Annotated in this window: 52 protein-coding genes and 1 pseudogene (2 of these 53 cut by a window edge); 32 read left to right on the forward strand and 21 right to left on the reverse strand. The window is 70.6% G+C overall.

Features of this window, described 5'->3' with window-relative positions; all coding sequences use genetic code 11:
- The 3 genes in view from LCHO_RS21540 to LCHO_RS21550 are tightly spaced (at most 23 nt apart) and all read left to right on the forward strand, a layout consistent with a single transcriptional unit that may run on beyond the window.
- Positions 1–589: the 3' portion of a sugar phosphate isomerase/epimerase family protein gene (locus LCHO_RS21540; RefSeq protein ID WP_012349320.1), read on the forward strand. It extends 470 nt beyond the left edge of the window; the window shows 589 of its 1,059 coding nt (coding positions 471–1,059); its start codon lies off the left edge, out of view; it ends in the stop codon at positions 587–589.
- Between the two features lie 22 nt (positions 590–611).
- On the forward strand, positions 612–1,775 hold the full coding sequence (locus tag LCHO_RS21545; protein WP_012349321.1) for a Gfo/Idh/MocA family protein: 1,164 nt from the start codon (positions 612–614) through the stop codon (positions 1,773–1,775).
- Between the two features lie 23 nt (positions 1,776–1,798).
- The gene (locus LCHO_RS21550) at positions 1,799–4,309 is read left to right on the forward strand and encodes a glycoside hydrolase family 3 C-terminal domain-containing protein (RefSeq protein WP_012349322.1); all 2,511 of its coding nucleotides are present in this window, start codon (positions 1,799–1,801) and stop codon (positions 4,307–4,309) included.
- A 26-nt stretch (positions 4,310–4,335) separates the two neighbouring features.
- Here the strand turns inward: LCHO_RS21550 and LCHO_RS21555 are convergent, their stop codons facing one another.
- Entirely contained in the window at positions 4,336–5,907 is a 1,572-nt protein-coding gene (locus tag LCHO_RS21555; RefSeq protein WP_043704577.1) for a methyl-accepting chemotaxis protein, read from the reverse strand.
- A gap of 142 nt (positions 5,908–6,049) precedes the next feature.
- Between LCHO_RS21555 and LCHO_RS21560 the strand changes: the two genes are divergently transcribed.
- Positions 6,050–7,252, forward strand: a complete 1,203-nt coding sequence (locus LCHO_RS21560) for an MFS transporter (protein ID WP_012349324.1) — start codon at positions 6,050–6,052, stop codon at positions 7,250–7,252.
- Positions 7,253–7,374: 122 nt separating this feature from the next.
- Positions 7,375–8,820: an RES family NAD+ phosphorylase gene (locus LCHO_RS21565; protein WP_012349325.1), complete on the forward strand. Its 1,446-nt coding sequence runs from the start codon at positions 7,375–7,377 to the stop codon at positions 8,818–8,820.
- Between the two features lie 67 nt (positions 8,821–8,887).
- Here the strand turns inward: LCHO_RS21565 and LCHO_RS21570 are convergent, their stop codons facing one another.
- Together LCHO_RS21570 and LCHO_RS21575 are read right to left on the reverse strand one after the other, a co-directional pair.
- Positions 8,888–9,307 carry a type II toxin-antitoxin system VapC family toxin gene (locus LCHO_RS21570; protein ID WP_012349326.1) on the reverse strand — a complete coding sequence of 140 codons (420 nt, stop codon included), beginning with the start codon at positions 9,305–9,307 and terminating at the stop codon, positions 8,888–8,890.
- Complete coding sequence (locus LCHO_RS21575) at positions 9,304–9,558, reverse strand: FitA-like ribbon-helix-helix domain-containing protein (RefSeq protein WP_012349327.1); 255 nt, start codon at positions 9,556–9,558, stop codon at positions 9,304–9,306. Before LCHO_RS21575 ends, LCHO_RS21570 begins: the two co-directional genes overlap by 4 nt.
- A 163-nt stretch (positions 9,559–9,721) precedes the next feature.
- Here LCHO_RS21575 and LCHO_RS21580 point away from each other — a divergent pair, with 163 nt between their 5' ends.
- Entirely contained in the window at positions 9,722–10,381 is a 660-nt protein-coding gene (locus tag LCHO_RS21580) for a LysE/ArgO family amino acid transporter (protein ID WP_012349328.1), read from the forward strand.
- A 15-nt stretch (positions 10,382–10,396) separates the two neighbouring features.
- A complete protein-coding gene (locus LCHO_RS21585; protein ID WP_012349329.1) occupies positions 10,397–11,047 on the forward strand; it encodes an FMN-binding negative transcriptional regulator in 651 nt (216 codons plus the stop codon).
- A gap of 14 nt (positions 11,048–11,061) precedes the next feature.
- On the opposite strand, the gene LCHO_RS21590 is transcribed toward LCHO_RS21585, so the two are convergent.
- From LCHO_RS21590 to LCHO_RS21600, 3 genes are all read right to left on the reverse strand, one after another.
- On the reverse strand, positions 11,062–12,432 hold the full coding sequence (locus LCHO_RS21590) for a sigma-54-dependent transcriptional regulator (protein WP_012349330.1): 1,371 nt from the start codon (positions 12,430–12,432) through the stop codon (positions 11,062–11,064).
- A 3-nt stretch (positions 12,433–12,435) separates the two neighbouring features.
- A complete protein-coding gene (locus tag LCHO_RS21595) occupies positions 12,436–14,238 on the reverse strand; it encodes a sensor histidine kinase (RefSeq protein ID WP_012349331.1) in 1,803 nt (600 codons plus the stop codon).
- Positions 14,239–14,305: 67 nt separating this feature from the next.
- Positions 14,306–15,649, reverse strand: coding sequence for a dicarboxylate/amino acid:cation symporter (locus LCHO_RS21600; protein WP_012349332.1), 1,344 nt, complete (start codon positions 15,647–15,649; stop codon positions 14,306–14,308).
- Positions 15,650–16,061: 412 nt separating this feature from the next.
- On the opposite strand from LCHO_RS21600, the gene LCHO_RS22480 reads away from it, so the two are divergent.
- Positions 16,062–17,252: an MFS transporter gene (locus tag LCHO_RS22480; protein WP_012349333.1), complete on the forward strand. Its 1,191-nt coding sequence runs from the start codon at positions 16,062–16,064 to the stop codon at positions 17,250–17,252.
- A 12-nt stretch (positions 17,253–17,264) separates the two neighbouring features.
- Here the strand turns inward: LCHO_RS22480 and LCHO_RS21610 are convergent, their stop codons facing one another.
- The gene (locus LCHO_RS21610) at positions 17,265–18,089 is read right to left on the reverse strand and encodes a sulfite exporter TauE/SafE family protein (RefSeq protein ID WP_012349334.1); all 825 of its coding nucleotides are present in this window, start codon (positions 18,087–18,089) and stop codon (positions 17,265–17,267) included.
- Positions 18,090–18,253: 164 nt separating this feature from the next.
- Here LCHO_RS21610 and LCHO_RS21615 point away from each other — a divergent pair, with 164 nt between their 5' ends.
- Positions 18,254–18,910, forward strand: coding sequence for a GntR family transcriptional regulator (locus LCHO_RS21615; RefSeq protein ID WP_012349335.1), 657 nt, complete (start codon positions 18,254–18,256; stop codon positions 18,908–18,910).
- A 12-nt stretch (positions 18,911–18,922) separates the two neighbouring features.
- Here LCHO_RS21615 and LCHO_RS21620 read toward each other — a convergent pair whose 3' ends face one another.
- The 6 genes from LCHO_RS21620 to LCHO_RS21645 form a co-directional block, all read right to left on the reverse strand.
- A complete protein-coding gene (locus LCHO_RS21620) occupies positions 18,923–19,834 on the reverse strand; it encodes an ornithine cyclodeaminase family protein (protein ID WP_012349336.1) in 912 nt (303 codons plus the stop codon).
- Between the two features lie 47 nt (positions 19,835–19,881).
- Positions 19,882–20,610 (reverse strand): GntR family transcriptional regulator, encoded by a 729-nt coding sequence (locus tag LCHO_RS21625; RefSeq protein WP_012349337.1) that lies wholly within the window; start codon positions 20,608–20,610, stop codon positions 19,882–19,884.
- A complete protein-coding gene (locus LCHO_RS21630) occupies positions 20,607–21,305 on the reverse strand; it encodes a sulfite exporter TauE/SafE family protein (RefSeq protein ID WP_050757541.1) in 699 nt (232 codons plus the stop codon). Before LCHO_RS21630 ends, LCHO_RS21625 begins: the two co-directional genes overlap by 4 nt.
- Before the next feature lie 76 nt (positions 21,306–21,381).
- The gene (locus LCHO_RS21635; RefSeq protein WP_012349339.1) at positions 21,382–21,717 is read right to left on the reverse strand and encodes a 2Fe-2S iron-sulfur cluster-binding protein; all 336 of its coding nucleotides are present in this window, start codon (positions 21,715–21,717) and stop codon (positions 21,382–21,384) included.
- An 11-nt stretch (positions 21,718–21,728) separates the two neighbouring features.
- Positions 21,729–22,025 carry a hypothetical protein gene (locus LCHO_RS21640; RefSeq protein WP_012349340.1) on the reverse strand — a complete coding sequence of 99 codons (297 nt, stop codon included), beginning with the start codon at positions 22,023–22,025 and terminating at the stop codon, positions 21,729–21,731.
- Positions 22,026–22,071: 46 nt separating this feature from the next.
- Entirely contained in the window at positions 22,072–22,407 is a 336-nt protein-coding gene (locus tag LCHO_RS21645) for a 2Fe-2S iron-sulfur cluster-binding protein (RefSeq protein WP_012349341.1), read from the reverse strand.
- A 372-nt stretch (positions 22,408–22,779) separates the two neighbouring features.
- On the opposite strand from LCHO_RS21645, the gene LCHO_RS21650 reads away from it, so the two are divergent.
- From LCHO_RS21650 to LCHO_RS21680, 7 genes are all read left to right on the forward strand, one after another.
- Positions 22,780–23,511 carry an iron-containing redox enzyme family protein gene (locus tag LCHO_RS21650; protein WP_012349342.1) on the forward strand — a complete coding sequence of 244 codons (732 nt, stop codon included), beginning with the start codon at positions 22,780–22,782 and terminating at the stop codon, positions 23,509–23,511.
- A 65-nt stretch (positions 23,512–23,576) separates the two neighbouring features.
- The gene (locus LCHO_RS21655; protein WP_012349343.1) at positions 23,577–25,052 is read left to right on the forward strand and encodes an aldehyde dehydrogenase family protein; all 1,476 of its coding nucleotides are present in this window, start codon (positions 23,577–23,579) and stop codon (positions 25,050–25,052) included.
- A gap of 27 nt (positions 25,053–25,079) precedes the next feature.
- A complete protein-coding gene (locus LCHO_RS21660) occupies positions 25,080–25,559 on the forward strand; it encodes a GlcG/HbpS family heme-binding protein (protein WP_012349344.1) in 480 nt (159 codons plus the stop codon).
- Positions 25,560–25,584: 25 nt separating this feature from the next.
- The gene (locus tag LCHO_RS21665; protein WP_012349345.1) at positions 25,585–26,580 is read left to right on the forward strand and encodes a 2Fe-2S iron-sulfur cluster-binding protein; all 996 of its coding nucleotides are present in this window, start codon (positions 25,585–25,587) and stop codon (positions 26,578–26,580) included.
- A 434-nt stretch (positions 26,581–27,014) separates the two neighbouring features.
- Entirely contained in the window at positions 27,015–28,544 is a 1,530-nt protein-coding gene (locus tag LCHO_RS21670) for a hypothetical protein (RefSeq protein ID WP_012349346.1), read from the forward strand.
- A 5-nt stretch (positions 28,545–28,549) separates the two neighbouring features.
- Complete coding sequence (locus LCHO_RS21675) at positions 28,550–30,034, forward strand: gamma-glutamyltransferase family protein (RefSeq protein ID WP_012349347.1); 1,485 nt, start codon at positions 28,550–28,552, stop codon at positions 30,032–30,034.
- A 41-nt stretch (positions 30,035–30,075) separates the two neighbouring features.
- Entirely contained in the window at positions 30,076–30,693 is a 618-nt protein-coding gene (locus LCHO_RS21680; protein ID WP_012349348.1) for a glutathione S-transferase family protein, read from the forward strand.
- Between the two features lie 13 nt (positions 30,694–30,706).
- Here LCHO_RS21680 and LCHO_RS21685 read toward each other — a convergent pair whose 3' ends face one another.
- Entirely contained in the window at positions 30,707–31,690 is a 984-nt protein-coding gene (locus tag LCHO_RS21685; RefSeq protein WP_012349349.1) for an isopenicillin N synthase family dioxygenase, read from the reverse strand.
- Between the two features lie 73 nt (positions 31,691–31,763).
- Positions 31,764–31,889: a hypothetical protein gene (locus LCHO_RS24170; RefSeq protein ID WP_262925503.1), complete on the reverse strand. Its 126-nt coding sequence runs from the start codon at positions 31,887–31,889 to the stop codon at positions 31,764–31,766.
- Here LCHO_RS24170 and LCHO_RS21690 point away from each other — a divergent pair.
- The 7 genes and pseudogenes from LCHO_RS21690 (at position 31,888) to LCHO_RS21715 (ending at position 40,064) form a co-directional block, all read left to right on the forward strand.
- A complete protein-coding gene (locus LCHO_RS21690) occupies positions 31,888–34,911 on the forward strand; it encodes a hypothetical protein (RefSeq protein ID WP_150105546.1) in 3,024 nt (1,007 codons plus the stop codon). The genes LCHO_RS24170 and LCHO_RS21690 overlap by 2 nt on opposite strands.
- Entirely contained in the window at positions 34,908–36,584 is a 1,677-nt protein-coding gene (locus LCHO_RS21695; RefSeq protein ID WP_012349351.1) for a substrate-binding domain-containing protein, read from the forward strand. The genes LCHO_RS21690 and LCHO_RS21695 overlap by 4 nt, the downstream gene beginning before the upstream one ends.
- A gap of 72 nt (positions 36,585–36,656) precedes the next feature.
- Positions 36,657–37,187: pseudogene (locus LCHO_RS21700) on the forward strand (type 1 glutamine amidotransferase); the annotation flags it as partial.
- Between the two features lie 279 nt (positions 37,188–37,466).
- Positions 37,467–37,826 carry a YciI family protein gene (locus LCHO_RS23055; RefSeq protein WP_083772825.1) on the forward strand — a complete coding sequence of 120 codons (360 nt, stop codon included), beginning with the start codon at positions 37,467–37,469 and terminating at the stop codon, positions 37,824–37,826.
- An 89-nt stretch (positions 37,827–37,915) separates the two neighbouring features.
- Complete coding sequence (locus LCHO_RS21705) at positions 37,916–38,329, forward strand: YciI family protein (protein WP_012349353.1); 414 nt, start codon at positions 37,916–37,918, stop codon at positions 38,327–38,329.
- 36 nt (positions 38,330–38,365) lie between these two features.
- Positions 38,366–38,788, forward strand: a complete 423-nt coding sequence (locus LCHO_RS21710) for a VOC family protein (RefSeq protein WP_012349354.1) — start codon at positions 38,366–38,368, stop codon at positions 38,786–38,788.
- Complete coding sequence (locus tag LCHO_RS21715) at positions 38,778–40,064, forward strand: RNA polymerase sigma factor (RefSeq protein WP_012349355.1); 1,287 nt, start codon at positions 38,778–38,780, stop codon at positions 40,062–40,064. The genes LCHO_RS21710 and LCHO_RS21715 overlap by 11 nt, the downstream gene beginning before the upstream one ends.
- Here the strand turns inward: LCHO_RS21715 and LCHO_RS21720 are convergent, their stop codons facing one another.
- Positions 40,065–40,403, reverse strand: coding sequence for a hypothetical protein (locus LCHO_RS21720; protein ID WP_012349356.1), 339 nt, complete (start codon positions 40,401–40,403; stop codon positions 40,065–40,067). It lies immediately after the preceding gene.
- A 206-nt stretch (positions 40,404–40,609) separates the two neighbouring features.
- Between LCHO_RS21720 and LCHO_RS21725 the strand changes: the two genes are divergently transcribed.
- From LCHO_RS21725 to msrB, 3 genes are read left to right on the forward strand one after another with little or no spacing between them, the layout of a single operon-like run.
- A complete protein-coding gene (locus LCHO_RS21725) occupies positions 40,610–41,863 on the forward strand; it encodes a DEAD/DEAH box helicase (protein ID WP_012349357.1) in 1,254 nt (417 codons plus the stop codon).
- A 34-nt stretch (positions 41,864–41,897) separates the two neighbouring features.
- Positions 41,898–42,623 (forward strand): alpha/beta hydrolase, encoded by a 726-nt coding sequence (locus LCHO_RS21730; RefSeq protein ID WP_012349358.1) that lies wholly within the window; start codon positions 41,898–41,900, stop codon positions 42,621–42,623.
- A complete protein-coding gene (msrB, locus tag LCHO_RS21735) occupies positions 42,620–43,114 on the forward strand; it encodes a peptide-methionine (R)-S-oxide reductase MsrB (protein WP_012349359.1) in 495 nt (164 codons plus the stop codon). The genes LCHO_RS21730 and msrB overlap by 4 nt, the downstream gene beginning before the upstream one ends.
- On the opposite strand, the gene LCHO_RS23060 is transcribed toward msrB, so the two are convergent.
- Both LCHO_RS23060 and LCHO_RS21745 read right to left on the reverse strand, forming a co-directional pair.
- Positions 43,115–43,837 (reverse strand): AlbA family DNA-binding domain-containing protein, encoded by a 723-nt coding sequence (locus LCHO_RS23060; protein ID WP_190274826.1) that lies wholly within the window; start codon positions 43,835–43,837, stop codon positions 43,115–43,117. It lies immediately after the preceding gene.
- Positions 43,838–43,884: 47 nt separating this feature from the next.
- On the reverse strand, positions 43,885–44,640 hold the full coding sequence (locus LCHO_RS21745) for an SDR family NAD(P)-dependent oxidoreductase (RefSeq protein ID WP_012349361.1): 756 nt from the start codon (positions 44,638–44,640) through the stop codon (positions 43,885–43,887).
- A gap of 56 nt (positions 44,641–44,696) precedes the next feature.
- On the opposite strand from LCHO_RS21745, the gene LCHO_RS21750 reads away from it, so the two are divergent.
- A complete protein-coding gene (locus tag LCHO_RS21750) occupies positions 44,697–46,601 on the forward strand; it encodes a B12-binding domain-containing radical SAM protein (protein ID WP_012349362.1) in 1,905 nt (634 codons plus the stop codon).
- Positions 46,602–46,627: 26 nt separating this feature from the next.
- On the opposite strand, the gene LCHO_RS21755 is transcribed toward LCHO_RS21750, so the two are convergent.
- Entirely contained in the window at positions 46,628–48,397 is a 1,770-nt protein-coding gene (locus tag LCHO_RS21755) for a sensor histidine kinase (protein ID WP_012349363.1), read from the reverse strand.
- Positions 48,391–48,519, reverse strand: a complete 129-nt coding sequence (locus LCHO_RS24175) for a hypothetical protein (protein WP_012349364.1) — start codon at positions 48,517–48,519, stop codon at positions 48,391–48,393. The genes LCHO_RS21755 and LCHO_RS24175 overlap by 7 nt, the downstream gene beginning before the upstream one ends.
- Positions 48,520–48,807: 288 nt before the next feature.
- On the opposite strand from LCHO_RS24175, the gene LCHO_RS21760 reads away from it, so the two are divergent.
- The 4 genes from LCHO_RS21760 to LCHO_RS21775 are packed head-to-tail and all read left to right on the forward strand — an operon-like array spanning position 48,808 to position 53,034.
- A complete protein-coding gene (locus tag LCHO_RS21760; RefSeq protein WP_012349365.1) occupies positions 48,808–50,127 on the forward strand; it encodes an ammonium transporter in 1,320 nt (439 codons plus the stop codon).
- A 30-nt stretch (positions 50,128–50,157) separates the two neighbouring features.
- Positions 50,158–50,439 carry a hypothetical protein gene (locus LCHO_RS21765; protein ID WP_012349366.1) on the forward strand — a complete coding sequence of 94 codons (282 nt, stop codon included), beginning with the start codon at positions 50,158–50,160 and terminating at the stop codon, positions 50,437–50,439.
- Positions 50,439–51,014, forward strand: a complete 576-nt coding sequence (locus LCHO_RS21770; RefSeq protein ID WP_012349367.1) for an MOSC domain-containing protein — start codon at positions 50,439–50,441, stop codon at positions 51,012–51,014. Before LCHO_RS21765 ends, LCHO_RS21770 begins: the two co-directional genes overlap by 1 nt.
- Before the next feature lie 40 nt (positions 51,015–51,054).
- A complete protein-coding gene (locus LCHO_RS21775; protein ID WP_012349368.1) occupies positions 51,055–53,034 on the forward strand; it encodes a DEAD/DEAH box helicase in 1,980 nt (659 codons plus the stop codon).
- Here the strand turns inward: LCHO_RS21775 and LCHO_RS21780 are convergent.
- Positions 53,031–53,693 (reverse strand): alpha/beta hydrolase, encoded by a 663-nt coding sequence (locus tag LCHO_RS21780; protein ID WP_043704582.1) that lies wholly within the window; start codon positions 53,691–53,693, stop codon positions 53,031–53,033. The genes LCHO_RS21775 and LCHO_RS21780 overlap by 4 nt on opposite strands.
- Positions 53,694–53,785: 92 nt before the next feature.
- Between LCHO_RS21780 and LCHO_RS21785 the strand changes: the two genes are divergently transcribed.
- Positions 53,786–54,311, forward strand: the 5' portion of a protein-coding gene (locus LCHO_RS21785) for a dienelactone hydrolase family protein (RefSeq protein ID WP_012349370.1). It continues 167 nt past the right edge of the window; only the first 526 of its 693 coding nucleotides appear in the window; its start codon is at positions 53,786–53,788; its stop codon lies off the right edge, out of view.

Raw genomic sequence — 54,311 nt, forward strand, 5'->3', positions numbered from 1 at the left:
GCTGGTGGAAGCCGCGTTCGACGAACTCGCCAAACGCTGGACGCCGATCCTGAACGCCTTCGACGAAGCCGGTGTCGACGTCTGCTACGAGGTCCATCCCGGCGAGGACCTGTGCGACGGCGCGAGCTTCGAGATGTTCCTCGACCGCGTGCACCAGCACCCGCGCGCCAACCTGCTGTACGACCCGAGCCACTTCGTGCTGCAGCAGCTGGATTACCTCGATTACATCGACCTCTACCACTCGCGCATCAAGGCTTTCCACGTCAAGGACGCCGAGTTCCGGCCCAATGGCCGCATGGGTGTCTATGGCGGTTTTCAAGCGTGGAAAGACCGTGCGGGCCGGTTCCGCTCGCTGGGTGACGGGCAGGTCGATTTCCGCGCGATCTTCAGCAAGCTGACGCAACACGGCTACCGAGGCTGGGCGGTGCTGGAGTGGGAGTGCTGCATCAAGCACCCCGAACAAGGCGCAGCCGAAGGCGCGCCGTTCATCGCCGATCACCTGATCCGCGTGGCTGAACGGGCCTTCGACGACTTCGCCGCCAGCGGCACCGACGACGCCGCGAACCGCCGCATGTTGGGCCTCGGCTGAACCGACAAAGGGAGAACACACGATGAGCGACAACAGCTTCAAACGCCCCTTGCGATGGGGTTTGGTGGGCGGCGGGCAGGGCGCCTTCATCGGCGCGGTGCACCGCATCGCGGCGCGGCTGGATGGGCAGTACGTGATGGTGGCGGGCGCGCTGTCGTCCGACCCACAACGCGCCCGCGCGAGTGGCGCCGAGCTGGGTCTGGCACCCGATCGCTGCTACGCCGACTACCGCGAGATGGCGCGTGCCGAGGCTGCAAGGCCCGACGGCATCGAGGTGGTTTCGATCGCCACGCCCAATCACCTGCACCACCCGGTCGCCTGCGCCTTCATCGACGCCGGGATCCACGTGCTGTGCGACAAGCCGCTCACCACCACGTTGGCCGATGCGCTGGATCTGCGTGAACGCGTCAAGACACGCGGCGTGCGTTTCGGCCTGACGCACAACTACAGCGCCTACCCGCTGGTGCGCGCCGCACGCGCGATGGTGGCGGCCGGCGAGCTGGGCGAGATCCGCATCGTGCAGGTCGAATACACGCAGGACTGGCTCGCCACGCCGCTCGAAGCCACTGGCCATGTCATTGGACACAAGCAGGCCTCGTGGCGCACCGATCCGGCGCTCAACGGCCCGGCCGGTGCGCTGGGCGACATCGGCACGCACGCCGCGCAACTGGCCGAGTTCATCAGCGGCATGGCCCCCGCCGAGCTGAGTGCCGACGTCACCACCTTCGTCGCCGGCCGGCGGGTCGACGACCACATCCAGGTGCAGCTTCGTTATGCCTCGGGCGCACGCGGCCTGCTGTGGGCCAGCCAGGTCGCGTGTGGTGAAGAGAACCACCTGCGCATCCGCATCTACGGCACCCAGGCCGCGATCCACTGGGATCAGGAACAGCCCAACGAGCTGACCTTTCATCCGGCCGGACAACCCGCCCGGCGCCTCACGCGCGGCATGGCGGGGTTGCCATCGGTGGCGGCCGAAGCGACCCGCATCCCCACCGGCCATCCCGAGGGCTACCTCGAAGCCTTCGCCCAGCTCTACCGCGATTTCGCGCAGGACGTGCGCGACGCGCAAGCGGGCCTGATCACACCCGCGCGCGTACCCGGCCTCGACGACGGCGTGCGCAGCATGGCCTTCGTCGAAGCGGTGCTGCGCAGCGGCGCGGCCAATGCGGCCTGGACCGCACTCTGAACCCACGCATCAAGGAACATCCGATGAAAACGAACAAGATCGAAGAACTGCTCGACGCGATGACGCTCGACGAGCAGGCCAGCCTGCTGGCCGGCGCCGACTTCTGGACCACCGTGACCATCCCTCGGCTGGGCGTGCCGGCCTTCAAGGTGACCGACGGTCCGAACGGCGCGCGCGGCGGCATCTTCAAGGACGGGCCCAAGACGGCGTGTTTCCCCGTCGGCATCGGCCTGGCCGCGACCTGGAATCCGACGCTGATCGAAGAGACAGGCGCCGCGCTCGGCGTCGAGGCCAAGCTGAAGGGGGCGCGCGTGCTGCTGGCGCCTACCGTGAACCTGCAGCGCACGGTGTTCAACGGCCGCAACTTCGAGTGCCATTCGGAGGATCCGTGGCTGGCGTCGGAGATGGCGGTGGCCTATGTCAAGGGCGTGCAGTCGCAGGGCGTGGCCGCGACGATCAAACACTTCGTCGGCAACGAGAGCGAATACCAGCGTATGAGCATGAGCTCGGAGATCCCCGAGCGCGCGCTGCGCGAGCTCTACCTCGTGCCCTTCGAGCGCGCCGTCAAGGAGGCCGGCGTGATGGCCGTGATGACCGGCTACAACCGCGTCGACGGCACCTTCATGGCCGACCACCGCCGCCTCGTCACCGAAGTGCTGCGCGATGAATGGGGCTTCGACGGCCTGGTGATGACCGACTGGATGGCCAGCCACGACACCGTCTACAGCGTGCTGGCCGGCTGTGATCTGGAGATGCCCGGCCCGACGCGCGAACGTGGTGCCAAGGTGGTCGCCGCGGTGCAGGACGGGCGGCTGCTCGCCTCGTCGGTGCGCGCCTGTGCCCGCCGCGTGCTGCAGTTGGCCGATCGCCTGGGCTGCTTCGCCGACCCGGTGATCCCGGCCGAACGCGCCGACGACCTGCCCGCGCACCGCGCGCTGATCCGCCGCCTCGGCGCCGAGGGCGCGGTGCTGCTGAAGAACGAGGCCGGCGCGTTGCCCGGCGCCGCAGGCGCCTTGTTGCCACTCTCGCCCAAAGCCGGCCAGACCGTCGCGCTGATCGGCCGCGCCGCCACGGTGCCGCAGATCATGGGCGGCGGCAGCGCCAACGTGAACGCGTTTTACCGCGTCGCACCGGCCGACGCGCTGCGTGCGGCCTGCCCGGGTGTCAACTTCAGTCACCACATCGGCGCCGACATCCACCGCTACACGCCGGTGCTGGCGCAGCCGATGACGCTCGACCTCTACGCCAGCGCCGACCTCAGCGGCCCGGTGGTGGCGACGCAGACCGTGCCCAACAGCGAGGCCCAATGGATCGGCACGCTGCCGCCAGGCATCGCGCCGGATCAGCACTACTCGGCGCGCACCACGCTGCGCTACGTGGCCGATGCACACGGCGAACACGCCTTCTCGCTGATCGTCGCCGGCGTCGCCCGCGCCACGCTCAACGGCGAGCCGGTGCTCGACGCCTGGACCGGCTGGCAGCGTGGCGAGACCTACTTCACCTTCGGCTGCGACGAGGTCATCCATCGCCGCACGATGCACGCCGGCGAAGTCGCCGAACTGGTGGTCGAGTTCAGCAGCGTCATGCCGCTGGCACCTGGTGACGAAGGCCCGCACGGCTTCGCGGCGCTGCGCATCGGCGCGGCGCGTGTGCTCGGTGAGGCCGACATCGCGGCGGCGGTCGAGGCTGCGCGCAACGCGGATGTCGCGATCGTCTTCGCCGGCCTCAACGCCGAGTGGGACAACGAGGGCCTGGACCGCACAGGCATCACGTTGCCGCACGGCCAGAACGAGCTGATCGCGCGTGTGGCCGCGGCCAACCCGCGCACCGTCGTCGTGCTGCAGACCGGCTCGCCGGTGACGCTGCCGTGGCTGGCGGACGTCGGCGCCGTGCTGCAGGCCTGGTACCCCGGCCAGGAATGCGGCAACGCGATCGCCGACGTGCTGCTCGGCGCCGCCGAACCCGGTGGCCGCCTGCCGCAGACCTGGCCGCTGCGGCTCGACAACAGCGTGGCGATCGGCAATCCCGAGGTCTACCCCGGCGTCGACGGCCACGTGCGCTACGACGAAGGCGTGTTCATCGGCTACCGCCATTACGAGCAGCGCGGCCTGGCCACGCAGTTCGCCTTCGGCCACGGGCTGTCGTACACCACCTTCGTGTTCGAGGGGCTGACGCTCGACCGCAGCACGCTGCAGCCCGGCGACACGCTGACCGCGACGCTGACGGTGCGCAACACCGGCCCGCGCGCCGGCAGCGAGGTGGTGCAGCTCTACGTGCATGACGAGGCCAGCTCGCTGGCCCGCCCGCCGCAGGAGCTCAAGGCTTTTGCCAAGGTCACGCTGCAGCCGGGGGAGGCTCGGCGCGTGAGCCTGTCGCTGGGCATGCGCGCCTTTGCCGCCTACGACGAAGCACGTGCGGCCTGGATCGCCGAAGCCGGGCGTTTCGAGCTGCGCGCAGGCGCCTCGTCGGCCGATCTGCGCCAGCGCGCCGGCGTGACGCTGGCGGCTGACTGGGTCGAGCGCGTGGCCGGTTGATGTGCCGGCCGTGGAGGGCCTGCTGCTCAGGCCGGCGCCAGGCTTCGGTCGACCTGGAAGCTGCTGATGGCGGCGGAGAGTCGGTGCGACTGTTCGTGCAGGCTGTGCGCCGCCGCGGCCGACTGCTCGACCAGCGCGGCGTTGCGCTGCGTCATCTCTTCGAGCTGCGACACCGCGCCGCTGACGTCGCACAGGCCCTGGCTCTGCTGCGCAGACGCCACGCTGATCTCGCTGACGATGGCCGACACCCGTTGAACCGAGTCGACGATGTCGCGCATGGTCCGTTCGGCGTCGCCCACCTGGCGGGCGCCGGAGGTCACCTTGTCGATGCTGGCGGTGATGAGCTGGCGGATTTCCTTGGCCGCGTCCGCACTGCGTTGCGCCAGCGTGCGCACCTCGCTGGCTACCACCGCGAAGCCGCGGCCCTGCTCGCCGGCACGTGCGGCCTCGACGGCTGCGTTGAGCGCGAGGATGTTGGTCTGGAAGGCGATGCCGTCGATGGTGCCGATGATGTCGGCCATGCGGGCGCTGGACTGGTTGATCTCGCCCATCGTGTGCTCGACGGCGGTCACGGCCGCACCGCCGCGCTGGGCCTCGGCGGCGGCCGAGGCGGCCAGCGCGTTGGCGTTGCCGGCCGACTCGGCCGTGTGCCGCACCGTGCTGACGAGCTGCTCCATCGCACTGGCGGTGCGTTGCAGGCTGGCCGCGGTCTGCTCGGTGCGGGCACCGAGATCGGCATTGCCGTTGGCGATCTCGCCGGCGGCCAGGTTCACGCTGTCCGACGTTTCACGCACCTGCGACACGGTGCCGCGCAAGGACTGCACCATCAGTCGCAGGTCGTCCATCAGGCTGCCGGCCGGTGCCGTGGGGATGGCGATGTCGAGCTGGCCCTGGGCCACCTGCGACATGACCTGTGCCGCCAGCGCAGGCTCGCCCCCCAGCTGGTGCAGGACGCCGCGGTAGGTCCACAGGCAGACGGCGCCGATGCCCAGCAGGATCGCGGCCGCGAGCGCGCCGACCTGCAGCGTGGTGGTGCGCACCGCGGCGCTCACGTCGTCCATGTACAGGCCCGAGCCCACCATCCAGTTCCAGTCGGGCACCTGCTTGAGGAACTGCAGCTTGGCCACCGGCTCGGTATGGCCGGGGCGGGGAAAGTGGGTCTCGACGAAGGCGGTGCCGTCGCGGCTGGCCTTCATGCCGGCCGACAGGGCGCCGATCACGTCACCCCCGGTGCCGTCCTTGACCTTGCCGATCATCATCTGGCCTTCCCATTCCGGCTTGATCGGGTGCATCACGCCCACGCCTTCCAGGCTCCAGACGTAGACGTAGTCGCCGTTGCCGTAGCGGATGCCGCGCAGCGCCGCCACGGCGGCCGCCCGCGCCTGTTCGTCGGACATCCGGCCCGCCTTGGCCTGGTCGTGAAAGCTCATCACGAGGCTGTGTGCCGATTCGACCGTGGCCACCAGCACCGCCTTGCGGCCGCTCGTGATCTGATCGCGCGTCATCCAGACGGTGGCGACCGAAAAGGCCAGAACGGCCAGCAGAGAGACGGCGACCAGCGTCTGAAGGCGCTGTCTGAAGCTGGTGGGTGTGGACACTTGGCGAATACTCCGGTGGTCCCCCAGTGTCATCAGAACGCGCGGTCGGCATGGCCAGAATGAGCGGCATGAAAGCGTGTCAACTTCCGATCTGTCGCGGGCCGACCTGCCCGCTGCCGCGTCCTCCAACGGAGTCTCCCGCGTGACCTTGCCTCTCTCCCTTGCCCATCGACTGGGCCTCGACCTCGCTCCGCACCGGCGGGTCTTCGCCAGCTTCTTTCTCTATGCCTTCGGCTTCGGCGGCTTCTTTCCGCGGCTGGGTGAACTGCAGCGCACGATGGATGTCACCGAGAGCCAGCTCGGCCTCGGGCTGATCGGCGCGGCGGTGGGCACGATGATCTCGCTGACCTTCTCCGGCCCGCTGCTCGAACGTTTCGGCCATCGCCGCACGCTGCTGGTCGTGCCGCCGCTGCTGACGCTGTTCTATGCCATCGCCGCGCATGCCGGCGGGCCGCTGGCGCTGTTCCTGTGCCTGCTGCCGGCGGGCCTGAGCATCGGCGCGATCGAGGTGGTGGTGAACCTCGAGGCCGATCGCATCGAGCACCAGCAGGGCCGGCGCATCATGAACCGCTCGCACGCCTTCTGGAGCTTCGGCTTCTTCGGCGCCGGCGCGATCGGCGCGCTGGCGGCGTGGCTGGCGATCAGCCCGCAATGGCATCTGGCGCTGATGGTGCCGCTGTCGCTCGTCATGACCGTTCTGCTGCTCGGCCGCTTCGAGCCTGCGCCGCATCGCGTGCAGGCCGACCAGGCTGCGCCCGCGCCACATTTCGCGCGGCCCACCGGCACCATCATGCTGCTGGTGGTGCTCACTCTGTCGGCGCTGGTGCTCGAAGGCGCGGGCTTCGACTGGTCGGCGATCTACATGCGCGACACCTTCGCGGCCACGCCCTTCATGGGCGCCGTGGCGGTGGCCACAGGTGCGTTCACGCAGGCCATGACGCGCTACTTTGCCGATGGCTACGTGGCGCGCCACAGCCCGCTGGGCGTGGCCCGCACGCTGCTCACGGTGCTGCTGATCGGTGATGTGCTGGTGTTCTTCGCACCGTCGCCGCTGCTGGCGCTGCTCGGCTTCGGCCTGATGGGCGTGGGCACCAGCGCGCTGTTCCCGCTGGCGATGTCAGCCGCCGCGCAGCGCACCGACCGGCCCGCGGCGGTCAACGTGGCGTCGCTGGCGCAGTTCGCGTTCGTGGCCTTCCTGCTGGCGCCGCCGCTGCTGGGTTTTGTGGCCGAGCATTGGGGGATACGGTGGACGTTTGGGGTCGGGCTGCCGTTGGTGTTGTTGAGCTTGGTGGTGTCGGGGGTGCTGGCGGCGCGGCCCAGCACGGCGGCTGCACAGGCGGCGTAGCTTGCCGTCGTGCGTCTGTCGACGTCTTCTGGTGCGCGACCCGCACCTCTGCCAGCGGATGTAACTTGCCCTCGCTGGAGAATCACAGCCATGCTTCCAACCTTGATAAAGGAGATCGTCCTATGCACCCTGATGATCGCGAGGCACTTGCCGAGAAGCGCATCTGCTGCAATTGCGTACGCGAGGGCTTCCTATCCCACCTGGTCTCGCATGACGGCACTGTGGCCCTTTGCGACTACTGCGGCGACGATGAAGCAAAAACACGGCCCATCGGTGATCTTGCAGACTGGATCGAGACGGCCTTCGAGGACCACTTTGTACGCACACCTACCGAGCCGGACCCTTGGGAGTACGCCCTCTATGCTGACCGCGAGTTAGGGCGGGCGTGGTACCGCGAAGGTCAGGAAACCGCAGAAGCTATTGAAGAGGCCGCTCAAATCCCAACAGATGCGGCGCACGATGTTCAGGTGCTTCTGGAGGACCGCCACGACGACGTCGAAGCGGGCCAGATGGGGGATGAGACGGAATTCGCGTCGGACGCGCACTACGCCGGGAAAGGTGCTGATGCCGCCGAGTGGCATCGCGAGTGGTGGTCGTTCGAAAACGCCCTCAAAACCGAGGCGCGCTACTTCAGTCGCGCAGCGGCAGAGCTACTCACGCGGGTCTTCGAGAACATCGACACGCTGAGGGCCAAGCAGCGTCGTCGTCCTCCTGTTGTGAATGTCGGGCCGAACCGCAAGCTGATCAACCTCTATCGCGCTCGCGTCTTCCAGTCGGAAGACAAGCTAAAAGAGGCCCTCTGCCGCCCGGATCTGCATATCGGCCCGCCTCCAACCAGACTTGCCAGTGCGGGCCGGATGAACGCACGCGGAATTTCTGTCTTCTACGGAGCAACTAATGCTTCCGTTGCTCTGGCTGAAGTGCGCCCGCCCGTGGGAAGCAAAGTCGCACTCGCGAAGTTCAGCATCATTCGCTCCTTGCGGCTTCTGGACCTTACGGCCCTTGATAATTTGCGGGACGGCGGCAGCATTTTTGATCCGACCCTGAAGGGGCGACTCGAGCGCGTAGCCTTCTTGCAGTCCCTCGGCGAGCGCATGACGCGGCCCGTTATGCCCGATGACGAAGCCTTCGAGTACCTCACGACTCAAGCCATCGCAGACTTCCTCGCAACCGAGAATAAGCCAAGGCTCGACGGCATCATCTTTCACTCGGCACAGTCGAAAGGGGGGCGCAACGTCGTCCTTTTCCACAAGGCCGCGCAGGTCGAGGAGATGACGTTCCCGCATGGAACTGAGATCGAGGCGTACACCGGCTACGGCACCGAGGATGGAATGGAGACCGACTACGGAGTCAGCGAAGCCGTTCCAAATGAGGCACCCTCACTGACGAATGAAGTCGTGGCTGATCTGACCCGGCATTTTATGCATCCCGGCCCGGCGTACTGCGTAGACAGTGACTTCCGTGCGGCGACGCTGCGAGTCGATCCCTCCTCGGTCGAGGTTCACCATGTGGATTGGGTGAAGATAAACACCATACGGTTTACTGTGAGCCGCCGCCGCCACGAGTAGAAGGAGTGAAAGTTCTAAGACGCGGGCGACGGATCCGTGCTGATTCAGGGCTGGTCGGCGCCAGCCTTCACGCCAGCCACGGATTGATCACATCCGCACCAGCCGCCTCGAAGGGGCCGGTGTCGCGGGTGGCCACCGCAAAGCGGTTGGCAGCGGCGATAGCCGCGATGTAGCCATCGGCAGTCGCAATGGCAAGCCCTGCGGCCCGCGCCTTGGCCATCAAGACCGCATAGGCCTGGGTGCAAGCCACGTCAAAGGGCAGCACGCGGCCAGCAAACAGCGGCAGCACCCGTTTCTCCAGGTTGTCCAGCAAACCTGTGCGGCGCTTGCCAGCGGGCAGCAGTGCCACGCCCGCGCGCAGCTCGGCCACGGTGATGGCGGACAGGTACAGCGTTTCGAGCGGCTGGGCGTCGATCCACGCGATCACGCGGGCGTCGGGTGCGCGGCGCAGGGGCTCCGACACCACGTTGGTGTCGAGCAGGATCATTCGAAGCTCACCGGGCGGGCGGCGGCCTTGTCGCGCGCCTGCTCGAAGACGGCAAACTCTTCATCGCTCAGTCTGGCCTGCCGGCCCATGTCGGCCAGCAGCGTGCCCAGCTTGACCCGACCTTGCGGGCTGACCGCGGACTCCAGGATCTCGCGCACCTCGGATTCCATGCTGTGACCGTGCTGGGCGGCACGCACACGCAGGGCGCGATGCACTTCGTCGGGCAGGTTGCGAACTGTCAGCATGGCCATCTTCATCGCTCCGTCGTGCATTTGGTGCATGCATTGTATGTTTTTGACTGCATCGATTCGATCATGCCGGCAACCGAGTCGTCCTGCATTGAATTAGCACTTCTACACTATCCTTAGAAAGATTAGTTTGTCTTCACCTGCCGGGGCTGGCAATCTCGGGCTCATGAACCTGACAGAAACCACTTCGCTCGCCTTGCCGGTGTTCGTGCAAGGCCTGGCCCTGAGCTTCGGGCTGATCGTCGCCATCGGCGCGCAGAACGCGTTCGTGCTGCGCCAGGGCCTGCGCCGCGAGCACGTCGGCAGCGTGGTGCTGTTCTGCGCCGTGGCGGACGCCGTGCTCATCGCCGCGGGGGTGCTGGGGCTGTCCCAGGCGCTGGGGCGCAGCCCCGGCCTGGCACGTGCGCTGGCGCTGGTCGGCGCCGTCTTCCTTGCGGTTTACGGATGGCAGGCGATGCAGCGCGCGCGGCATGCGCACCGGCTGACGGCGGCCGATGGGGGTGGCGCAGGCGCTGGCGGTCTGGGGCGGGGCGCCGCGGTGGCGCAGGCCGCGGCCTTCACGCTGCTCAATCCGCATGTCTACCTCGACACCGTGCTGCTGGTGGGCAGCATCGGCGCGCAGCAACCGGCGGCGCTGCGCGGCTGGTTCATCGCCGGCGCCAGCAGCGCCAGCGTGTTCTGGTTCGTGCTGCTCGGCTTCGGGGCCCGGTGGCTGGCTCCCTGGTTTGCCCGGCCGAGGGCCTGGCAGTTGCTGGACGGCCTGATCGGCCTGACCCTGTTCGTGCTGTCGGCGCTGCTGGTGCGGCACGCCCTGGCTGGACTCTGAACCGAAGGCCTACGCATGTACGTCAACCCGCAGCACCCGTTCACTGATCCTGAAGCGGTCTATTCGCTGATGGCGTCTCACCCCCTGGGTGCCTGGGTGTGCCACGGCCAGCACGGCCTGATCGCGAACCATCTGCCTTTTTTCCTCGATCGCAGCCGCGGGCCGCACGGCACGCTGATCGGACACGTCTCACGCGCCAACACGGTCTGGCGCGAACTCGGCCCAGCCAGGCCTTCGGTCGTGATGTTCCAGGGGCCGCAGGCCTACATCACACCGGGCTGGTATCCGGGCAAGGCGGAGCACGGCAAGGTGGTGCCGACTTGGAACTACGTGGTGGCCCATGCGCACGGGGTTGCGCGGGCGATCGACGACCGCGGCTGGTTGCTCGACATGCTCAACCGGCTCGCCGATGTTCACGAGGCCGGTCGCCCCGCGCCGTGGCGCGTCGGCGACGCGCCTGCCTCGTTCATCGACAAGTTGCTGCGCGCGATCGTCGGCATCGAGATACCGATCGATCGCCTCGAAGGCAAGCTCAAGGTCAGCCAGGACGAAGCCATGCCGGATCGGCTCGGCACGGTGCGCGGCCTGCAGGAGCAGGCTTCCGACGAGGCTGGGCTGATGGCCGATCTCGTCATGCAGGCCATCAAGGCCGATGCGGCCGGCTGATCGTGGCCGCGCCGTCAGCCTTCCGGCTTGAAGCTGTCGGTGCTGATGCGCAGCCGGCGCAGCTTGTCGTAGAGCGTCTGCTTGGGCAGGCCGAGCGCCTTGGCGGCGAGTGCCACGTCGCCGTGTTGGCGCTTGAGCGCCTCGCTGATCATGACGCGCTCGAACTGCTCGATCTGCTCGGGCAGCTTGCTCGGCTGGGCCTGGTCCTGCGCGGCCAGTTCGAGACGCTCGCCGAGCAGGCCGAGCACGAAGCGATCGGCCACGTTGTGCAGCTCGCGCACGTTGCCGGGCCAGGGGTGCGCCATCAGTTCGGCCAGCTGTGCGCCGCTGAGGGAAGGCGCGCTGCGCTGGTAGCGCCCGGCGGCCTGCAGCGTGAAATGTTCGAACAGCAGCGGGATGTCCTCGCGCCGCTCGCGCAGCGGCGGCAGCTCGATGAAGGCCACGCCGATGCGGTAGTAGAGGTCGGCGCGGAACTTCTGCTGATCACTCAAGCGTTTCAGATCCTGCTTGGCCGCGGCGATCACGCGGCAGTTCACCGCCACCGGCGTGTTCGAACCCACTCGCTCGATGCTGCGCTCCTGCAGCGCGCGCAGCAGCTTGATCTGCACGGCCATCGGCATGCTCTCGATCTCGTCGAGGAACAGCGTGCCGCCGTGCGCATGTTCGAACTTGCCGATGCGCTGGCGGGTGGCGCCGGTGAACGAGCCGACCTCGTGGCCGAACAGCTCGCTCTCGGCCAGCGCCTCGGGCAGGCCGCCGCAGTTGAGCGGCACGTAGTGGGCGCGGCGGCGGTCGCTGTGGTCGTGCAGGCAGCGTGCCACCAGGTCCTTGCCGGTGCCGGTTTCGCCGTAGATCACCACGTCGGCCGAGGTCGAGGCCAGGTTCATCACCGTGCGCCGCACCTTCTGCATCTGCGCCGAGCGGCCCAGCAGCAGCGCCTGGATGCCGTGCCAGGTGTCCATCTCGTCGCGCAGCGCCTGCACCTGCAGCGTCAGGCGGCGTTTTTCGGCGGCGCGCCGCACCACCGTCACCAGCTGGTCGGACGAATACGGTTTGGCGATGAAGTCGTAGGCGCCGCGCCGCATCGCCTGCACCGCCATCGCGATGTCGCCGTGGCCGGTGACCAGGATCACCGGCAGCTCGGCGTCGATGGCGCGGATCTGATCGAGCCACTCGGTGCCGCTGCTGCCGGGCAGCTGCACGTCGCTCAGCACCACCGCCGGCACGCCGGCGCGGATGCGTGCACGCGCCGCCTCGACCGAGCCGAAGGCGTCGACCGCCAGGCCGGCGAGTTCGAGTGCCTGGGCGCTGCCGGCGCGCACGTCCTCGTCGTCCTCGACGTAGATGACGCGGATGGCGGCGGCTTCGGGGGTGGCTTCACTCATGTTTCACTCGTGGGCTTGGGGCGCCGGCTGCGCGGCGGTTTCCGGCGCGGTGGGGATCGGCAGGTCGATGACGAAGCAGGCGCCCGCGCCGTCGACGTTGTGGGCGCCGAGTGTGCCGCCCAGTTCGCGCGCGAGGTGGGCCGAGATCATCAGGCCCAGGCCGAGGCCGGCGCCGGCCGGCTTGCTGGTGACGAAAGGCTCGAACAGGCGCGCCAGGATGTCGGCGCGGATGCCCGGGCCGCTGTCGCGCACGCGGATCACGCAGCGGCCTGCGGCGCCGGCTGCGGCCTCGATGCGCAGCGTGCGCGGCGATCCCGGGGGCGCCGCGGCCATCGCGTCGATGGCGTTGCCCATCAGGTTGACGAGCACCTGTTCGAGCCGGGTCTCTTCGGCCAGCGCGGCCAGGCCGGCGGGCTGCACCGACACGTCGAGCTCGACGGCCTGCTCGCGCAGCCGTTGCGCGATCAGGAACTGCGCGTTGGCGATGGCGCGCTGCAGGTTTACCGGTTCGAGCGCCGGAGCGGCCTTGTGGGCGAAGGCCTTGAGCTGGCCGGTCAGCCGGCCGAGCCGGTCGACCATGCGGCCGATGCGCTGCAGGTTGGCCTGCACGTCGGCCGTGCGCTGCTGTTCGAGCAGCAGGCAGGCGTTGTCGGACAGCGTGCGCATGGCGCCGAGCGGCTGGTTCATCTCGTGCACCAGGCCGGCCGACATCTGGCCCAGCGCGGCCATCTTGCCGGCGTGCACCAGCTCGTCCTGCGCAGCGCGCAGATCGGCGGTGCGCTCGGCCACCTTGGCCTCCAGGCTGTCGTGTGCGGCCTGCAGCGCGGCCTGGTTGGCGAGGCGCTGTCGCAGCGCGCGCTGGCGTTGCAGCGCGAGCGTGGCGATCAGCAGCAGCACGGCGCTGGCCAGCGCGGCGGTGACGGCCATGGTGCGGGCGCCGGCACGCACCGGTGCAAGCTCGTCGAGCACGATCAGGCGCCAGCCGACCGGCGCGAGCAGGCGCTCGGAGCGCCGGTAACGGTCGTGGCCGATCGCCAGCGGCACCAGCGGTGCGTCGCCGTAGGGGCGGCTGCCGGCCAGTTCCTGGCGCACCTGCGTCGACAACGGCGCGAGCGGCCGGTATTTCCACTCCTCGCGGGTCGACAGGATGACGACGCCGCGCTGATCGGCCAGCAGCACCTCGCCGGGCAGCTTGCGCCATGAGGGCTCGACCGCTTCGAGCGAGACCTTGACGGTGGCCACGCCGCGCTGGCGGCCCTGCTGCATCAGCACGTACGACAGGTAGTAGCCGGCCCGGTGGCTGGTGACGCCGACGCCGTAGAAGCGCCCGCGGCCGTGTTCGAGCGCGTCGCGCACATAGGGCCGGAACGACAGGTCGGCGCCGATCGGCGTGCCGGGATCCTCCCAGTCGGACGCCGCCTGGCAGCGCCCGACGGTGTCGGTCACGTAGAGGTTGGCGGCGCCGGCGGTGGCGTTGATGCGCTGCAGCTGGCGGTTGGCCTGATCACGCAGCGCGGCGTCGTCGGGCTGGTCGAGCAGCGCGGCCACGCTGGGCGTGATCTCCAGCAGCGCGGGCAGGTAGTCGAAGCGCGCCAGGTCGCTGGCCAGGCCGGTGGCGACCAGGTCGAGCCGGTGCTGCGCGGCTTCGGCCAGGCGCGCCAGGCCGGCGCGCATCGACAGCGTGTGGCCGGTCAGCGCCGCGGCCGCCATCAGCAGCAGCGCGCCGCCCCAGCCCAGCACGCGGCGGGTGCTGCGGCCGATCCGGCGGCGTGCAGGTGCCGGCGAGGCGATCGGGGTCGAGGTCATGCGGGCGGCTCTTCATGTCACTCCGATCGAGTTTGACACGAGGGCCGCCCGCGGCGGGGCAGGCCGCTCAGCGCGCGGCCGGCACCGGCATGTGCTGGTCGATCTCGTCGAGCACGGCTTCGGGCTCGTTGGCCTCGGCCTCGGTCTCGCGGTCGAGGTGGTAGCGCATCTGCTTCTCGTCCAGGTCGCCGGTCCACTTGCCGACCACCACCGTGGCCACGCCGTTGCCGATCAGGTTGGTCAGCGCGCGCGCCTCGCTCATGAAGCGGTCGATGCCCAGGATCAGCGCGAGGCCTGCCACCGGCACGCCGCCCACCGCGCTCAGCGTGGCCGCCAGCACGATGAAGCCGCTGCCGGTCACGCCGGCCGCGCCCTTGCTGGTCAGCAGCAGCACCGCCAGCAGCGTGAGCTGCTGCGTCAGCGTCATCGGCGTGTCGGTGGCCTGGGCGATGAAGACCGCCGCCATCGTCAGGTAGATCGAGGTGCCGTCGAGGTTGAACGAGTAGCCGGTCGGCACCACCAGGCCGACGGTCGACTTGCGCACGCCCAGGTTCTCGAGCTTGGCCATCATGCGCGGCAGCACCGATTCGCTGCTCGACGTGCCCAGCACGATCAGCAGCTCTTCCTTGATGTACTTGATGAACTTCCAGATCGAGAAGCCGTGCGCCTTGGCGATCAGCCCCAGCACGCCGAAGATGAAGACCAGGCAGGTGGCGTAGAAGGTGCCCATCAGCTTGGCCAGCGGGATCAGCGAGCCCAGGCCGTACTTGCCGATGGTGAAGGCCATCGCGCCGAACGCGCCGATCGGCGCCACCTTCATGATGAAACCGACGATCGCGAACAGCACGTGCGAGGTCTTCTCGATGAAGTCGAACACCAGCGTGCCGCGGCCGCCGAACTGGTGCAGCGCGAAGCCGAACATCACCGAGAACAGCAGCACCTGCAGCATCTCGCCCTTGGCGAAGGCGTCGACCACGGTGGTCGGGATCACCGCGAGCAGGAACTCGGTGGTGGTCTGCATCTTGCCCGGCGCGGTGTAGGCGGCGATGCCCTTGGTGTCGAGCGTGGCCGGGTCGACGTGCATGCCCACGCCCGGCTGCACCAGGTTGACGATCAGCAGGCCGAGCAGCAGCGCCAGCGTGCTGACCACCTCGAAATACAGCAGCGCCAGGCCGCCGGTCTTGCCGACGCGCTTCATGTCCTCCATGCCGGCGATGCCGACCACCACGGTGCAGAAGATGATCGGCGCGATGATCATCTTGATCAGCTTGATGAAGCCGTCGCCGAGCGGCTTCATGGCGGTGCCGGTCTCGGGCCAGTAGTGGCCGAGCAGCACGCCGATCACGATCGCCGTGATGACCTGGAAATAGAGCGAGCGATAGAACGGCAGCGGGCCGGATGGTGTGTGCATGTTGTCTCCGTCGAGGACTGGGGCGGGGTCGGGTCGGACCGCCTGGGGGCTGGGCCGGGCGGATCACGCGCGGCAGGCTCTCAGCGCAATGCGCGTGCCAGCCCGAACGGGGCTCGGTGAGGCATGCAAGTGCTTGTTTTGAAACGGATTTTTCTCAAGCGCCCGAACCGGGTCGAACGACCGGCCGGAATGCCGGCATCGGCGTCGTATGGCCGGTCGATGTCAGGACCTAGGGTTTTTACGGGGTTCCGGTCGCCCGGCCCGATATCCCCCCGGCCCGCTGCCCGGAACCCTTCGGCGACACTCGGGTTCTCCCTGGGGCCGATCGGTCCCCCACCTCGCACCCCCTCATGGCCAGCCACCGCGAATTGCTGTCGACGACGATCTCCTCCTGCGCTGCGGGCCGGCGGCCATGAGCGTGGCCAGCCCGGCGATCTCGCTCGCGCGCAGCCGCATCGCCTCGCCCCGCTGGGTGACCGCGGGCGTGTTCTTCGCCTTCGCGCTCGGCATCGGCCTGTGGGCCGGCTCGATCCCGGTGCTGATGCGCCAGTCGGGCCTGACCGCCACCGGCCTGGGCCTGGCGATCACGCTGCACAGCGGCGCCTACATCCTGGCGATGATGGGCGCGGGCTGGCTGACGCGCTGGGTCGAGCTGCGCCGCCTGATCCGGGTGCTGCTGCTGTTGCACGCGGGTGCGTTTTTCCTGCTGTTCTCGGCCACCTCGCCGCTGTGGCTGACGCTGGCGCTGATCGCGCTGGGGCTGACCGCCGGTGCCACCGACCTGGCGATGAACACCGAGGCCACCGCGCTCGAGCGCGAGGCCGCCCGGCCGGTGCTGACGCGCATGCATGCCGCCGCCTCGGGCGCGTTCGCGATCGGTGCCATCAGCGGCAGCCTGCTGGCCAGCGCGGCCGGGCCGATGGCCTGCGCGGTGCTGGCCGCCGCGGCGATCCTGCCGGTGGTCTGGGCGGTGCAGCGGCTGGGCCCGCGCCCGCCGGTGGCGCTGCAGAAAGCGGCGCCGGGTGCGCGTGGCAGCGCCGGCTCGGTGGTCTGGCTGATCGGCGTGGTGCTCGGCCTGTCGATCGCCGCCGAGGTGACGGCGCAGATGTGGTCGGCGCAGTTCCTGGCCCAGCAGGCCGCGCAGCTGGCGGCGCTGGTCGGCGCCGGTGCGGCGCTGTTTGCCGGCTGCCAGTCGGTGGTGCGGCTGTTCGGCGACCGGCTGCGCAAGCGCTTCGACGACCTCGGCATCATCCGCGCCTCGCTGGCGCTGGCGGCGCTCGGTTTTGCGGTCGTGGCGCTGTCCGACCGTTTCGGCTGGAGCGTGCTCGGCTTCGCGCTGGTCGGCCTGGGCACCGCCTGCGTGGTGCCGTGCTGCTTCGCGCTGATCGCCCGCAGCGCGCCGCACCGCGCGGCGGCGGCGCTCGGCCAGGCCTCGCTGGTGGCCGGCCTGCTGCGGCTGCCGGCGCCGTTGTGCCTGGGTTACGTGGCGGCGGCCTGGTCCGACGCGGCCGCGTTCGCCGGGGTGGCGCTGGCGCTGGTGCTGGGCGTGCTGATGCTGGCGGTCCATGCACGCACCGGCGCCCGCATCGGCACCCGGTCTTGACCCCGACCCGGTTCAGCCCCAGGCCTTGACGGCCGAGTGCAGCATCTTCAGCGCCAGCACGAACAGGAAACCCGCGAACACCCGCTTGAGCGTGGCCACCGGCAGCGTCGACGCCAGCCGCGCGCCCACCGGCGCCATCAGCACGCTGGGCACCAGCACCGCCAGCAGCGCGGGCAGGTAGATGTAGCCGAAGCTGCCCGGCGGCAGGCCGGTGCTGCTCTGGCCGCCGAGGAAGTAGACGACGGTGCCGACGATCGCGATCGGCAGGCCGATCGCCGCCGAGGTGCCCACCGCGCGGTGGATCGTGACGTTGCACCAGGTCATGAACGGCACGCTCAGGAAGCCGCCGCCTGCGCCCACCAGCTGCGACAGCGTGCTGATCAGCACGCCGACGCCGGCCACGCCCGCCGCGCCGGGCAGGCTGCGGCTGGGCTTGGGCTTGGCGTTGAGGAACATCTGGGTGGCCGAGTACGACACGAAGACCGCGAAGATCAGCGCCAGCGTCGCGGTCGGCAGCTGCTTGGCGAGCGCGCCGCCGATCAGCCCGCCGATGGCGATGCCCGGCACGATCTGGCGCACGATCGTCCAGTCGACGTTGCCCTTGGCGTGGTGCGCGCGCAGGCTCGAGATCGACGTGAAGATGATGGTGGTCAGCGAGGTGCCGAGCGCCAGATGCAGCATCGACGCGGGCGCGAAATGCTGCAGTTCGAACAGCCACGCCAGCAGCGGCACGTAGAGCATGCCCCCGCCGATGCCGAGCAGGCCGGCCGCGAAGCCGCCGACACAACCCAGCGCCAGATAGGCCCCGATCCAGGGCAGCAGGTCGACGAGGTTCATGCCGCCCTCCGCCGGGTTGCGAGGGCTCGGTCGGCGCAGCGGGCCGATGACGGGTGGATGACGTTCTTCATGCGGGACTCGATGGATGTGAAAATGAGATGAATGTGTTCGCTGCGATGGGCCCTTGTCAGGGGCCGTGACGCCGCGATCCGGAGGACAGGGACATGGAATCGACGGAATCGATGGAATCGAGCCTGGGCGCGCGTCACTCGCCGCTCACGCATCTGGTGGTCAAGGAGATCCGCGAGCGCATCCTGAGCGGCGCCATCGCCGCCGGTGAGCGCCTGGTCGAGGGCCGACTGTCGGTCGAGCTGGGCGTGTCGCGCATGCCGGTGCGCGAGGCCTTGCGGCAGCTCGCGGCCGAGGGCCTGGTGACGATCGAGCCGCGCCGCGGCGCCTCGGTCACGAGCTTTTCCGACGACCAGATGCGCGAGCTGGTCGAGGTGCGCGCCACGCTCGAGGCGCTCAACGCCAAGCTCGCCGCCAAGCGCCACGACCCGCAGCAGATCGCCCGTCTCGAGAAGATCCTGGCCGACGGCGCGCGGGTGGCCGACCTGAACGATCCGGTGGCGGTGACCGAGTTCAACTCGCTGTTTCACGACACCCTCGGTGACATCGCCGCCAACTCGGTGCTCAAGGACCTGATGCGCTCGCTGCGTGACCGCACCGCGCTGCTGTTCGCGCCGCTCAACCGCAACCGCGGCCCGCAGAACTGGCAGGAGCACGCCGCCATCCTGCGCGCGGTGATCGCCGGTGATGCCGAGCTGGCCTCGCTGCTGGCGGCGCGCCATGTCTACAGCGCCGCGCGCATGGAGCCCTGAGCCGCGCGCGGCTCAGTGGCCGAGCAGCCGCCAGGCCAGCCCGGCCATCGCGACGTCCTCGAGCCCGACCCCGACCGACTTGTAGATCGTGATGGCCTCGGCCGACTGCCGGCCCGGGTGCTGCCCGCCGACCAGCTCGGCCAGTTCGACGATCTTGTGCGCCGGCACCACCGCCGGGTCGGCCAGCGCCAGGTCACCCGCCTCGCGCATTGACTGCGTGCGCCACTCGACGGCGATGCACGCCGCCCGCGCCAGCGCCACGTCGTCGAGCTCGCGGGTGTGCGGCAGGCTCGAACCGATCGCGGCGACGAAGGTTCCCGGCCGGATCGCCGCACCGGCGAACAGCGGTTGCGTGGCGCGCGAGGCGGTGACGATCAGGTCGGCGTCGGCGATCGCCTCGTCGGCGCCGCACAGGCGCACCGCCACGCCGCAATCGCGCTGCAGGCGCTCGATGCGCGCGGCGTCGGCATGCGGGTCGCAGACCGAGATCTGCGTCAGGTCGAAGGTCCGGCTCATCTGCAGCGCGTGTGCGCAACCCTGCACGCCGGCGCCGAACAGCGCCATGCGCCGGCTGTCGGCCCGGGCCAGGTGGCGCGCGGCGATCACCGAACAGGCGGCGGTGCGCAGCCGCGTGATGGCGCCGGCATCGAAGGAAGCGAGCGGCTGGCCGTCGACCGCCGAGAACAGCAGGATCACGAACGAGAACTGCCCGGCGATGGTGGTGTAGACCTTGGCGCCGACCACCTGCTGATCGGGAATCACCGCGCCCAGCGTCGATAGCTTGACGCCGCCGGCCTCGGTGCGGATGCGCTCCTGCATCGCGGCGCGGCCGGCGCCGAAGTGCTGGAAGGCGTCGAGCAGGACGGTCTGCGCATCTTCCGGGCGGATGAGCGCGTCAATCATCGAGTCGGTGATGTGTTGCATCGTCGGGGTCGGGGCTGAGAGAGAAGAAGGTTCGGGCCGCGCGGGCTTCAGGAGCCGGTGGCGGCGTGGCCCGCGTGGTCGCCGTGCGAGGCACCGCGGGCATCGAGGTAGGTCCGGGCGGCGCTGTAGACGTGCCGCGTGGCCAGCAGGCCGGCGAGGTCGGCATCGCCGTCGATCACCGCCTGCAGGATCTGCGCGTGCTCGATCCACAGCGGGCGCGCGCGCAGCTTGCGGTAGGGCGCGAACAGCAGCGCGGTGCGGTCGCGCAGCGAGCGCATCAGGTCCTGCAGCACGCGGTTCTCGGCCACCGTGGCGATCAGCTCGTGGGCCCGGGCGTTGATGGCGGCCAGCGCGTCGACGTCCTCGGCCTGTGCGGCCCGGTCGCCGGTGGCGATCAGTGCGTACAGCTGCGGCAGCTTGTCCGGATCGCGGCGCTGCGCGGCCAGCTTGGCGTTCAGGCCCTCGAGCGTGGCGCGCACCTCGATCAGCTCGACGGCGATGTCGTCGGAGATGCGGGTGACGCTGGCGCCGCGGCGCGGCTCGATGTCGACCAGGCCTTCGGAGGCGAGCTGGCGCAGCGCCTCGCGCACCGGCACGCGCGAGACGCCCAGCTCGGCCGACAGCTTGCCCTCGACCAGCCGGTCGCCCTGGTGGCGCGTGCCGTCGAGGATCTGCTGGCGCAGGTTGTGCACGATCACCGACACCAGCGAGGCATGGCGGTCGCCGAGCGTGGGCGACAGATCGGCGTGAAAGGCGGGAGTGACGAGGGTCATCATGGCGTGATCCATGTTCTGAAAAGGACACCCAGCGCGCCGGCCGTGGCCAGGCCCAGCAGCAGCGCCCTCACCGCCTTGCGGGAGAAACGCCGGTTCAGCGGACTGGAGGCCCAGAAGCCCAGCACGATCCAGGGAAGAAGCAGCACGCTCAGGTAGAGGTGCGAGCCGTCGAAGCGGCCCACCGCCGCCAGCATCAGCAGCGACAGCGCCGAGCCGACGAAGAAGACGCAGCCCAGTGTGGCACGCAGCCGGTCGGGCGGCATGTGCTGCATCGCGATCGCGAACGGCGGCGCGCCGGCCGAGGTGATGGTGCCCATCACGCCCGACGCCAGCCCGGCGATGCCGATGCGGGTGCGCGTGGCCGCCACCCGCCAGCCCGCCAGGCTGAGCGCCACGCCGGTGAGGATCAGCAGCGCGAACAGCACCGACAGCACCTGCGCCGACAGCAGCGTCAGGATCAGCCCGGCCAGCCCGGTGCCGATCACGCGCCCGACCAGCGCCGCGGCGGCGGTCGGCCACTCGATGGCGCGGAACTCGCGGATGCAGGTCATCAGCGCCAGCGGGCAGCCCAGCGCCAGCAGCGGCCCGGGCACCAGCGCCGGAAACAGCAGCGCGGCCAGCGGCGCCGAGAACATCGCGAAGCCGACCCCGCCGATGCCCTGCAGGCAGGCGCCCAGGAACACCGTCACCGCCATGCCCAGGTAGAGGCCGGCGTCGACGCCCGGGGGCAGCAGGGCGAGCAGATCGGTCACGGGCGCATCACCGTCACCATCACCAGGACACGCTGATGTCGCCGCCGCTGACGAAGGTCTGGCACGCCAGGCGCATGCCGGCGGCGAGCTGTTCGGGCGTCAGCAGCTTCTTCTCTTTCGCCTTGACCGCGTCGGTGTGCTCGCGCCCGCTCTCGATCGTGCACTTGCAGGTGCCGCACAGGCCGCCGCCGCACTTGAACGGGATGCCGCCTTTCTCGCGCAGCGACACCCGCAGGATGTTGCTGTTGTCGGGCGCGGCCACCACCATCGAGGCGTTGTTCAGGAAGGTGATGCTGACCTTGGGGCGGGGCGCCTCGGCGGTCGCGGCCGTGGCCGTCGGGGCGGGGTTTTCCATGGTGTCGGTGCTCATTGCTTGACCAGCTGGATGTCCATGCTGCCGAAGTGCGACAGGCTCTCGAGCTGGGCGCGTGCGGCGGCGAGGGTGTCGAACTTCTCGAGGAACTTCGAGGGCACGAGGTTGACCACCGGCTCGTCGGCGGATTCGTCGATCACGCGCACCTTGACCTCGTGTTCGATCGAGGCGACCACGAAGCCGGCGCGCTTGCGGCCGTAGAACAGGTAGTCGTAGGCCTCGACCTGTGCCATGCCGGGCGCCAGCTCGGTGCGGAACTGGCCGGGTTTGCTCGTCAGGATCACGTACATGGGTGTGTGGGCTCCAGGCTTCGAATGAGGGGGCGGTGCGGGGCGCTCAGGCGGCGGCTGCCGCAGCGGTGCCGGCCGGGGGCACGCAGACGGCGTCCTGCGACAGCTCGATGTCGTGCGTCACCCAGAGCTGGCAGGTCAGCCGGTAGCCCTGCCCGATGCGCTCGCCGAGCTGCTTCTTCTCTTTCCAGTTCGGTGCGGGCAGGTGCTCGGCACCCTTCAGGACCTGGCAGGCGCACTTGGCGCACTTGCCCATGCCGCACTCGTAGCGCAGGTTCGGATACGGGAACTGCTTGATGCCCGCGCGCACCACCAGGTTGGTGTCGGGCTTGACCTCGTCGGTGTACGTCTGGCCGTTGCTGTGGATGACGATGGTCGGCATGCGGGTCTTTCGGGTGGGCTGCGCTGCAAGTTATGAATACTGTATACCAACAATGAAGCCGATTCAAGAGCCCTGTTGCCGTTCACGCCCTTTCGGCTTCGCTTCCGGGTCGTTTCGCCACCGAGGGCCGGGCGCATGGGTCGCGACCCGCCCGATGTCGCATCCTTTCTGCGGACCTGCACCGCCTCCTTTCCAGCGCCTGCAACGGGCGCGGCCACTTGATCCCGAACAAGGGATGGCGTGCCGATGCGATTTTTTCGGCAGTGTTTGCATTGGCTCAAGTGTTAGTATACAGTATTCCACATGCCTTGTTCCTGGCATCGCTTCACTCCCGAGTCGATGCTTCAACCCGCCCTGCACCCGGAGCCTCCCATGACCGCATTGATGAACCGCGACGAATTCCGTACCGCTCTCGAAAACGCCATCAAGGGCAAGAGCGCCAACAAGTCACCCTTCAGCGTCGCCTGGGCCTCCGGCCAGTTGAGCCGCGCCCACCTGGCGCGCTGGGCCGAGAACCACTATCACTACGTCGGCCCGTTCGCCGACTACCTGGCCTATCTGTACGCCCGCACGCCCGACAGCTACACCGAGGCCAAGGACTTCCTGCTGCAGAACATGTTCGAGGAAGAGATCGGCGGCGATCGCCACACCGACCTGCTGATCCGCTTTGCCGAAGCCTGCGGCACCACCCGCGAGCGCGTGATCGACCCCGACAACATGTCGCCCACCACCCGCGGCCTGCAGAGCTGGTGTTATGCGGTGGCGATGCGCGAAGACCCGGTGGTGGCGGTGGCCGGCCTGGTGGTCGGCCTCGAATCGCAGGTGCCGTCGATCTACCGCCGCCAGACCCCGACGCTGCGCGACAAGTACGGTTTCACCGATGAGGAAGTCGAGTTCTTCGACCTGCACATCGTCTCCGACGAGATCCACGGCGAGCGCGGCTACCAGATCGTGCTCGAGCACGCCAACACGGTCGAGCTGCAGCAGCGCTGCCTGAAGATCTGCGAAGTCGGCGCGCAGATGCGCCTGCTCTACACCACCGCGCTGTACCACGACTACGTCGCCGCCGAGCTGCCGCTGTCGGACCTGAAGCTGGCCGCCTGAGCGCGTGCGCCCGCACCTGCGGGCGCCGATCCGTCCGTCTTTTTGTCATTCCAGCAGGGGTCCCGATGAGCACCAGCCACGCACCGTCACACAGCACCGACGTGTTCCTCAATCACATCGACGGGCAATGGGTTCCGAGCGTCCAGAACCAGACCTTCGACAACCGGAACCCGGCTGACACGCGTGAGCTTGTCGGCCGCTTCCAGGCCTCCGGCGAGGCCGATGCGCTGGCTGCGGTGGCGGCTGCGCAGGCCGCTTTCGACGGCTGGAGGCGCACGCCGATCGGCAAGCGCGCGGCGATGCTGCAGTCGGCCGCCGACTACCTCGAGCGCCATGCCGCCCGTTTTGCCGAAGAGCTGACTCGCGAAGAAGGCAAGCCCCTGTCGCTGGCGAAAGACGAGTTCCTGCGCTCGGCGCAGACGCTGCGTTTCTATGCGGTCGAAGGCCAGTCCTTCAGCGGCGAGACCTATCCGAACGACGACCCCGAGATGCTGGTCTACAGCCAGCGCGAACCGCTCGGCGTGGTGACCGTGATCGCGCCTTGGAACTTCCCGGTCTCGATCCCGGCACGCAAGATCGCGCCGGCGCTGATCACCGGCAACACCGTCGTCTTCAAGCCCTCGTCGGACGCGCCGTTGAGCGGCCTGCGACTGGCCGAGGCGCTGATCCAGGCGGGGCTGCCCAAGGGGGTGCTCAACTACATCACCGGCCGCGCCAGCGAGGTCGGGCCGGTCATCACCACCGCGCCGGCGGTGCGCGCGATCTCGTTCACCGGCTCGACCGGCGCGGGCGAGCAGATCCACCGCGCGGTGCCGCTGACCACGCGCCTGCAGATGGAGCTGGGGGGCAAGAATCCGCTGATCGTGATGGACGATGCCGACCTCGACAAGGCCGTCGACCTCGTCATCAAGGGCGGCTTCTCCCTGTCGGGCCAGGCCTGCACCGGCACCAGCCGGGTGCTGGTGATGGCGTCGGTCAAGGCCGCGTTCACCGACCGGCTGCTGACCCGCGTGGCCGCTCTCAAGATCGGCCCGGGCATGAGCGCCGGCATGGACATCGGCCCGCTGGCCACCGCCAAGCAGCTCGAGACCGTGCTGTCGTACATCGCCATCGGCAAAGGCGAGGCCACGCTGCTGTGCGGCGGCGAGCATCTGACGCACGGCGATTTCGCGCACGGCTATTACGTCTCGCCGGCGGTGTTCGACAACGTGACGCAATCGATGCGCATTGCGCAAGAAGAGATCTTCGGCCCGGTGATCGCATTGATCGAAGTGGCCGATTACGCCGACGCCATCGCCCGGGCGAATGACACCGAATACGGCCTCTCGGCCGCGATCGTCACCGGCAGCCAGCGGCATGCGCACAACTTCGCCAACGACATCCAGTCGGGCACCGTGAAGATCAATCGCACCACCACCGGCAACCTGATCAATGCGCCGTTCGGCGGATTGAAGCGCTCGAGCACGTCGACCTTCCGCGAGTCGGGCCGCGCCGGGCTGGAGTTCTACAGCCAGATCAAGACCGTCTATCGCGGCCTGTGAGCCGCACGCACAGAAGAAAGCATTGCCATGAAGAAGTCCATCAAGCTCGAAGTCGAAGAAGCCCGCCACATGATTGCCGCCGCGGTGCGCAAGGCGGCCGAGATCGGCGTCCTCGAAACCGTCTGCATCGTCGATGACGGCGGCTATCCGATCGTGATGGAGCGCATGAACGGCGCGCGCATCACCGGCCCGCAGATCGCCTGGAACAAGGCCTTCACGGCCGCCGGCCACAAGCGCTCGACGCACCTGTTCAATCAGGCTCCGAATGGTCCGGCATTGCCCGGCAATGAGGCCTTCGGCATCCAATTGAGCTTCGAGGGCCGCTTCGCGATCTTCGTCGGCGGCTTTCCGATCGTCGTCAATGGCGAGGTGATCGGCGGCGTCGGCCTGAGCGGCGGCAATGGCGAGCAGGATACCGCCTGCGGCGTGGCCGCCTTGCAGGCCCTGGCCGAGCTGCTGCCGCAGCCCGACTACAGCGTGCTGGTGCAGGCCGACATCAAGAAGTAAGCCCCGCCATCTCGCCGAGGTCACCATGCTTTATCGCGTTCAATTGCTCGAGACGAGCGAGTGCTTCGACGTCGAGCCCGACGAGACGATCCTGAGTGCGGCCCAGCGGGCGAATGTCGCGCTGGCCCATCAATGCCAGTTCGGCGCCTGCGGCACCTGCCGCATCAAGGTGATGCAGGGCGAGGTGGCCTACGCCGAGCCGCCGGCGGCACTGTCGGACGAAGAGGCCGCCGACGGTTATGCATTGGCCTGCCAGGCCTTGCCGCGCTCGGACGTGGTGGTGAGTGCGGCGCGCCCGCTCGCGCCCTGTTCCGACCCGCAGACCGTCACGGCCCGGCTCGAATCGATCCGCCCGCTCACGCCCGATGTGCTGCACGTCGCGCTCGAGCTGCCGGCTGATCTGGAGCTGGTCTATCGCCCCGGCCAGTACGTCAACCTGCTGACGGACGGCGGCGTGCGGCGCAGCTTCTCGCTGGCGTCCAAACCCGACGGACGGCGCATCGACTTCCAGATCCGCCGCATCCCGGGCGGGCGCTTCACCGACCAGCGGCTGGCGCAGATGGCACCGGGCGAGGCCATCGATGTCGAACTGCCGCTCGGCAGTTTCTGCTTCCACCCCGAGGACTACCGCCCGGTCGTGCTGGCGGCCACCGGCACCGGACTGGCGCCGATCAAGAGCATCGTCGAGTCGCTGATGGGCGACCCGGATTGCCCGCCGGTGGCGCTCTACTGGGGCGTGCGCACCGAGGCCGATCTCTACCTGCACGATGAAATCCAGCGCTGGCACGAACAGTTCGACGATTTCACCTACGTGCCGGTGCTGTCGCGTGCCGATGCCACGTGGCGCGGGCGCCGCGGCCACGTGCAGCAGGCCGTGCTCGAGGATCTGCCGGACCTGTCCGAGCACGCCATCTACCTGTGCGGCTCGCCGAACATGATTGCCGACGCCAAGCGGGCCTTCTGCGCCAGCGGCGCGAGTGCGGCGCACCTCTACGTCGACAGCTTCAACTTCCAGCCCTGAGCGCTGAACCGCCGACCCGGCAAGGGTCGGCGGTGCGCTCGTTTCCGACCCGATCCGAGTCCGGCCACCGCAGGTTTTTCACCTTCGGTGGCCTTTTTGCATCTGCGTGCAAACGAGCGGGCCGGGTGGCTTCCCGGGCTCGCCCGCATCGATGCACCGACGCACCAGAACGGGGCTGATGCACTCTAAGGGTATACGGTATACCAAACAAGAAACCAACATGGGATAGTCCGATCCAGGCAGGCAAGATCGCCTACGCTCGGAATGTCGCCCGGCGTCTGCGCCAGATCAAGGGCGTGGCAGGGCGGAGAGCCTGGATCGCTGCAGCTTGTGACAGAACATGGCCCGTAACGTGCTTATGTCTGCTCACGGTGCCATACAGTATACGAACGCACCATCAACGTACTTCCCGCCAACTTACCTACAGAGGCTCTATGGAAACAACCTTTTCGATCGGGGCGGCGCACTGGGCCTACCTGCTTGGGGTCGCGGTGATCGTCGTGACGATGATCTTCCGCGCCAACGTCGTGGTGCCGTCGATCGTCGCCACCTTCTGCGTTGCCTTGGCCTGGTCGGGCAGTCCGGTCTCGGCCATCGGCAGCATCTTCGGCGCCAGCTTCGTGGCGGCCAAGGAGCTCTTCAACATCTTCCTCGTGATCGCGCTGATGACGGCGCTGCTCAATGCCCTGAAGGGGCTGCGCTCGGACATCCGCATGGTCGAGCCGTTCCGCGCGGTGATGAAGAACGGCCATGTGTCGTACTTCATCCTGGCTGGCGTCACCTACTTCATCTCGCTGTTCTTCTGGCCCACGCCGGCCGTGCCGCTGGTCTCGGCGGTGCTGTTGCCCGCGGCCATCGCCGCCGGCCTGCCGCCGCTGGCCGGTGCCGCCGCGATCGCGATCGCCGGCCAGGGCATGGCGCTGTCGTCGGACTACGTGATCGGCGTGGCCCCCGGCATCAGCGCCAAGGCGTCGGGCACGGTCGCCGCCGTGGTCGCCGACCGCGCGCTGGTGCTGTCGATGGTGGTCGGCGCGATCGCGCTGATCATGGTCTACGTCACGCTGCGCAAGCACTTCAAGGCGCCCAGCGGGGCCCTGCTCGACCAGTGGCAGGCACAGGCCAGCGAAGGCGGCGCCGTGGCGCATGACGAAGGCACCACCCACAAGGCCGAGATCGCCCAAGGCACCCGCCGCGACGAGCCGCTCTTCAGCGAAAGCGACATCGACCGCGAGCTGCACGACATCGAGCGCAAGCGCGTCAAGTGGTCGAAGCTGTTTGCGGTCATCACGCCGATCGCCTTCCTGGGCGTGGTGGCGCTGATGGTGCTGCCCAAGTTCGTCGGCGGCCTGCCCACCATCAAGGGGGGCGACGCCGCCTCGCTGGTGGGGGGCATGGCGGCTGCGCTGATGATCTTCGCCACGCTGGCGATGCACGGCCCGCGCAAGATGCTCGACGCCAGCGCCGACCACATCACCGAAGGTTTCGTGTTCGCCTTCCGCGCCATGGGTTCGGTGCTGCCGATCGCCGGCTTCTTCTTCCTCGGTGCCAGCGAGACGGCCGCCAGCATCCTCGGCCTGCCCGCGGACAAGACGCCCAGCCTGCTGTTCGAGCTGGTGCAGAGCGCGCAGCAGTGGATTCCGCACAACCCCTTGCTGGTCGGCTTCGGCGTGCTGATCGTCGGCATGATCACCGGCATCGACGGCTCGGGCTTCTCGGGCCTGCCGCTGACCGGCGCGCTGGCCGGCGCGATGGCCCCGGTCTCGGGTGTCGACGCCGCCACGCTGGCCGCCCTCGGCCAGATGGGCGCCATCTGGACCGGCGGCGGCACGCTGATCGCCTGGTCGTCGCTGATCGCGGTGGCCGGTTTCGCCCGCGTGCCGGTGCTCGATGCGGTGCGCGTGCTGACCGTGCCGGTGCTCACCGGCCTGGCGGCTGCGACGATCTTTGCCGTGACGTTCTTCTGAACGCCATGACTGCGATCCATGACGCAGGCCGCGCCGCGGCCCCGGGCGGCGTGATCGGCGAGCGCCAGATGGTGGCCTCGGGCCACCCGCTGGCGGTCGATGCGGCGCTGCGCATGCTGGCCGAAGGTGGCAGCGCCGTCGATGCCGCGATCGCCGCCGACGCCGTGCTCGGCGTGGTCGAGCCGATGGCCACCGGCATCGGCGGTGACCTGCTCGCCACCCTGGTCGCCCCCGACGGCAGCGCCACCTGCTACAACGGCACCGGCCGCGCGCCGGCCGCCCTGAGCGTCGACCTCGTCAGCCGGCTGCCCGGCCAGCGCATCGCCGAACGCCACGCCCTGTCGGTGACGACACCGGGCGTGGTGCGCGGCTGGCACGACCTGCACCGCGCACACGGCCGGCTGGCCTGGTCGCGCATCCTGGCGCCGGCCATCCGGGTGGCGCGCAACGGTTTTGCGGTGGCCCCGGTGGCGGCGCGCGAATGGGCGCTGTTCGACGCGGTGCTGCATGCCGACCCGAACTGCGCGGCGCTCTACCGCGCCGGCCGCGCGCCCCAGGCGGGCGAGCGGTACGCCAACCCCGAACTGGCCGGCCTGCTCGAAGCCGTCGCGGTCGAAGGCCCCGACGCCTTCTACCTGGGGGCGCCCGCGCGCGCCGCGGCCCGCGCCAACCAGCAGCTCGGCGGCGTGCTGAGCGCGGCCGATTTCGAGTGGCACCGCGGTGACTTCGCCACGCCGCTGTCGACCCGCTTCCGCGGCCTGACGGTGCTCGAATGCCCGCCTAACACGCACGGCCTGGCGGTGCTGCATGCGCTCGACGAACTCGAGCCGCAGGCGCTCGATGCGGCCGATCCGATGACCCACGTGGCGATGGCCGGCGCGATGGCACGCGCCATGGCGCATGCCAAGAAGACCGTCGCCGACCCGGCCGGCAACACCGTCTGCACCGTGGTGGTCGATGAGCAGGGCCTGGCCGTCACGCTGATGACGAGCGTGTTCAAGCGCTTCGGCTCGGCGATTGCCGTGCCGGGCTGCGGCTTCGTGCTGCAGAACCGCGGCTTCGGTTTCGCCGAGCCCGGCCACATCAACGGCCCCGGCCCGGGCAAGCGCCCGTATCACACCGTGGTGCCGGGTGCGGCGCTGAAGGATGGCCGCTTCCACGCCGGCTTCGGCGTGGTCGGCGGCGCGATGCAGCCGCAAGGCCATGTGCAGCTGCTGGTGCGGCTGGCGGCCTGGGGCGAGCCGCTGCAGGCCGCCATCGACGCGCCGCGCTGGCGCCTCGAAGGCACGCAGGCGCTGGCGATCGAGGACGGCACGCCGGCCCCCGTGCGCGAGGCCCTGCGCGGCGCCGGCTACACCGATCCGGTGGGGGCGGGCGAACTCGGCGGGCGCAGCGATTTCGGCGGCGCCCAGGTCGTGCTGCGCAGCGCCGACGGCCGGCTCGTCGGCGGCTCCGATCCACGCAAGGACGGCCTGGCGCGCGGCCTCTGAGCCACGCCGCCAGCATCCCGGCAGACAAGGCAGTACAAGACATGACACTGAAGATCTACGGCACCGCCAACTCGCGCGCCATCCGCACCCTCTGGGCCGCCGAAGAGCTCGGCCTCGACTACGAGATCGTGCCGCTGCACTACGCCAGCGACGCGGTGCGCAGCCCCGCCTATCTGGCGATCAATCCGAACGGCACCGTGCCCACCATCGACGACGGCGAGCAGGTGATGTTCGAGTCGCTCGCCATCAACCTCTACCTGGCCAAGAAACACGCGCCGCGCGGGCTCTGGGTCGATTCGATGTCGCAGGAGGCGCAGCTGCTGCAGTGGACGCTCTGGTCGGCCACCGAGGTCGAGCCGCTGGCGCGCCAGTGGTTCCACCACAGCAGCTTCCTGCCGCCGGCCGAGCGCCAGCCTGCCCTGGCCGAGAAGGCCCTCGAGGCGCTGCAGAAGCGCTTTCGCATCCTCGACGCGCTGTTCGCGACCGGGCCCTACCTGGTCGACGGCCGCTTCACGGTGGCCGACCTCAACCTCGCCAGCGTGCTGCTGCGCTTCACCGACCTGGGCGGCGGCGTGCACGGCCACGCGCTCGACTGGCACCGCCGCTGCATGGAGCGCCCCGCCGCACGGCGCGCCTTCGCGCTGCGCCAGGTGGCCTGAAGCACCGGCGGGTTCAGGCCGGCGCGACCGTGGTGCGGCGGTACATCTCGACGATGTGATCGCCGGCGCTGATCGGCGGGTGGTGCGGCGGGTCGTCGGCATCGAAGCAGCCGGGCAGGGCGCTGACCCTGGCGTGGTAGTCGATCTCGAAGAAGTAGGCGATCGAATACCGCTCGCCCGCCTGGCCGTCGCGTCCGGCCGGGCTGTGCACGCGGTGCAGCGTCGAGCGGTAGCGGTCGTTGGTCCAGCGCTGCATCAGGTCGCCCAGGTTGACGACGTAGCTGCCGGCGATGGGCGGCGCGGCGATCCAGCGGCCGTCGGCGCCCAGCACCTCGAGGCCGCCGGCGCCGTCCTGCATCAGCAGCGTCAGGGCGCCCCAGTCGGTGTGCGCGCCGCAGCCGATCTGGCCGTCGTGCACCTGCGCCGGCTGCGTCGGGTAGTGCAGCAGCCGCAGGATCGGCATCGGGTCGCGCAGGTACGACTCGAAGTGATCGCGCGGCAGCTTCAGGCCCAGCGCGATCAGCCCCATCAGGTGATGACCGAGTTGGCGCACCGCCGCCTCGTAGGCCTGCGTCGTCGCCTTGAAGCCGGGCACCAGCTGCTCGTCGGGCCATTGATTCGGGCCCTGCTGCGGCGTGCCGGCGCGCACCAGCGCATCGTCCGGGCCGCGGTCGACGCCGAGGTAGAAGCTCTCCTTCAGGTCGGCTGGCTTGCCCGGGTCGAGCACCTGCCAGCCGACCGGATCGAAGCCGCGCTGGATGCCCGAGCGGTCGATGTGCCAGCGGGTCTTGACGTCTTCAGGCAAGGCGAAGAAGCGCCGCGACAGCGCGAACGTGTCGTCGATCAGGCCCTGCGCGATGCCGTGCCCGCGCACGTAGAAGAAACCGTGTTCGCGGCAGGCTGCGGCGATCTGCGCGGCGCAGTCGTGCAGCGCGGCGGCGTCACCGCTGCGCGAGCCGGTCAGGTCGATCACGGGCAATGAGACGGGTGCGGGCATGGCGGCCTTGATCCTTTGGGGGCTGGGGGTTGTCCGGCCGACATCATGTCGCAGCCGCAGGCGCGCGTGGTTTTCACGCGCCGACGTGATCCGGCGTGATCGATACCCCGCGATCGGGGGTCGCTCGAAGTTCCGTCACGCGCTTGTCACGCAGCCCCCACACATTCGCGGCTTCCTGCTGAAACGTGCGTCGTGTCATGAGTCATTGCTTGATGGGTTTGGGGGCTGCTGGCCAGCGCATCGTCGCGGCTGCGCTCGACCGCTTGCAGCGGTCCGAGGTCGCAGACCTGCGGTTGACGGCCTTGGCGCTCGACACCGCGCCGCCACCCGCGCCCACCGCCGGGGAAACCGGCGCGTGGCCGCTGCAGCAGCTGCACCTGAGCGCCAGCGCGGCCGAGCTGCTGGCCCTGCTGCGCACGCGCGCCGACCTGCGCGCCGCCTGGGAGGTGCCGGGCTCGGCGCAGCCCTGGACGCAGGCGCTGCAGTCGGTGCTGGCGGGCGACGCGGGCGCCGACACCTTCGGCCGTGCGCTGGCGCGCAGCCTGCTCGCGGCCCGCCACAGCCAGGTCCTGACCGCCCTGCTGCAGGCCCTGGCGGATGCCGGCGAGGCCGGGGTCGAGGCCTGCCACGTCGTCGTCCAGCTCGGTGACATCGGCGCCGCCGGGCTGCTGGTCGACGTGCTGGGCCTGCTGCGGCTGCACCTGCCACCGGGCACGCCGATCCACCTGCATGCGCAACTGCCCGAGCCCGACACGGCCGGCGAGCGGCCGCTGCCGGCCGCCGAGGCGCTGGCCTGGGTGCAGCTGCAGGAGCTCGACGCCCTGGCGCGTGGCCAGGGCTGGCCCGAGCGGCTGGCCGGCGGCGAAGCCGCGGCGGCGCTGGCCGACGTGCCGGCCTTCGAGCACGGCTGGCTGTCGGGCGCGATCGACGAAGACGGCCTGCAGCAGCTCGACGCCACCCGGCGCGCCGCCCACGCCGCCGGCCTGCTGCAGCTGCTGATCGAACAGCCCGGCCTGGTCGACAGCTTGCGCGCCAGCCCGCCGGGCAGCAGCCGTTTCCAGGCCTGGGGCCAGGCGCAGCTGCGCTGCAACGCCCAGGCCATCCGCGCCCACCTGACGCAGGAGCTGCTGCTGCGCCTGCTCAGCCAGCTGCGCCATGACCACTGGCGGCCCGCGCTCGGCTACGTCAGCAGCCCGTCGTCGGCCGAGGCGGTGCAGCTGCTCGGCGACTCGCTGCTCGAGGCCTGGGGTGTCTCGCCGGCGCATCTGGGCCTGCAGCTCGGCCTGCCCGAAGTCGGCGAGGCCGACCAGCCGCCCGAGGCCGTCGAGCAGGAATGGCAGGCGCTGATGCAGCACGCCCTCGGCCTGCTCGACATGGTGCCGCCGGCCGGCCAGGCCGAGGAGCTGCGCCGGCTGATGCAGGAGGCGCATGACGAACGCTTCCGCGCGGTCGGCGTGCGGGCTGCCTTCGATCAGCCCGAGCACCAGCTGCGCAAACGCGCCGTGGCGGTGCGCCAGCGCATCGAGACCGCCTTGTGGACCGACTGGCGCGAGGGCCGCCGATCGCTCAACGGCTGCGGCCAGCTGCTCGCCGCCGCCGTCAGCCACGTGGCACGGCACGCCGAGGTCATCGACCGCCAGCGGCTCGAACGCGAAGCCCAGGCGCTGCACCTGACGCAGCTGGCCGAGGCGCGCCTGGCCGAATCGGCCGGCAGCCGGCGTGCTCGCTGGTCGCCGTTCGGTGCCCGGAGCGAAGACCTGGGCCCGCTGGCCCAGCTGCTGCGCGACGCCGGGCTGGCCCGCACCCGGGCCACGCAGGCGGCGCTGGCGATGCGCTACGGCGCGCTGCTGCTCGATCAGCTGACGGTGCTGCAGGGCATGGTCGACGCCGCCGAGCTGTCGTTGGGCGCCATGACGCAGACCGCCGACCACGCCGCCGCCGCCGCGTTGCCGCCGAGCGAGCCGGCCGACGGCGCCGCTGACGCGCTGATCGGCGAGCGCCTCGAATCGCGCCAGCTGATGGCCGACGCCCGCAGCCGGCTGGTGACCGGCGAGGCGGTGCAGCGCGCCCACGTGGCCGCGCTGCGCTCGGCCGCATTCAAGCGCTGGGGCGACCGGCCGAGCTTCCGGGCGCTGGCCCAGTGGCTCGACGAGGACGCCAGCCCGGCGGCGCTGCTCGGCCTGTGCGAAGCGCGCCTGCCGGTGTCGGCGGTGCAGTACGTGGTCGACGACGCCTGGGCGGGCCTGGGCCTGGCCTGGCTGGCCGACGCCGACGGCCGCGACCGCAACCTGGCCGCCTTGCAGCGCCGCGCGGTCATCGGCCTGGCGCCTGCCGCCGACACCGCCGAGGCGTTGCCGGCAGCCCGCACCGGCTGGTTCGTGCCCAATCGCCTGGCCGAATGCCTGGGCCACGCCCCGGAGCCGGAGCCCGCCGAGGCCCTGGTCGACCGGCCCGCCGAAGAACGCGTCGAGGCAGGCGCCGAAGCGACGGCTGACGCGGCCTCGGACGCCGCTGCCGGTGCGCCGACCCCATCTGTCGGGCCCGACGCTGCCCTGCCGCCGGCCCCGCCCGTGCCGCTGGCGCAGCGCCTGCGCGAGATCTGGCCCGCCAGCGCCGACGTGCTGCTCGTCAGCGCCTACCCGGCACTGGCGGTGGTGCGGGTCCAGGCGGCGGCCACGCCGCTGTCGTGGCGGCGCGTGCAGGAGCTGGCGACCTTGCACCAGGCCTGGCGGCGGCGCCACGGCAGCGCCGCGCGCGGCCTGCAGCTCGACGCCTGGCGCAGCCGGTCGGGCCCGGCCGACCGCGTGGCGCATGACCCCGGCGAGGTGCAGGCGGTGCTGCTGCTGGCCGATGCGCTGGGCCTGCTTGAAGAAACCCCGGCCGCCACGCTGGTCCAGCCCGAGGGCCTGCGCCTGACCCATGTCCGGCGCGATGCCGACGGCTTCGAGTTCGAGCGCATGGCGCTCGGCAGCGGCCTGGTCGACGCCGCCAACCGGCATGGCGCCGAGGTGCTCGGCACCCTGTACGACGACGTGCTCGACCGGATCCTGGCCAGCGCCGCCGAAGCCGGCACCGCCGAGCGCATCCGGCAGGCCATGCAGAGCCGCATCGACGGGCTCGCCGGCGGCTGGCCGCCCGAACAGCGCGACGAACGATCGCGGGCCTGGCACGTGGCCGCCCGCACCGCCATGAAGATCCTCCGACAGGACACCCACACATGAACGCACCCGCCACCCACGGCATCTGCACCAACCTGCCGAGTGCCTGCAGCCACGCTGCGACCCGCACCCCCGTGCCGATGAGCACGCCCGAGACCCGCTGCCCGGAGTGCCAGGCGCGCCTGCTGCCGGCTGCCGCGACGACGCCGGCCGCGGCCACCCGCGGGCTGGCGCCCTGGGTCATCGCGACCGCGCTCGCGCTGCTGGCCGCCGCGCTGCTGGTCGGCTGGCTGCTGATGCGCCCGGGCAACCGCGCCGCGCCGGCCAAGCCGGCCGCGGCCGCATCGACGCTGCAGCGTGCCGGCACGGTCGCCGGTTCGGGCGACGTGGTGCCGCAGCTCGCTCCCGGCACCCAGACGCTGCGGGTGCACGGCTCCAACACGGTCGGCGCCGCGCTGGCACCGGCGCTGCTGGAGTCCTTCCTGCGCCAGCAGGGCTACACCGAGGTCACGACCCAGCCCGGCGCCCGGCTCGAAGAGCGCGTGATGCGCGCCGCCAATGCCGACGGCACGGCCCGCGTCGAGGTGCAGCTGCACGCCCATGGCACCGCCACCGCCTTCACCGACCTGGCCGCCGGCACGGCCGACGTCGGCATGGCCTCGCGCCCGATCAAGAAGGACGAACTGGCGGCCACCCAGGCGCTGGGCGACCTGTCGTCGGCGGGCAGCGAGCACGTCATCGCGCTCGACGGCCTGGCCGTGGTGGTCAACCCCGCCAATCCGGTGCAGCGCCTGAGCATCGAGCAGCTGCGCCGGGTGTTCTCGGGCCAGGTCACGAACTGGGCCGAGGTGGGCGGCACGTCCGGGCCGATCGTGGTGCATGCGCGCGACGACAAGTCCGGCACCTACGACACCTTCAAGTCGCTGGTGCTGGGCAAGGACGCGCTGGTCGGCACCGCCCGGCGGCACGAGGACAGCACCGCGCTGTCCGACGCGGTGGCGCTCGACCCGCAAGCGATCGGCTTCATCGGCCTGCCCTACGTGCGCAACGCCAGCGCGGTGTCGGTGTCCGACGGCGCGGCGGTGCCGCTGCGACCCAGCCATTTCACGGTGGCGACGGAAGACTACGCGCTGTCGCGCCGGCTCTACCTCTACGTCGGCCGCGAGGCCCCCGAGCTGGCGCGCCGCTTCGTCACCTACGCCGCCTCCGACGAGGCCCAGCGCATCGCCGACGCGCAGGGTTTCATCGGCCAGCTGCCCGATGCCTCCGAGCCCGGCGCCGCCGCGGTGGCTGTGGCCGATCTGCCGCCGGCCTACCGCGCGCTCACCGACGGCGGCCGGCGCCTGTCGGTCAACCTGCGGTTCGTGGCCGGCGCCGAAGGTCTCGACAACAAGGCCCGGCGCGACATGGGCCGCATCGTGCGGCTGCTCGAACGGCGCCTGAAGCAGGATGAACGCGTGATGCTGCTCGGTTTCTCCGACGCCCTGGGCGGCGATTGCGCCAACCAGCGCCTGTCGCAGCAGCGCGCCACGGCGGTGGCGACCGAGCTGGCCACCTACGGCGTGCGCCCCGCGGTGGTCCACGGTTTCGGTTCGGCGGCGCCGATCGCGTCCAACGAGACCGGTGCCGGCCGCGAGCGCAACCGCCGGGTCGAGGTCTGGCTGACCTCGAAGGCGGTCGCCCAGCCCGAGGCCGTCAAGTGCGCGAGCCCGGTCGCGGCGGCCGCCTCGCGCTGATCGGCTGGCGTGTCATCCCGGCGCGCGCCGGTCGCGCGCCACAATCCGCGGTTTTCGACCGACAAGGCGACGATGAGCCGAGCCCAGCCGCGGGTCCTGATCCTGCAACCGAAGGCCGACGACGGCCCGTCCTACCTCGCCACCTGGCTGCAGGCGCGCGGTCTCGACTTCACCGTGTGCAACGTCGAGGCGGGTGACGAGGTGCCGGTGGATGCCGGCGCCTTCGACGCCATCGCCATGCTCGGCGGCAGCATGAGCGCCAACGACGACCTGCCGTTCCTGCACCGTGCCCACGCGCTGCTGCGCGACGCCGTGGCGCGCGACGTGCCGGTGCTCGGCCACTGCCTGGGCGGCCAGGTGCTGGCTCGCGCGCTGGGTGCGGTCGTCACCGACAACCCGGTGCCCGAGATCGGCTGGAGCGAGATCACGCGCGCCGACCACCCGCTGGCGCGCGACTGGCTGGGCGATGTGTCCGAGCTGCCGGCCTGCCAGTGGCATTTCCAGACCTTCGCATTGCCCGAGGGCGCCACGCGGATCGCCGGCAACGCGGCCTGCGCCAACCAGGCCTTCGCGATTGGCCCGCACCTGGGCATGCAGTTCCACATCGAGGTCGATGCCGACAAGCTCGCGCTCTGGCGCAGCGAGCTGCCGGCGCCGGACTCGGCGCTGGCCGCCCACGCCAGCGTGCAGGACGCGGCCACGATGGGCGCCGACACCGCGCGCCTGCTGCCGCACAGCCAGCGCATCGCCGCGGGCATCTACGACCGCTGGCTGGCGCTGGCGGCGCAGCGCCGGCGCTGCGCCCGCAAGGCCGGCGCGGCCACTCGCCGAGCCCGGCAAAAGCGCCGGACAATCGTGCGCATCCAGACCCGGAGCGCTGCCATGTCCTACATGCTGTTGATCGTCGAGCCCACCGGCCAGCGCCAGGAGCGCGGCCGCGAAGGCGGCGAAGAGGCCTACGCGCAGATGCTGCGCTACACCGAGGAACTGCAGGCGCGCGGCGTGCTGATCGCCAGCAACTCGCTCGCCTCGCCGGCCCGCGGCGGCGTGCGGCTGCAGATGCGCGAGGGCCGGCGCACGCTGGTCGACGGCCCGTTCGCCGAGGCCAAGGAAATGGTCGGCGGCTTCTTCCTGCTCGACGTGGCCACGCGTGACGAGGCCATCGCGCTGGCCGCCGAATGCCCGGCGGCGCAGTGGTGCACGATCGAGATCCGCCAGGTCGGGCCCTGTTACGAGGGTTGAGGCTGTCGATTCGGGCAACGGTCGTCCGTCGTGGGGATGAGCGCGCCTGACAACGGCCGCCCGCCCTGCAACCCGAAGGAGCAAACACCATGCGATTCATGATCCTGGTGAAGGCCGACGCCGACAGCGAGGCCGGTGTCATGCCCGAAGAAGGCCTGATGGCCGAGATGGCCGCGTACCACGAGGAGTTGGCGCGTGCCGGCGTGCTGCTCGACGCCGCCGGCCTGCAGCCCAGCCGCACGGGCTGGCGGGTGCGCTACCGCGGCGGCGCGCAGCGGCAGGTCGTCGACGGCCCGTTCGCCGAGACCCAGGCGCTGCTGGCCGGCTACACGCTGATCCAGACCCGCACGCGCGAAGAGGCGTTCGAGTGGGCGCGCCGTTTCCCGGCGCCGATGGGCCAGCGCGAGGGCGAGATCGAGGTTCGGCAGCTGTTCGAGCTCGACGATTTCGAGCCCGGCGCGGCGGTCGGGCGTTTCCGCGGGCTGCTCGCCGGTCAGGGCTGACCGATTCCATCCACGCTGCACATCGAAAGGCACACCATGCATCACCAGATCTTCGTCAACCTGCCGGTCAGGGACCTGCCGCGCAGCATGGCCTTCTTCAAGGCCATGGGCTACAGCTTCAACGCCCAGTTCACCAACGAACTGGCGGCCGGCCTCGAACTGGGCCCGCAGCTCTACGCGATGCTGCTGACCGAGCCGTTCTTCAAGGGCTTCACCGGCAGGCCGATCGCCGACGCCCGCGAAGTCACCGAGGTGCTGACCTGCCTGTCGTGCGAGAGCCGCGCCGAGGTCGATGCGCTGGTCGCCAAGGCCGTTGCCGCCGGGGGCACTGCGCCGCGGCCGCCGATCGATCACGGCTTCATGTACAGCCACGGTTTCGAGGATCCCGACGGCCACATCTGGGAGCTGGTGCACATGGACCCGGCGGCGGCGGACGTGATGGCGCCGGATGAAACCTGAGCCGGCCGAGGTGCACCGCGCCATCGAGGCGGTCTGGCGCATCGAGGCGGCCCGCATCATCGCCGGCGTGGCGCGCCTGACGCGCGACATCGGCCGCGCCGAGGAGCTGGCGCAGGACGCGCTGGTGGCCGCGCTCGAACACTGGCCGGTCGACGGCCTGCCCGACAAGCCCGGCGCCTGGCTGATGGCCACCGCGAAGAACCGCGCGCTCGACCACCTGCGCGCGCTGGCCCTGCACGCGCGCAAGCACGAAGAACTCGGCCTCGACCTCGAGGCGCAGGAGGCCCATGTGGTGCCCGATTTCGTCGATGGGCTGGACGCGCGGCGCGCCGACGACATCGGCGACGACCTGCTGCGCCTGATCTTCACCACCTGCCACCCGGTGCTCGCCGCCGACGCTCGCGTGGCGCTGGCGCTGCGCCTGCTGGGCGGCCTGGGCACCGACGAGATCGCGCGTGCCTGCCTGGTGCCCGAGCCGACCATCGCGCAGCGCATCGTGCGTGCCAAGCGCACGCTGGCGAAGGCGCAGGTGCCGTTCGAGCTGCCCGCGCCGGCGCAGCGCGCCGAGCGGCTGGGCTCGGTGCTGGAGGTGATCTACCTGATCTTCAACGAGGGTTACGCCGCCACCGCCGGTGATGACTGGATGCGCCCGGCGCTGTGCGACGAGGCGCTGCGCCTGGCGCGCGTGCTGGCCGGCCTGATGCCGCAGGAGAGCGAGGTGCACGGCCTGGCCGCGCTGCTGGAGATCCAGGCCTCGCGCGCCCATGCCCGCATCGATGCGCAAGGCCGGCCGGTGCTGCTGCTCGAACAGGACCGCAGCCGCTGGGACCGGCTGCTGATGCGCCGCGGCCTGGCGGCCCTCGACCGGGCCGAGGCCACGTGCGCCGACGGCGCGCTCGGCCCCTACGCGCTGCAGGCGGCCATCGCTGCCTGCCACGCCCGCGCGGCGCGCGCCGAAGACACCGACTGGCCGCGCATCGTCTCGGTCTACGACCAACTGCTGCAGCGCCAGCCCTCGCCGGTGGTGGCGCTCAACCGCGCGGTGGCGGTCGGCATGGCGCTGGGGCCGGCCGAGGCGCTCGAACTCGTCGATCCGCTGACCGACGAGCCGGCGCTGGCGCGTTACCCGTGGCTGCCCGCGGTGCGCGGCGATCTGCTGGCCCGGCTGGGCCGCGATGCCGAGGCGGCGGCGGCCTTCGAGCAGGCCGCGGCGCTGACACGCAACGGGCGCGACCGCGAGCTGATGCGCGCCCGCGCCGAAGCGCTCAGGGCCTGATCAGGGCTTGACCAGCGCGGTGGCCTGGTCGCGCGCCGGGCCGAGCGTCCATTGCACGCTGGCGGGCGGCTGGACCAGGAAGGTGTTGGCGTCGATGCCGCCCTGGCCGGCCAGACGGGCCTGCAGCACGGTCGGGTGTTCGTGGTTGGCGTGCACCGCCACCCAACGCGGGCTGGCCGGGTGGCCGATCAGCACCGGGCTGGCGTCACGGTGCTGCGCGTAGGCGCTGGTCGGCGTGGCCGTGCTGGCGATGGCCGGATGCGTGAACGGGCTGGCGGCCTGTGAGGCGCCCGCTGCGAACGCGAACAGGGCAAACAGCGGGGCGGCAAGGGTCTTCATGAGGGGGCTTTCTGGATGGCTGTCAGTGGCCTGTCATTGACATGCTGCACTGCACAAGATCAGTGTAAACCCTAGGTATCGATCGGCTGTCCGGCCATCCCCTATCGAACCCGGGGGATTGTGGACATTGCACGTTTCGTGTGCGCGGGCGCCCTCCGCCACAATCCGGGGCTCTGCCCGCCCCGGCCTCGCGCCACTGGATCCCCATGTCATTTGTTTCGCTCGGCCTGTTGCCGGCTCTGGTCAGCGCCGCCCAGGCGCACGGCCTCCTGCGGCCCACGCCGATCCAGGCCGAGGCCATCCCCGCCATCCTGCGGGGTGTCGACGTGCTCGGCGCTGCCCGCACCGGCTCGGGCAAGACGGCGGCCTTCGCCCTGCCGCTGCTGCAGCGCCTGCAGCCCTGCCTGGGCGAGTGGCGGCGGCGCACCCAGGCGCTGGTGCTGGTGCCCACCCGCGAGCTGGCGCTGCAGGTCGGCGAGGTGCTGGAAGATCTTTCCAGCCACCTGGTCGAGCCGCCGCGCATCGTGATCGCCTTCGGCGGCGTCTCGATCAACCCGCAGATGATGGCGCTGCGCGGCGGCGCCGAGGTGGTGGTGGCCACGCCCGGGCGGCTGCTCGACCTGCTCGGCCACAACGCGCTGCGCATCGACACCCTCAACACCCTGGTGCTCGACGAGGCCGACCGCCTGCTCGACCTCGGTTTTGCCGACGAGCTGGCGCGCATCCGCGCCCAGCTGCCGCCGCGCCGCTTCCAGCACCTGTTCTTCTCGGCCACCTTCCCCGAAGAAGTGCAGGCGCTGGCCGACGAGTGGCTGCACGAGCCGGTGCGCATCGAGCTGCAGGCTGACGCCGCCGAGACGCCCGACATCACCCAGCGCGCCATCGAGGTCGACGCCACCCGCCGCACGCCGCTGCTGCGCAAGCTGCTGGCCGAGCCGGGCTGGGAGCAGGCGCTGGTGTTCGTCGCCACCCGCTACGCCACCGAGCTGCTGGCGCACAAGCTGCACCGCAGCGGCATCAAGGCCGCGGCGCTGCACGGCGAGCTGAGCCAGGGCGCGCGCAACGCCGCGCTGGCTGCCTTCCGCCAGCGCGAGCTGCAGGTGCTGGTGGCCACCGACGTGGCCGCGCGCGGCATCGACATCGCGCGCCTGCCGGTGGTCGTCAACTTCGACCTGCCACGCTCGACCGACGACTACACCCACCGCATCGGCCGCACCGGCCGCGCCGGCGAGGTCGGCCAGGCGGTCAGCTTCATCAGCGCCGACACCGAGGCGCATTTCCGCCTGATCGAGAAACGCCAGCAGCAGCGCGTGCCACGCGAGCAGATCGCCGGTTTCGAGCCGGTCGAGGTGGCCACCGCCGAGCAGGCCGTCGGCGGCGTCAAGGGCACGCGGCCGAGCAAGAAGGACAAGCTGCGCGCTGCTGCGGCCGCCGCGCAGGACCGGGCGCTGCGGCGCTGAAACAGCCGCACACGCGGCCACACGAGGTCCCGTCATGACACCACCCCCGATCGTTCTCGTGCACGGCGCCTGGGGCGGCGCCTGGATCTGGCGCCGCGTGCTGGGCCCCCTGCGCGCGGCCGGCCACGAGGTGCACGCCGTCACCCTCACCGGCGACGGCGAACGCGCCCACCTGCGCCACCCCGGCATCACGCTGCAGACCCACATCGCCGACGTCGTCGGGCTGATCGAGGCCGAGGAGCTGCGCGACGTGATGCTGGTCGGCCACAGCTACGGCGGCCAGGTCATCACCGGCGCGGCCGATGCGCTGCTCGCGCGTGATGCCGGTGCGATCCGCCAGCTGGTCTACGTGGACGCGATGGTGCCGCTGCCCGGCGAAGGCTGGGGCGGCTCGCACAGCGCCGAGATCGTCGCCGCTCGCACCGCGGCCGCGCTGGCCAATCACCACGCGCTGCCGCCGCCCGATCCGGCCGATTTCGGCATCTCCGGCGCCGACCGCGACTGGCTGCTGCGCCGCCAGGTGCCGCACCCCTTCGGCCCCTACCGCGAGCCGCTACCGTTCGACGGCGAACGCTGGGCGCGCCTGCGCCGCAGCTTCATCGACTGCAACGCGCCCGCCTATCCGACCATCAGCGCGATGCGCGAACGGGTGCGGCAACTGCCCGGCTTCGACGTGCGCGAGATCGCCACCGGCCACTGCCCGATGGTCAGCGAGCCGGCGGCGCTGGTGGCGCACCTGCTGGCGATCGCCGCGACATGACGCGCCGCAACCTGAACCAGCTGCTCGCCTCCTGGGGCCTGGGCGCAGGCCCTCGCGCCCGACCGGCCGCCGACGTGCCACCTGCAGTGCCGCGCGACGACGCGCTGCTGCTGACCGACGCCCAATGGCGCGAGCGCCTCGGCGCTGCGGCCTACGACGTGCTGCGCCACGAAGGCACCGAACACCCGTACACCAGCGCGCTGAACGACGAAAAGCGCGCCGGCCGCTACCTCTGCGCCGGCTGCGGCCTGGCGCTGTTCGACGCCCGCGCCAAGTTCGACAGCGGCACCGGCTGGCCGAGCTTCTTCGCGGCCCTGCCCGGCGCGATCGAGACCCGCGTCGACCACCAATTGATCATGCCGCGCACCGAGTACCACTGCGCCCGCTGCGGCGGCCACCACGGCCACGTCTTCAACGACGGCCCGGCGCCCACCGGGCAGCGCCATTGCAACAACGGCGTGGCGTTGAGGTTCGTGCCGGACGCGGATTGATCACTCGCATGCGAAGAAAACAAACCACACGCCAAGTGATTGATCGGATTGAATTAATTCCCTTCTTGTGCATTGTTTTCTTCCAGTGGAGATAACAAACGCCAGACCCACTCGCAGCAACTGCTCGGGAAACGTGCCCGAGCGCAGTCCTCGGGCTGATACGAAGCGGCGCCACGCCTCGGTCTGCAAGCGCTCCAGTGCAACCGCAACCGGTTCGCTCGCGGCACTTCTGACGCCGCGTCGGTAGGACAACTCGGTGACTTCGCTGGCGGTCATCTGCCGATTGCCTGCGTCCAGCCGGGCGTAGGTTCCGCCGTTCGTGATCGAGTGCACCGCGGGACTGCGCTCGACCTGTACCAGCAGCAGATGTCCGGGCTGGCCTTTGGCGGGACCGTTGTGCAGCGGGCAGGGCAGGCGCCGCAGGCGAATGGTTTCAATCGCCGGCTGGAACTCGCTCAGCAACTTGCGCTGCAGTTCGTCCACGGCCTCCGGGTTTTCTTCGACGCCGAACAGCCGCGCCGGGCCTTGATGCTCCTTGAGGTCTGCCACGCCCAATACCAGCACGCCGCCCTCGCCATTGGCCAGACCACAGATCGTTTCGAGTGCCTTGCCGACCATCTTCCCGCTGACACGCTTGAACTCGCGCTGGCGAGTCTCTCCCATACCGATCAATGCCTTGACCAGCACTTCGGATTGAGCCGGGGATTCGTCGTGGATGTTCATGGGTAATTTCTGTGCGATCTGGGTCCGGATTGTTGTGTTCGCCATTGCTACCAAGGCAGCCGCTGCCCGTCATACGCCACGAACTGCCCGCTGTCGCCCGGCGCCAGCCCGGCCAGCACCGCCAGCATCTCGGCCGCAGCCACCTCGGGCGAGCGGCCGATCTCGGCGCCGCGAAACGGCATCGACAGCCGCGAGTTCACGGTGCCCGGGTGCAGCGCCACCACCACCGCCTGCGGCTGGCTGCGCTTCAACTCGATGGCGGCCGTCTTGATGAACATGTTGAGCGCCGCCTTCGACGCGCGGTAGCTGTACCAGCCGCCGAGCCGGTTGTCCTCGATGCTGCCGACCTTGGCCGACAGCAGCGCCAGCACGCCGCGCTGGCGGTCGAGCAGGCGGCTGAAGTGGCGCAGCAGCAGCGCCGGGCCGAAGGTGTTGACGCGGAAGGTGTCGAGCATCTGCGCCATCTCGATGTCGCCGAGCTTCTTCTCGGGCATGAAGCCGTCCGTGCCGTTTCCGGCATCCGCGTGCAGCAGGCCGGCGGCGTTGACGATCAGGTGGAACGGCGCCTGCGCGGCCAGCTCGGCGGCGGCTGCGGCGATGCTGTCCTCGCGCTCGAAATCGATCGCCGGCTGCGACCGGCGGTGCAGCGCGACCACCGCCGAGCAGGCCGGATCGGCGCGCAGCTGCGCCACCATCGCCGCGCCGATCGCGCCGGATGCGCCGATCACCAGCGCCCGGAAACCGGTCGGAAAGCCGTTCGGCGGGAGGCGATCGATCGGCTTCTGGGGGTTCTGTGTGTTCATGCCGGCCAGGGTAGCCGCAGCGCCGAAAATCGGCCGATCCCAGCGCCGAAGCCACCATGCCGTCCCAACCCGTTCGTGTCCTGTCCGTCATCGCGCCGATGACGCAGCTCAACACCCCGTATCCGTCGACCGCCTACCTGACCGGCTTCCTGCGCTCGCGCGGGGTCGACGCGGTGCAGGAGGATCTGGCGCTGGCGCTGGCGCTGAAACTGCTGTCGCGCGACGGCCTGGCCAGCGTGCACGCGCGCATCGCCACGCTGCCCGCCGCCAAGCGCACGCCGCGGGTGCAGGCCTTCGAGGCCGACTACGCCCGTTACGCCGCCACCATCGCGCCGACGCTGGCGTTTCTGCAGGGCCGCGACGCCACGCTGGCGCACCGCATCTGCAGCCGCGCCTTCCTGCCCGAAGGCTCGCGCTTCGCGCCGCTCGATGCCTTCGAGGACGCCGACGGCAGCGGCCCGCTCGCCTGGGCCTTCGGCGCGCTCGGTGCGCAGGACCACGCCCGACACCTGGCCACGCTGTACCTGAACGACATCGCCGACGTGATCCGCGAGGCGGTCGACCCGCGTTTCGAGTTCGTGCGCTACGCCGAGAGCCTGGCGCTCAGCCAGCCCACCTTCGACCCGCTGGCCGATGCGCTGGCGGCGCCGCCCACCCTCGTCGACGAACTGCTGCGCGAGCTGACGCTGGCCGCGATCGAGCGCCACCGGCCGACGCTCGTGCTGGTGTCGGTGCCGTTCCCGGGCGCGGTCTACGCGGCCTTCCGCATCGCGCAGGCGATCAAGGCGATCGACCCGACGATCGTCACCGCGCTGGGCGGCGGCTACGTCAACACCGAGCTGCGCGAGCTGACCGAGCCGCGTGTGTTCGAGCACTTCGACTACCTGACGCTCGACGCTGGCGAGCGCCCGCTGCTGGCGCTGCTCGAACACCTCGACGGCAAGCGCTCGCAGACGCGCCTGGTGCGCACCTTCGTGCGCCAGGACGGCGCGGTGAAGTACATCAACTTCGTCGAGCCCGACGTTGCGTTCGAGGACGTCGGCACGCCGACCTGGGACGGCCTGCCGCTGGACCGCTATCTCAGCCTGCTGGACATGCTCAACCCGATGCACCGGCTGTGGAGCGACGGGCGCTGGAACAAGCTGACCGTGGCGCACGGCTGCTACTGGAAGAAGTGCAGCTTCTGCGACGTCAGCCTCGACTACATCTCGCGCTACGACACGGCGAGCGCACAGACGCTGGTGAACCGCATCGAGACCATCGTCAACGAGACCGGCCAGACCGGCTTCCATTTCGTCGACGAGGCGGCGCCGCCGAAGTCGCTGAAAGCGCTCGCCGCCGAACTGCAGCGCCGCCAGCTGGGCATCAGCTGGTGGGGCAACATCCGCTTCGAGAAGAGCTTCACGCCCGAGCTGTGCCAGCAGCTTGCCGACAGCGGCTGCATCGCGATCTCGGGCGGGCTCGAAGTCGCGTCGGACCGCCTGCTGACGCTGATGAAGAAGGGCGTGTCGGTCGATCAGGTGGCGCGTGTCACCAAGGGTTTTGCCGACGCCGGCATCCTGGTGCATGCCTACCTGATGTACGGTTTCCCGACCCAGACCGCGCAGGACACGGTGGACGCGCTCGAATACGTGCGCCAGCTGTTCGAGCAGGGCTGCATCCAGTCGGGCTTCTTCCACCGCTTTGCCTGCACCGTGCACTCGCCGGTGGGCCAGGCGCCGCAGGACTACGGCGTGACGCTGCAGCCGCTGCCGCCGGTGAGCTTCGCCAAGAACGACATCGGCTTCATCGACCCGACCGGCACCGATCACGACGCGCTCGGTGTCGGCCTGAAGAAGGCGCTCTACAACTACATGCACGGCATCGGGCTGGACGAGGACGTGCGCGCCTGGTTCGACTTCCCGGTGCCGAAGTCGCGGGTCGGGCGCAACCGCATCGCCAAGGCCTTGGCCGGCGCCTGACGCCAGGCCGCCGTGCTCGGTGTCGCTCAGGCCGGCGCGCCGAGCGGCAACGTCAGCGTGAAGCGCGCGCCTTCGCCCGGCGTCGATGTCACGCCCAGCGTGCCGCCCATCAGCTCGGCCAGCGAGCGCGACAGCGCCAGGCCCAGGCCGGTGCCGCCGTGCTGGTGCGCGACCTGGCTGTCGGCCTGCCGGAAGCGCTCGAAGATCAGCTCGTGCTGCTCGGCCGGGATGCCCGGCCCGGTGTCGACCACGTGCAGGCGCAGCTGCGTGGCGTCGCGTTCGACCTCGATCGCGACGTGGCCGCCGGCGGTGAACTTCATGGCGTTGGACAGCAGGTTGTTGAGCACCTGCTTGAGGCGCAGTTCGTCGGTGAGCAGGGTCTCGGGCACGTCGTCGGCGATCTGCACCCGCAGTTCCAGCCCCTTCTCGGCGGCGCTCACCGCGAAGAAGTCGGCGGTGCCCCTGACCAGCGGGCGGATCGCCACCGGCGTGGCGCCCACGCGCATCGCGCCGGCCTCGATCTTGGCGAAGTCGAGGATCTGGGTGAGCAGCGCGTTCAGGTGCTCGGCGGCGCGGCGGATCATGCCGGCCTGGTCCTTGAACTTGGGCTGCTCGATGCGTTTTTCCATCAGTTCGGCGAAGCCGCGGATGCTCGTCAGCGGCGTGCGCAGCTCGTGCGAGATGGCGGCCAGGAACTCGGTCTTGGCGTGGTTGGCCGACTGCGCCCGCGCCTCGCTGGCGATCAGCGCGACGTTGCTGGCTTCCAGGCGCCGCACGTTGCTCAGGAAGATCCAGGCCGCGGCGATCACGGCCGCGCTGAGCAGCGCGGTCAGCAGCAGCACGGTGTTGCGCATCGCCCGCCAGCCGGCCAGCGATTCGGCGGTGGCCGACGACACCAGGACGTACAGCGGGTAGTCGTCGATGCGGTGGTAGCCGACCAGGCGCTCGACGCCGTCGACCGTGCTGGCGCTGACGTAGTCGCCCGAACGCTGCCAGCCGCCGCTCACCAGCGGGCTGGCGGCACCGATGTTGGCGCCCATGCCGAGGCTGGAGTCGCCCATCACGCGGGCGCGGATCGCCAGGTCGGTGCCGACCAGCGTCACGCCACCCTGGCGGCCGAGCTCGACGCTGCGGTAGACGTTCTCGAAGTAGCTCGGGTCGAGCGAGGCCACCACCACGCCCAGCACCCGGCCGTCCGGCCCGTCGATGCGGCGCGACAGCTGGATCGTCCAGCGCCCGGAGACCTTGCCGAGCACCGGCTTGCCGATGAACAGGCCGTCGGCATGCTGCCCGGCGGCGCCGTCGGGGCTCAGGTGGACGCGGATGTGCTCGCGCGTGGACAGGTCGACGTGGCCGGTCTTGCTGCCGTCGGGGTCGAGGTTGCTGCCGCTGAAGCGGCCGTCCGGCCCGACCAGCGAGAGCTGCACCAGGATGGTCGGCGCCATGCCGGTCTCGTTGGCGAACTGCGCCAGGTCGGCCAGCGTGTGCGCGCCGCTGCGCACCGCGTCGCGCATGCGGATGGTGGCCTGGTCGACGGCCGCCACCACGCGCACGGTCTGCTCCTCGAAGGCGCGCGCGAGGTTGGTGTTGTGGCGCGCCTGCGCGGCCATCGACTCGCGGTATTCGAGGCCGATCACGACCAGCACCGAGGCCCAGGCGATCGCCAGCATCGCCAGCATGAAGCGCAGCGCCCAGCGGCTGACGAGGCGGGCAGGGCGCGAGGCGGGCGGGGCGTCGGTCGCGCTGTCGGGGGTGGTTCCGGTGACGGCGCGCGGGTCGTGCAAGGGTTTCAGCATGGGTTCACGGGTTGGCAAGTGCGCTGCGCCGGCTCGGGCAGGAAGAAGCTGACGCGGGTGTCGTGGCCGGCTTCGCCGTCGATGCGCACGCCCAGGCCGGTGCCCGGTATGTTGCCCGACATGTCGGTGCGGAAGAAGCGCTCGCCGACCCGCCCCGGATGTCGATCGCCTGGCGCATCAGCGGCAGGCCGCCGAAGTGACGGCACAGCGTGACCCTCCCGGCGATGTCGTCCGGGTGGTCGCCGCCCTGCTGGAAGCCGGCATCGGCCTGGGGCAGATCCGGCTCGGCACGCAGCCGTTCGGGCCTTTTCCCGCCCCCGCGTGACGACGAATTGGCGCTGCCCGCGTTTGTTACACGGGCCCGGTTATTGCAATTCCGCAGCGGCCCCTTCGTCATCCGGACACCGCCCATGCGTTTCCCCTCCGCCGCGACCCGCGGCTGCCTTGCCGCCTCGGCCTGGCTTTCCTGCGCCAGCGCCGCCGCGCAGCCGGCCGCGCGGGGGCTGCAATCGGCCGCCGTCATCGACAGCGGCGACACCGCCTGGATGATGGCCGCCACCGCGCTGGTGCTGCTGATGAGCATCCCGGGCCTGGCGCTGTTCTATGCCGGCATGGTGCGCAAGAAGAACATCCTGGCGACGATGGCGCAGGTGCTGGCGGTGTGTGCGCTGGTCAGCCTGCTGTGGTTTGCGCTCGGCTACAGCCTGGCGTTCCGGCCCGGCTCGCCGTGGCTGGGCGACACCGCCGGCGCCTGGCTGGCCACGCTGCATTTCGACCAGGCGCGCGGCCAGCTGAGCGTGCACCCGCTGGCGCCGACGGTGCCCGAGTCGGTGTTCGTGATGTACCAGATGAGCTTCGCCATCATCACGCCCGCCCTGATCGTGGGCGCGTTCGCCGAGCGCATGCGTTTTGCCGCCCTGTTGTGGTTCATGGCGCTGTGGTCGCTGGCGGTCTACGCGCCGATCGCGCACTGGGTGTGGGCGCCGGGCGGCTGGCTGGGCGCGATCGGCGCGCTCGACTTCGCCGGCGGCACCGTCGTGCACCTGAACGCCGGCATGGCCGGGCTGGTGGCGGCCTGGATGCTGGGCCGGCGCATCGGCTACGGCGAGCTGGCGCTGACGCCGTCGAACCTGGGCTACACGATGGTCGGCGCGGCGCTGCTGTGGGTCGGCTGGATGGGCTTCAACGGCGGCTCGGCCTTTGCCGCCGACGGCCGCGCCGGCATGGCGATGCTGGCCACCCAGCTCGCCGCCGCCGCCGCCACGCTGAGCTGGATGCTGGCCGAGTGGCTGGTGCGCCGCACGCCCACGCTGCTGGGCCTGTGCAGCGGCGCCGTGGCCGGCCTGGTGGCGGTCACGCCGGCTTCGGGTTACGTGACACCCGCCTCGGCGGTGCTGATCGGCGCGGCGGCCGGTGTCGGCTGCTACTGGGGCGCGACCGGCCTCAAGCGCTGGCTCGGTGCCGACGACTCGCTCGACGTGTTCGGCGTGCACGCCGTCGGTGGCCTGATCGGCGCGCTGCTCACCGGCGTGCTGGCCGACCCGCGCATCGGCGGCGTGACCGGCTCGCTGCAGGCGCAGGCGGTGGCTGCGGGCGCCACGCTGCTCTACAGCGGCGTGGTCACGGCGGCGATCCTGTGGGCGGTCGACGCCGTGATCGGCCTGCGCGTCACGGCCCGCCAGGAACACGCCGGGCTCGATCTCAGCCAGCACGGCGAGCGGGTCGAATGATCCCCACCTGATCGCCACGGAGGCCCGACCATGCTCGACAGTGAAAAGCTCGCCATCGCCGCCCATCTGCACGTGGCGATGCGCCGCAAGGTGGGCCGCGTGACCGACGTCGAGTGGATGGTGCGCAGCGAGGACTACGCCCGCGAGATCATCCGCATCGCGCTGGCCGAGCCCGAGCAGCCCGAGCTGCACAGCCTGGCGCAGCGCCTGCAGGCCGCGCTGCAGATCGCGCCGCGGTTGCGCCCGCCGCCGGTGGCCGCCGAGCCGCCGGCGCCCGAGTCGCCGGAGCGCTACGTCGGTAGACTGCGCTGATGCAGCTGCTCAGCCTCAACCTCGGCACCGTCCGCCCCCTGATGATCGACGGGCGACGCATCATGACCGCGATCGGCAAGGCGCCGGTGGCCGGGCCGGTGGCGGTCGGCCGGCTGGGGCTGGCCGGCGACGAGCAGGCCGACCCGAGCGTGCACGGCGGGCTCGACAAGGCGATCTACGCCTGGCCGGGCGAGCACTACGCCTGGTGGCAGGCGCAGCGGCGCGAACGCGGTACGAGCCTATTCGACGAGACCCTGCCGGCCGGCTTCGCGGGCGAGAACCTCACGCTGCAGGGGCTGGACGAACAGCAGGTGTGGGTGGGCGACGAGCTGCACTTTCCCGACTGCGTGCTGCGGGTCACGCAGCCGCGCGAGCCCTGCTTCAAGTTCAACGCCGTGATGGGCTACGCGCAGGCCGCCCGCGACATGGTCACCTCCGGGCGCAGCGGCTGGTATCTGGCGGTGCAGCAGCCCGGCACGCTCGAAGCCGGCCAGCCCTTCGAGCTGCGCGCGGGTTCACGCAGCGTGGGCATCGCGCAGGCGCTGGCCGGCAAACGCCACAAGCACCTGCGCTGAGCCGCCGACGGCCGCAGCGGGCCTGCGCTACCGTGCGGGCATGAGCCTTTCCGACATCCGCTCGGCCCTCCGCGACGAGCTGGAGGCCACGCCCGAGCACTACGACTTCAAGGTGCTCGCCAGCGAGCGCGACGGCCATCTCTGGCGCGTCACGCTGCAGCCCGGCCACGCCTGGGCCGAGGGCCGGTACGCCGCGCAGCTGATGCTCGACGACTCGTTCGACGGCTCATCGGCCTGGTGGGGCGGCCCGCCCAAGGGCCACGCCAGCGTGCTGGCGATCGCGCCCGAGGACGACCAGATCATCCTGAAGGACGCCAGCGCGCCGCCGCCCGGCCCCGACCAGCTGATCCGCCTCTACCCGCCGCGTTTCCTCAACGCCCTGGCCGACTGCTGGCGCGACGACGACTGGGCCGGGCTCGCCTGGGCCAGCCTGCGTGACCTGGCCGCACCGAGCCCGGTCGCGACCGAGCGCCTGGACGGCGCCGCCTTCGGCTGGCTGCGCCCGGCGCAGCGCCAGGCGCTGCAGCTGGTCGGCCAGTCGAGCAGCTTTCTGTGGGGTCCGCCCGGCACCGGCAAGACCACCGCGCTGGGCGTGCTGCTGGCCGAGTACCTGCACGTCAACGCCGGCGCGCGCGTGCTGCTGCTGTCGACCACCAACCACGCGGTCGACCAGGCCGTGCTGGCGGTCGACAAGGCGCTGCAGCAGAAGCGCCGCGAGGGTCTGCGCGGCAGCGTCAAGCGGCTCGGCACGCGCTTCGTGGCGAGTGCCTACCGCGGCCGCGAGCACCTGCTGCCGGTGTTCGATCCGGATCTGATCGCCCGCCTGTCACGCGCCGAAGCGGCGCGCCCGCCGACCTCCGATCTGCAGGCCTACAGCCGCTGGTCGGAGCGGGTCGAGGGCCTGCGGCTGCAGATGCGCGCCGAGTCGCTACGGGTGCTGCGCAGCGCCCGGCTGGCGGCGATGACGACCACCCGCGCCGCCTTCACGCTCAAGACGCTGCGCGAGCTGCCGCCGTTCGACCTGGTGGTGTTCGACGAGGCCAGCCAGGTCAGCCTGGCGCACACGCTGGCGCTGATCCCGCTCGGCCGGGCGCGGCTGTTCGCGGGCGATCCGCAGCAGCTCGCGCCGGTGGTGCGCAGCGCCAGCCGCGAGGCGCGCCGCTGGCTCGGCCGCTCGCCGTTTGCCGAGAAACCGCGTGGCGGGCCGTCGGTCTGCCTGCTCGACGAGCAGTCGCGCATGGCCGCGTCGATCTGCGATCTGGTCAGCCACCTGTTCTACGACGGCGAGCTGCGCGTGGCCGCCGATGCGCGGGCCGACCCGGCGTGGCTGGCGACGCGTACGCGGCCGTTCGGCGGCATCGAGGCCGATCGGCACGTGCATGTCGAGACCGTGGCGCAGGACGGCGGCTGGTCGGCGGCACACCGCGGGCCGGTGCGGGTTGCGTCCGCCGAACACATCGCGCAACGGGTCGCGCAGGCGCTGGCGCAAGGCGAGCTGGCCGCGCACGAGCTGGTGCTGCTGACGCCGTTTCGGGCCCAGCGCGCGCTGATCCGCCAGCGGCTGGCGGCGCACGGCGTGTTTCAGGTCAAGGTCAGCACGGTGCACCGCGCGCAGGGCAGCGAGGCGGCGGTGGTGATCTTCGACCCGGCCGACGGCGCGCAGCCGTTCCTGCGCACCGAGGAGGCCGGGCGGCTCATCAACGTGGCGCTCAGCCGGGCGCAGGCCAAGGTGGTGGTCTATCTGTCGGGCGCCGACGCGGCCAATCCGGTGCTGGCGCAGATCGTCAACCGGCTGCGGCTGGCCGGCGATGCGCGGCGCGCCACGCCGATCGGCGAGCTGGCGTTGCGCTCGGATTTCCCGGCTTGCGCGGTGGGCCTGCGGGTGGCGATCGGGCGCCATGCCGGCGAGGTGTCACGCGCCTCGCCCGATGGCCGGCAACTGTGGATGGTCAACGAGGCGAGTGGCGCCGAACAGCTGTTCGACGCGGCCTTCCTGCGCCGCAAGGCGGCTGGCGCCTAGGCCAGCACCTTCAGCAGCCAGCGGTTCAGGTCGTCGATCTCTTCTTCGCAGACCGAGTGTTCCATCGGGTACTCGCGCCAGTCGATGGCGTAGCCGAGCGCGGCCAGCGTGGCGCATGAGGCCAGGCCGCGGTCGATCGTCACGATCGGGTCGAAGCGGCCGTGCGCCATGAAGATCTGCACGTCCTGGTTGGCGGCACTGCGTTCGGCGGCGGTGCGGGCCGCCAGCGGCAGGTAGCCCGACAGGCAGGCCAGTCCGGCCAGACGCTGCGGCGCGCGCAGGCCCGCCAGCAGGGTCATCGCGCAGCCTTGCGAGAAGCCCATCAGCACGGTGCGCTGCGGCGCGATGCCGAGCGCGGCCTCGCGGTCGAGCAGCGCCTGCACGTCGGCCAGCGAGGCGCGCAGGCCGGCTTCGTCCTCGCGGCGCACCAGGTCGGCGTTGAAGATGTCGTACCAGGCGCGCATCTGATAGCCGCCGTTGACCGTGACCGGGCGCACCGGCGCGTCGGGGAACACGAATCGCACGTCGCCGATCGCCGACAGGTCGAGCTGTTCGGCGATCGGCACGAAGTCGGAGCCGTCGGCGCCCAGGCCGTGCAGCACCACGATGCTGGCCACCGGGTTGGGGCCGGACTGGAGTTCAAGGGTTTCGAGAGCCATGCGCTCAGGATAGCGGCTGAGCCGGCTGCGGCCTACCATTCCACGAGGCAGGCACCGCCTCGCTTTCTACGATCAAACAGGAGAAACACATCATGGGAACCACCGTCACCTTCCAGCGCCCCGACGGGCAATCCGTGTCGGGTTATCTGGCCGAACCCGCCCACCTCGCCGGCGCGCCGGCGGTGGTGGTGATCCAGGAGTGGTGGGGCCTGAACGACCAGATCCGCGGCGTCGCCGACCGGCTGGCACAGGCCGGCTACATCGCGCTGGTGCCCGACCTCTACCGCGGCAAGTCGACCGTCGAGGCCGAGGAGGCGCATCACCTGATGAGCGGCCTGAACTTCGGCGACGCCGCCTCGCAGGACGTGCGCGGCGCGGTGCAGTACCTCAAGGGCCGCGCGGTCAAGGTCGGCGTCACCGGCTTCTGCATGGGCGGCGCGCTGACGCTGCTGGCCCTGGCCAACGTGCCCGAGCTCGACGCCGGCGTGGTCTGGTACGGCTGCCCGCCGCTCGAATACATCGACGCCAGCAAGATCAAGGTGCCGGTGCAGGGCCACTGGGCCACGCAGGACCAGTTCTTCAAGATCGAGACCGTCGACGCCCTGCAGGCCCAGCTGA

This window comes from Leptothrix cholodnii SP-6 (assembly GCF_000019785.1).
GTDB lineage: Bacteria > Pseudomonadota > Gammaproteobacteria > Burkholderiales > Burkholderiaceae_C > Sphaerotilus > Sphaerotilus cholodnii.

What these genes read in the sequence shown, in the direction of transcription:
- LCHO_RS21545 (WP_012349321.1), top strand. Translation starts at nt 612, where the DNA reads ATGAGCGACAACAGCTTCAAACGCCCCTTGCGATGGGGTTTGGTGGGC.
- LCHO_RS21550 (WP_012349322.1), top strand. Translation starts at nt 1,799, where the DNA reads ATGAAAACGAACAAGATCGAAGAACTGCTCGACGCGATGACGCTCGAC.
- LCHO_RS21565 (WP_012349325.1), top strand. Translation starts at nt 7,375, where the DNA reads ATGCACCCTGATGATCGCGAGGCACTTGCCGAGAAGCGCATCTGCTGC.
- LCHO_RS21570 (WP_012349326.1), bottom strand. Translation starts at nt 9,307, where the DNA reads ATGATCCTGCTCGACACCAACGTGGTGTCGGAGCCCCTGCGCCGCGCA.
- LCHO_RS21575 (WP_012349327.1), bottom strand. Translation starts at nt 9,558, where the DNA reads ATGGCCATGCTGACAGTTCGCAACCTGCCCGACGAAGTGCATCGCGCC.
- LCHO_RS21580 (WP_012349328.1), top strand. Translation starts at nt 9,722, where the DNA reads ATGAACCTGACAGAAACCACTTCGCTCGCCTTGCCGGTGTTCGTGCAA.
- LCHO_RS21585 (WP_012349329.1), top strand. Translation starts at nt 10,397, where the DNA reads ATGTACGTCAACCCGCAGCACCCGTTCACTGATCCTGAAGCGGTCTAT.
- LCHO_RS21590 (WP_012349330.1), bottom strand. Translation starts at nt 12,432, where the DNA reads ATGAGTGAAGCCACCCCCGAAGCCGCCGCCATCCGCGTCATCTACGTC.
- LCHO_RS21595 (WP_012349331.1), bottom strand. Translation starts at nt 14,238, where the DNA reads ATGACCTCGACCCCGATCGCCTCGCCGGCACCTGCACGCCGCCGGATC.
- LCHO_RS21600 (WP_012349332.1), bottom strand. Translation starts at nt 15,649, where the DNA reads ATGCACACACCATCCGGCCCGCTGCCGTTCTATCGCTCGCTCTATTTC.
- LCHO_RS22480 (WP_012349333.1), top strand. Translation starts at nt 16,062, where the DNA reads ATGAGCGTGGCCAGCCCGGCGATCTCGCTCGCGCGCAGCCGCATCGCC.
- LCHO_RS21610 (WP_012349334.1), bottom strand. Translation starts at nt 18,089, where the DNA reads ATGAACCTCGTCGACCTGCTGCCCTGGATCGGGGCCTATCTGGCGCTG.
- LCHO_RS21615 (WP_012349335.1), top strand. Translation starts at nt 18,254, where the DNA reads ATGGAATCGACGGAATCGATGGAATCGAGCCTGGGCGCGCGTCACTCG.
- LCHO_RS21620 (WP_012349336.1), bottom strand. Translation starts at nt 19,834, where the DNA reads ATGCAACACATCACCGACTCGATGATTGACGCGCTCATCCGCCCGGAA.
- LCHO_RS21625 (WP_012349337.1), bottom strand. Translation starts at nt 20,610, where the DNA reads ATGATGACCCTCGTCACTCCCGCCTTTCACGCCGATCTGTCGCCCACG.
- LCHO_RS21630 (WP_050757541.1), bottom strand. Translation starts at nt 21,305, where the DNA reads ATGGCGGTGACGGTGTTCCTGGGCGCCTGCCTGCAGGGCATCGGCGGG.
- LCHO_RS21635 (WP_012349339.1), bottom strand. Translation starts at nt 21,717, where the DNA reads ATGGAAAACCCCGCCCCGACGGCCACGGCCGCGACCGCCGAGGCGCCC.
- LCHO_RS21640 (WP_012349340.1), bottom strand. Translation starts at nt 22,025, where the DNA reads ATGTACGTGATCCTGACGAGCAAACCCGGCCAGTTCCGCACCGAGCTG.
- LCHO_RS21645 (WP_012349341.1), bottom strand. Translation starts at nt 22,407, where the DNA reads ATGCCGACCATCGTCATCCACAGCAACGGCCAGACGTACACCGACGAG.
- LCHO_RS21650 (WP_012349342.1), top strand. Translation starts at nt 22,780, where the DNA reads ATGACCGCATTGATGAACCGCGACGAATTCCGTACCGCTCTCGAAAAC.
- LCHO_RS21655 (WP_012349343.1), top strand. Translation starts at nt 23,577, where the DNA reads ATGAGCACCAGCCACGCACCGTCACACAGCACCGACGTGTTCCTCAAT.
- LCHO_RS21660 (WP_012349344.1), top strand. Translation starts at nt 25,080, where the DNA reads ATGAAGAAGTCCATCAAGCTCGAAGTCGAAGAAGCCCGCCACATGATT.
- LCHO_RS21665 (WP_012349345.1), top strand. Translation starts at nt 25,585, where the DNA reads ATGCTTTATCGCGTTCAATTGCTCGAGACGAGCGAGTGCTTCGACGTC.
- LCHO_RS21670 (WP_012349346.1), top strand. Translation starts at nt 27,015, where the DNA reads ATGGAAACAACCTTTTCGATCGGGGCGGCGCACTGGGCCTACCTGCTT.
- LCHO_RS21675 (WP_012349347.1), top strand. Translation starts at nt 28,550, where the DNA reads ATGACTGCGATCCATGACGCAGGCCGCGCCGCGGCCCCGGGCGGCGTG.
- LCHO_RS21680 (WP_012349348.1), top strand. Translation starts at nt 30,076, where the DNA reads ATGACACTGAAGATCTACGGCACCGCCAACTCGCGCGCCATCCGCACC.
- LCHO_RS21685 (WP_012349349.1), bottom strand. Translation starts at nt 31,690, where the DNA reads ATGCCCGCACCCGTCTCATTGCCCGTGATCGACCTGACCGGCTCGCGC.
- LCHO_RS21690 (WP_150105546.1), top strand. Translation starts at nt 31,888, where the DNA reads ATGAGTCATTGCTTGATGGGTTTGGGGGCTGCTGGCCAGCGCATCGTC.
- LCHO_RS24170 (WP_262925503.1), bottom strand. Translation starts at nt 31,889, where the DNA reads ATGACACGACGCACGTTTCAGCAGGAAGCCGCGAATGTGTGGGGGCTG.
- LCHO_RS21695 (WP_012349351.1), top strand. Translation starts at nt 34,908, where the DNA reads ATGAACGCACCCGCCACCCACGGCATCTGCACCAACCTGCCGAGTGCC.
- LCHO_RS23055 (WP_083772825.1), top strand. Translation starts at nt 37,467, where the DNA reads ATGTCCTACATGCTGTTGATCGTCGAGCCCACCGGCCAGCGCCAGGAG.
- LCHO_RS21705 (WP_012349353.1), top strand. Translation starts at nt 37,916, where the DNA reads ATGCGATTCATGATCCTGGTGAAGGCCGACGCCGACAGCGAGGCCGGT.
- LCHO_RS21710 (WP_012349354.1), top strand. Translation starts at nt 38,366, where the DNA reads ATGCATCACCAGATCTTCGTCAACCTGCCGGTCAGGGACCTGCCGCGC.
- LCHO_RS21715 (WP_012349355.1), top strand. Translation starts at nt 38,778, where the DNA reads ATGAAACCTGAGCCGGCCGAGGTGCACCGCGCCATCGAGGCGGTCTGG.
- LCHO_RS21720 (WP_012349356.1), bottom strand. Translation starts at nt 40,403, where the DNA reads ATGAAGACCCTTGCCGCCCCGCTGTTTGCCCTGTTCGCGTTCGCAGCG.
- LCHO_RS21725 (WP_012349357.1), top strand. Translation starts at nt 40,610, where the DNA reads ATGTCATTTGTTTCGCTCGGCCTGTTGCCGGCTCTGGTCAGCGCCGCC.
- LCHO_RS21730 (WP_012349358.1), top strand. Translation starts at nt 41,898, where the DNA reads ATGACACCACCCCCGATCGTTCTCGTGCACGGCGCCTGGGGCGGCGCC.
- msrB (WP_012349359.1), top strand. Translation starts at nt 42,620, where the DNA reads ATGACGCGCCGCAACCTGAACCAGCTGCTCGCCTCCTGGGGCCTGGGC.
- LCHO_RS23060 (WP_190274826.1), bottom strand. Translation starts at nt 43,837, where the DNA reads ATGAACATCCACGACGAATCCCCGGCTCAATCCGAAGTGCTGGTCAAG.
- LCHO_RS21745 (WP_012349361.1), bottom strand. Translation starts at nt 44,640, where the DNA reads ATGAACACACAGAACCCCCAGAAGCCGATCGATCGCCTCCCGCCGAAC.
- LCHO_RS21750 (WP_012349362.1), top strand. Translation starts at nt 44,697, where the DNA reads ATGCCGTCCCAACCCGTTCGTGTCCTGTCCGTCATCGCGCCGATGACG.
- LCHO_RS21755 (WP_012349363.1), bottom strand. Translation starts at nt 48,397, where the DNA reads ATGCTGAAACCCTTGCACGACCCGCGCGCCGTCACCGGAACCACCCCC.
- LCHO_RS24175 (WP_012349364.1), bottom strand. Translation starts at nt 48,519, where the DNA reads ATGTCGGGCAACATACCGGGCACCGGCCTGGGCGTGCGCATCGACGGC.
- LCHO_RS21760 (WP_012349365.1), top strand. Translation starts at nt 48,808, where the DNA reads ATGCGTTTCCCCTCCGCCGCGACCCGCGGCTGCCTTGCCGCCTCGGCC.
- LCHO_RS21765 (WP_012349366.1), top strand. Translation starts at nt 50,158, where the DNA reads ATGCTCGACAGTGAAAAGCTCGCCATCGCCGCCCATCTGCACGTGGCG.
- LCHO_RS21770 (WP_012349367.1), top strand. Translation starts at nt 50,439, where the DNA reads ATGCAGCTGCTCAGCCTCAACCTCGGCACCGTCCGCCCCCTGATGATC.
- LCHO_RS21775 (WP_012349368.1), top strand. Translation starts at nt 51,055, where the DNA reads ATGAGCCTTTCCGACATCCGCTCGGCCCTCCGCGACGAGCTGGAGGCC.
- LCHO_RS21780 (WP_043704582.1), bottom strand. Translation starts at nt 53,693, where the DNA reads ATGGCTCTCGAAACCCTTGAACTCCAGTCCGGCCCCAACCCGGTGGCC.